Origin of the sequence: Halodesulfurarchaeum sp., from assembly GCF_036626455.1 — an archaeon.
Lineage (GTDB): Archaea > Halobacteriota > Halobacteria > Halobacteriales > Halobacteriaceae > Halodesulfurarchaeum.
This window is the reverse complement of sequence record NZ_JAZKRK010000015.1, coordinates 1-48,991: the sequence shown is the minus strand read 5'-3', so window position 1 is coordinate 48,991 and position 48,991 is coordinate 1. Positions and strand designations below refer to the sequence as shown.

General features: G+C 60.0%; 47 protein-coding genes and 3 tRNA genes. 27 read left to right on the top strand and 23 right to left on the bottom strand.

Translation table 11 applies throughout. The features are described 5' to 3' along the window. A partial coding sequence (locus V5A26_RS06405) for a KaiC domain-containing protein (protein WP_442908770.1) occupies window positions 1–994 on the top strand: 994 nt, incomplete at its 5' end. A 6-nt stretch (window positions 995–1,000) separates the two neighbouring features. Here V5A26_RS06405 and V5A26_RS06400 read toward each other — a convergent pair. Beyond that, window positions 1,001–1,993 (bottom strand): radical SAM protein, encoded by a 993-nt coding sequence (locus tag V5A26_RS06400; protein ID WP_332321101.1) that lies wholly within the window; start codon window positions 1,991–1,993, stop codon window positions 1,001–1,003. Between the two features lie 137 nt (window positions 1,994–2,130). On the opposite strand from V5A26_RS06400, the gene V5A26_RS06395 reads away from it, so the two are divergent. Continuing rightward, window positions 2,131–3,219 carry a DUF373 family protein gene (locus V5A26_RS06395; RefSeq protein ID WP_332322277.1) on the top strand — a complete coding sequence of 363 codons (1,089 nt, stop codon included), beginning with the start codon at window positions 2,131–2,133 and terminating at the stop codon, window positions 3,217–3,219. Here the strand turns inward: V5A26_RS06395 and V5A26_RS06390 are convergent, their stop codons facing one another. Genes V5A26_RS06390 through V5A26_RS06375 form a run of 4 tightly spaced genes read right to left on the bottom strand, consistent with a single transcriptional unit; the run spans window position 3,220 to window position 7,022 of the window. After that, the gene (locus V5A26_RS06390; RefSeq protein WP_332321099.1) at window positions 3,220–4,110 is read right to left on the bottom strand and encodes a polyprenyl synthetase family protein; all 891 of its coding nucleotides are present in this window, start codon (window positions 4,108–4,110) and stop codon (window positions 3,220–3,222) included. A 55-nt stretch (window positions 4,111–4,165) separates the two neighbouring features. Next, the gene (locus V5A26_RS06385; protein WP_332321098.1) at window positions 4,166–5,128 is read right to left on the bottom strand and encodes an electron transfer flavoprotein subunit alpha/FixB family protein; all 963 of its coding nucleotides are present in this window, start codon (window positions 5,126–5,128) and stop codon (window positions 4,166–4,168) included. Next, a complete protein-coding gene (locus tag V5A26_RS06380) occupies window positions 5,125–5,919 on the bottom strand; it encodes an electron transfer flavoprotein subunit beta/FixA family protein (RefSeq protein ID WP_332321097.1) in 795 nt (264 codons plus the stop codon). Before V5A26_RS06380 ends, V5A26_RS06385 begins: the two co-directional genes overlap by 4 nt. A 44-nt stretch (window positions 5,920–5,963) precedes the next feature. Next, window positions 5,964–7,022: a helix-turn-helix transcriptional regulator gene (locus tag V5A26_RS06375; protein WP_332321096.1), complete on the bottom strand. Its 1,059-nt coding sequence runs from the start codon at window positions 7,020–7,022 to the stop codon at window positions 5,964–5,966. Window positions 7,023–7,175: 153 nt separating this feature from the next. On the opposite strand from V5A26_RS06375, the gene V5A26_RS06370 reads away from it, so the two are divergent. Further along, window positions 7,176–8,375 (top strand): DUF7094 domain-containing protein, encoded by a 1,200-nt coding sequence (locus V5A26_RS06370; RefSeq protein WP_332322276.1) that lies wholly within the window; start codon window positions 7,176–7,178, stop codon window positions 8,373–8,375. 58 nt (window positions 8,376–8,433) lie between these two features. Next, window positions 8,434–8,952, top strand: a complete 519-nt coding sequence (locus V5A26_RS06365; RefSeq protein ID WP_332321094.1) for a type IV pilin N-terminal domain-containing protein — start codon at window positions 8,434–8,436, stop codon at window positions 8,950–8,952. Here V5A26_RS06365 and V5A26_RS06360 read toward each other — a convergent pair. Beyond that, a complete protein-coding gene (locus tag V5A26_RS06360; RefSeq protein ID WP_332321093.1) occupies window positions 8,908–9,531 on the bottom strand; it encodes a methyltransferase domain-containing protein in 624 nt (207 codons plus the stop codon). The two genes, V5A26_RS06365 and V5A26_RS06360, sit on opposite strands and share 45 nt — an antisense overlap. A gap of 138 nt (window positions 9,532–9,669) precedes the next feature. Here V5A26_RS06360 and ahaH point away from each other — a divergent pair, with 138 nt between their 5' ends. Genes ahaH through V5A26_RS06305 form a run of 11 tightly spaced genes read left to right on the top strand, consistent with a single transcriptional unit; the run spans window position 9,670 to window position 19,787 of the window. Next, window positions 9,670–10,002: an ATP synthase archaeal subunit H gene (ahaH, locus tag V5A26_RS06355; RefSeq protein WP_332321092.1), complete on the top strand. Its 333-nt coding sequence runs from the start codon at window positions 9,670–9,672 to the stop codon at window positions 10,000–10,002. Continuing rightward, window positions 9,989–12,178 carry a V-type ATP synthase subunit I gene (locus V5A26_RS06350; RefSeq protein WP_332321091.1) on the top strand — a complete coding sequence of 730 codons (2,190 nt, stop codon included), beginning with the start codon at window positions 9,989–9,991 and terminating at the stop codon, window positions 12,176–12,178. Before ahaH ends, V5A26_RS06350 begins: the two co-directional genes overlap by 14 nt. A gap of 7 nt (window positions 12,179–12,185) precedes the next feature. Next, window positions 12,186–12,431 carry a F0F1 ATP synthase subunit C gene (locus V5A26_RS06345; protein WP_332321090.1) on the top strand — a complete coding sequence of 82 codons (246 nt, stop codon included), beginning with the start codon at window positions 12,186–12,188 and terminating at the stop codon, window positions 12,429–12,431. 12 nt (window positions 12,432–12,443) lie between these two features. Continuing rightward, window positions 12,444–13,019, top strand: coding sequence for a V-type ATP synthase subunit E (locus V5A26_RS06340; protein WP_332321089.1), 576 nt, complete (start codon window positions 12,444–12,446; stop codon window positions 13,017–13,019). Further along, window positions 13,016–14,062, top strand: a complete 1,047-nt coding sequence (gene ahaC, locus V5A26_RS06335; RefSeq protein ID WP_332322275.1) for an ATP synthase A1 subunit C — start codon at window positions 13,016–13,018, stop codon at window positions 14,060–14,062. The genes V5A26_RS06340 and ahaC overlap by 4 nt, the downstream gene beginning before the upstream one ends. Beyond that, on the top strand, window positions 14,059–14,391 hold the full coding sequence (locus V5A26_RS06330) for a V-type ATP synthase subunit F (RefSeq protein WP_332321087.1): 333 nt from the start codon (window positions 14,059–14,061) through the stop codon (window positions 14,389–14,391). The genes ahaC and V5A26_RS06330 overlap by 4 nt, the downstream gene beginning before the upstream one ends. Next, window positions 14,391–16,136, top strand: coding sequence for an ATP synthase subunit A (locus V5A26_RS06325; protein WP_332321086.1), 1,746 nt, complete (start codon window positions 14,391–14,393; stop codon window positions 16,134–16,136). The genes V5A26_RS06330 and V5A26_RS06325 overlap by 1 nt, the downstream gene beginning before the upstream one ends. Next, window positions 16,136–17,536 (top strand): V-type ATP synthase subunit B, encoded by a 1,401-nt coding sequence (locus tag V5A26_RS06320; RefSeq protein WP_332321085.1) that lies wholly within the window; start codon window positions 16,136–16,138, stop codon window positions 17,534–17,536. Before V5A26_RS06325 ends, V5A26_RS06320 begins: the two co-directional genes overlap by 1 nt. Before the next feature lie 44 nt (window positions 17,537–17,580). Continuing rightward, window positions 17,581–18,636: a methionine synthase gene (locus tag V5A26_RS06315; protein ID WP_332321084.1), complete on the top strand. Its 1,056-nt coding sequence runs from the start codon at window positions 17,581–17,583 to the stop codon at window positions 18,634–18,636. A 23-nt stretch (window positions 18,637–18,659) separates the two neighbouring features. Then, on the top strand, window positions 18,660–19,343 hold the full coding sequence (locus tag V5A26_RS06310; protein WP_332321083.1) for a V-type ATP synthase subunit D: 684 nt from the start codon (window positions 18,660–18,662) through the stop codon (window positions 19,341–19,343). 51 nt (window positions 19,344–19,394) lie between these two features. Beyond that, window positions 19,395–19,787, top strand: a complete 393-nt coding sequence (locus V5A26_RS06305) for a DUF6276 family protein (RefSeq protein ID WP_332321082.1) — start codon at window positions 19,395–19,397, stop codon at window positions 19,785–19,787. A gap of 68 nt (window positions 19,788–19,855) precedes the next feature. Here V5A26_RS06305 and V5A26_RS06300 read toward each other — a convergent pair whose 3' ends face one another. Next, the gene (locus V5A26_RS06300) at window positions 19,856–20,236 is read right to left on the bottom strand and encodes a hypothetical protein (protein ID WP_332321081.1); all 381 of its coding nucleotides are present in this window, start codon (window positions 20,234–20,236) and stop codon (window positions 19,856–19,858) included. A gap of 152 nt (window positions 20,237–20,388) precedes the next feature. On the opposite strand from V5A26_RS06300, the gene V5A26_RS06295 reads away from it, so the two are divergent. After that, window positions 20,389–21,357, top strand: a complete 969-nt coding sequence (locus V5A26_RS06295; RefSeq protein ID WP_332322274.1) for a radical SAM protein — start codon at window positions 20,389–20,391, stop codon at window positions 21,355–21,357. A gap of 38 nt (window positions 21,358–21,395) precedes the next feature. On the opposite strand, the gene V5A26_RS06290 is transcribed toward V5A26_RS06295, so the two are convergent. The 4 genes from V5A26_RS06290 to prf1 all read right to left on the bottom strand — a co-directional run bounded on the left by V5A26_RS06290 (window position 21,396) and on the right by prf1 (window position 26,152). Beyond that, entirely contained in the window at window positions 21,396–22,646 is a 1,251-nt protein-coding gene (locus V5A26_RS06290; protein WP_332321079.1) for an ABC transporter permease, read from the bottom strand. Then, on the bottom strand, window positions 22,643–23,602 hold the full coding sequence (locus V5A26_RS06285) for an ABC transporter ATP-binding protein (RefSeq protein WP_332321078.1): 960 nt from the start codon (window positions 23,600–23,602) through the stop codon (window positions 22,643–22,645). Before V5A26_RS06285 ends, V5A26_RS06290 begins: the two co-directional genes overlap by 4 nt. Window positions 23,603–23,827: 225 nt before the next feature. After that, entirely contained in the window at window positions 23,828–24,673 is an 846-nt protein-coding gene (locus V5A26_RS06280; RefSeq protein ID WP_332321077.1) for a universal stress protein, read from the bottom strand. A 219-nt stretch (window positions 24,674–24,892) separates the two neighbouring features. Continuing rightward, window positions 24,893–26,152: a peptide chain release factor aRF-1 gene (gene prf1 / locus V5A26_RS06275; RefSeq protein ID WP_332322273.1), complete on the bottom strand. Its 1,260-nt coding sequence runs from the start codon at window positions 26,150–26,152 to the stop codon at window positions 24,893–24,895. Between the two features lie 124 nt (window positions 26,153–26,276). On the opposite strand from prf1, the gene V5A26_RS06270 reads away from it, so the two are divergent. Both V5A26_RS06270 and minD read left to right on the top strand, forming a co-directional pair. Continuing rightward, window positions 26,277–27,443 (top strand): DHH family phosphoesterase, encoded by a 1,167-nt coding sequence (locus V5A26_RS06270; RefSeq protein ID WP_442908769.1) that lies wholly within the window; start codon window positions 26,277–26,279, stop codon window positions 27,441–27,443. A 47-nt stretch (window positions 27,444–27,490) separates the two neighbouring features. Beyond that, window positions 27,491–28,522, top strand: coding sequence for a cell division ATPase MinD (gene minD / locus V5A26_RS06265; RefSeq protein ID WP_332321074.1), 1,032 nt, complete (start codon window positions 27,491–27,493; stop codon window positions 28,520–28,522). 7 nt (window positions 28,523–28,529) lie between these two features. Here minD and argS read toward each other — a convergent pair whose 3' ends face one another. Then, window positions 28,530–30,284, bottom strand: coding sequence for an arginine--tRNA ligase (argS, locus tag V5A26_RS06260; protein ID WP_332321073.1), 1,755 nt, complete (start codon window positions 30,282–30,284; stop codon window positions 28,530–28,532). A 99-nt stretch (window positions 30,285–30,383) separates the two neighbouring features. Here argS and twy1 point away from each other — a divergent pair, with 99 nt between their 5' ends. The 3 genes from twy1 (at window position 30,384) to ribB (ending at window position 32,772) form a co-directional block, all read left to right on the top strand. Next, a complete protein-coding gene (gene twy1, locus V5A26_RS06255; protein WP_332321072.1) occupies window positions 30,384–31,313 on the top strand; it encodes a 4-demethylwyosine synthase TYW1 in 930 nt (309 codons plus the stop codon). A gap of 87 nt (window positions 31,314–31,400) precedes the next feature. Then, window positions 31,401–32,108: a DUF120 domain-containing protein gene (locus tag V5A26_RS06250; protein ID WP_332321071.1), complete on the top strand. Its 708-nt coding sequence runs from the start codon at window positions 31,401–31,403 to the stop codon at window positions 32,106–32,108. Then, window positions 32,092–32,772 carry a 3,4-dihydroxy-2-butanone-4-phosphate synthase gene (gene ribB / locus V5A26_RS06245; protein WP_332321070.1) on the top strand — a complete coding sequence of 227 codons (681 nt, stop codon included), beginning with the start codon at window positions 32,092–32,094 and terminating at the stop codon, window positions 32,770–32,772. The genes V5A26_RS06250 and ribB overlap by 17 nt, the downstream gene beginning before the upstream one ends. Window positions 32,773–32,808: 36 nt before the next feature. Here the strand turns inward: ribB and V5A26_RS06240 are convergent, their stop codons facing one another. After that, the gene (locus tag V5A26_RS06240) at window positions 32,809–33,849 is read right to left on the bottom strand and encodes a zinc-dependent alcohol dehydrogenase family protein (protein WP_332321069.1); all 1,041 of its coding nucleotides are present in this window, start codon (window positions 33,847–33,849) and stop codon (window positions 32,809–32,811) included. 436 nt (window positions 33,850–34,285) lie between these two features. On the opposite strand from V5A26_RS06240, the gene V5A26_RS06235 reads away from it, so the two are divergent. The 3 genes from V5A26_RS06235 to V5A26_RS06225 all read left to right on the top strand — a co-directional run bounded on the left by V5A26_RS06235 (window position 34,286) and on the right by V5A26_RS06225 (window position 38,655). Continuing rightward, entirely contained in the window at window positions 34,286–36,892 is a 2,607-nt protein-coding gene (locus V5A26_RS06235; protein ID WP_332321068.1) for a methyl-accepting chemotaxis protein, read from the top strand. Window positions 36,893–36,896: 4 nt separating this feature from the next. Continuing rightward, the gene (locus V5A26_RS06230) at window positions 36,897–37,319 is read left to right on the top strand and encodes a chemotaxis protein CheW (RefSeq protein WP_332321067.1); all 423 of its coding nucleotides are present in this window, start codon (window positions 36,897–36,899) and stop codon (window positions 37,317–37,319) included. 1,063 nt (window positions 37,320–38,382) lie between these two features. Next, window positions 38,383–38,655, top strand: coding sequence for a hypothetical protein (locus V5A26_RS06225; protein ID WP_332321066.1), 273 nt, complete (start codon window positions 38,383–38,385; stop codon window positions 38,653–38,655). Window positions 38,656–39,659: 1,004 nt separating this feature from the next. Here the strand turns inward: V5A26_RS06225 and V5A26_RS06220 are convergent. The 4 genes from V5A26_RS06220 to V5A26_RS06210 form a co-directional block, all read right to left on the bottom strand. Next, a complete protein-coding gene (locus tag V5A26_RS06220; RefSeq protein WP_332321065.1) occupies window positions 39,660–40,121 on the bottom strand; it encodes an SRPBCC family protein in 462 nt (153 codons plus the stop codon). Window positions 40,122–40,243: 122 nt separating this feature from the next. Then, window positions 40,244–40,417: a DUF7563 family protein gene (locus V5A26_RS11415; RefSeq protein WP_442908768.1), complete on the bottom strand. Its 174-nt coding sequence runs from the start codon at window positions 40,415–40,417 to the stop codon at window positions 40,244–40,246. A 616-nt stretch (window positions 40,418–41,033) separates the two neighbouring features. Then, a tRNA-Ile gene (locus V5A26_RS06215) sits at window positions 41,034–41,108 on the bottom strand. 50 nt (window positions 41,109–41,158) lie between these two features. Next, window positions 41,159–41,231, bottom strand: a tRNA-Asn gene (locus V5A26_RS06210). A gap of 208 nt (window positions 41,232–41,439) precedes the next feature. Here V5A26_RS06210 and V5A26_RS06205 point away from each other — a divergent pair. Then, window positions 41,440–42,237, top strand: coding sequence for a ZIP family metal transporter (locus V5A26_RS06205; RefSeq protein ID WP_332321064.1), 798 nt, complete (start codon window positions 41,440–41,442; stop codon window positions 42,235–42,237). Window positions 42,238–42,282: 45 nt separating this feature from the next. Further along, window positions 42,283–43,638: a CCA tRNA nucleotidyltransferase gene (gene cca / locus V5A26_RS06200; protein ID WP_332321063.1), complete on the top strand. Its 1,356-nt coding sequence runs from the start codon at window positions 42,283–42,285 to the stop codon at window positions 43,636–43,638. Here the strand turns inward: cca and V5A26_RS06195 are convergent, their stop codons facing one another. From V5A26_RS06195 to V5A26_RS06170, 6 genes are all read right to left on the bottom strand, one after another. After that, on the bottom strand, window positions 43,639–44,070 hold the full coding sequence (locus V5A26_RS06195; protein ID WP_332321062.1) for a histone: 432 nt from the start codon (window positions 44,068–44,070) through the stop codon (window positions 43,639–43,641). It lies immediately after the preceding gene. A 26-nt stretch (window positions 44,071–44,096) separates the two neighbouring features. Continuing rightward, complete coding sequence (locus tag V5A26_RS06190) at window positions 44,097–45,557, bottom strand: single-stranded DNA binding protein (RefSeq protein ID WP_332321061.1); 1,461 nt, start codon at window positions 45,555–45,557, stop codon at window positions 44,097–44,099. Window positions 45,558–45,608: 51 nt separating this feature from the next. Continuing rightward, the gene (locus V5A26_RS06185; RefSeq protein WP_332321060.1) at window positions 45,609–46,010 is read right to left on the bottom strand and encodes a DUF2391 family protein; all 402 of its coding nucleotides are present in this window, start codon (window positions 46,008–46,010) and stop codon (window positions 45,609–45,611) included. A gap of 60 nt (window positions 46,011–46,070) precedes the next feature. Further along, entirely contained in the window at window positions 46,071–46,670 is a 600-nt protein-coding gene (locus V5A26_RS06180) for a DNA-3-methyladenine glycosylase family protein (RefSeq protein ID WP_332321059.1), read from the bottom strand. Window positions 46,671–46,842: 172 nt separating this feature from the next. Further along, window positions 46,843–47,484 carry a hypothetical protein gene (locus V5A26_RS06175; protein WP_332321058.1) on the bottom strand — a complete coding sequence of 214 codons (642 nt, stop codon included), beginning with the start codon at window positions 47,482–47,484 and terminating at the stop codon, window positions 46,843–46,845. Continuing rightward, a complete protein-coding gene (locus V5A26_RS06170; protein ID WP_332322272.1) occupies window positions 47,481–48,701 on the bottom strand; it encodes a DUF3179 domain-containing protein in 1,221 nt (406 codons plus the stop codon). The genes V5A26_RS06175 and V5A26_RS06170 overlap by 4 nt, the downstream gene beginning before the upstream one ends. A 217-nt stretch (window positions 48,702–48,918) precedes the next feature. On the opposite strand from V5A26_RS06170, the gene V5A26_RS06165 reads away from it, so the two are divergent. Then, window positions 48,919–48,991: transfer RNA gene (locus V5A26_RS06165), tRNA-Arg, on the top strand.

Here is a 48,991-nt window from a genome sequence, read left to right as displayed (position 1 = left end):
GGCCGAGACGCCCACAGAACAGGACGATTCAGTGGCCGAGACGCCCACAGAACAGGACGAAACAGCGCTCGATGAGCCCGCAGAACAGGACGACACAGCGGCCGAGCCGGAATCGGACTGGGCGGAGGCGATGGCTGATCTCGAATCCGAGGCTGGGACCCCTGAACCGGAATCGGAGTCGTTCGAAACGAGTGGTGAGGAGGCCCTCGACATCGACGTCGAGGGTGGGGAATCCTTCGGATTCGACGTTGGAGAGGAGGAGACCACGGAATTCGAGGAAGGGGACTACCAGACAGTGACCCCGCGTGTCACGGTTGGGATCGAAGGGTTGGATGAGATGATCCAAGAGGGGGTCCCGGAGCGGTCTTTACTCTCGGTGATCGGGGGTGCCGGGACCGGGAAAACGACCTTTGCGCTTCAGTTTCTGCAGGAGGCACTCGCGTCCGACGGTAAAGGGGTCTTCATTACGCTGGAGGAAAGTCGCGACCGGATTTACAAGAGCGCCCAACAGAAGGGCTGGGACTTCGAGGGTGCGGCAGCGGAGGGCTCACTCGCCGTCCTCGACCTCGATCCGGTTGATATGGCCAACAGTCTGACGAGCATTCGAAGCGAACTGCCCCGACTGGTCGAGAACTACGGGGCCGACCGCCTCGTTCTGGATTCGGTGTCGCTGTTGGAGATGATGTATGACGACCAGGCGACCCGGCGCACGGAGATTTACGATTTCGCAAGGGCGCTCAAAGCGGGCGGCGTGACGACACTTGTCACGAGCGAGGCCGCTGAAAACACGCCGTATGCCTCCCGGTTCGGCATTATCGAGTACCTCACGGATGCCGTGTTCGTTCTCCAATATGTGCGACCGGAAGATTTCCAGGAAACCCGGATGGCCGTCGAAATCCAAAAGATCCGGGACGCGAACCACTCTCGAGAGACCAAACCGTACGAGATTACGAACGAGGGGATCTCGGTCTACCGGGACGCCACGATCTTCTGAATTTGTTCACAGCGGCGTTCGTTCCACGACCTGCCCGTCGTAGGTCGGGTATTGTTCAACGATGGCGCCCTCTTCAAGATCCCCCTCCTCGACCATTTCTTCAAGCAACCACCAGGCGATTTCGACCCGCTCGTCGGTCACCTCGTAATATTCGTCGGGGACCCCAAGGTCCGTGAGACGGCTCGGTTCCACCTCGGTGACCCCATAGACTAGCGTCCCGTCATCAGTTTGCTCTTCGAAGGGCCGCTTGACGTTTGTCGCCGTTCGTTTGAGCCGGTTGCGGTGCTGGGCCGCGTCTTTGAACGTACTCGTACAGAAGTAGACGTTGGGGTGGGCGACCAGATCGGAGAGATCCGCTTCCTCTTTGCCATCGACGGCGCTCATGTGGTTCTCCCGTCTGTCGTAGCCGTGTTCGTCCATCCGCCGGTAGTTCCCCTGGCTCAATTCGAACTCGTTGACGTTGACGAAATCGGCGGCGCCCTCGTCGATGAATTCGAGGAATTCAGGTTCGGCCTCGATCCCCGGGATTTCGAAGGCCGGTGTCAGCCCTTCCTCGCGGGCTACAGACAAAATCTCCTCCCATTTGGTTCCATGAAGGTTGCCCCAGAGTCCGACTGGCGGGTGAAAGCGGATCTCGTCCAATCCGGCAGCCGCTAACTCCTGCATGGTGTCACGGTCGCCGGTGATCCCCGTGTAGAGGTGGATGTGGTGATCCGAGCCGAACTCCTCTTTGAGAAGTGAGATATAGTGGGTCGTCCGGTCCATCGATTCGAGGGGTTCACCCCCCGTAATCGAACTCCCCATTGCGTCCATTTTACGGGCCTCTTCGAGGACGTCCTCGTCAGTTTCGACCGGGCGTTCGTTCGCGAACACCTGATCGACGTTTTTCCGGTTTTTCCCGAGCGGGCAGTAAAAACAATCGCGCTGATCACAGTACCCGTGCACGAAGAGCACGAGTTTGCCGCCGATCGCACACTGTTCACAGCCCCGGGATAGCATGCGCCGTATTTCGGTACGATGCCCCAAAAGGGGCCCGGTAGCGTCTTCAGGCCGCCTGGAGGGGGTCAGCGGCCAGCTTCTGACTCCCGACCTACGGGCCGAAGATTCTTACCGGAACCCACCCGTATCTTCGCCCGATGTTGTTGGTCCTGTGTGTGGACCTCGATGACGACCTCGGTCGGAAGACCGGGATTCCGACACCGGTTGTCGGTCGCAACGAAATCGAGCACGCCGCCGTGTCACTGGCCGAAGCCGACCCCGAGGACAGTGACGTCAACGTGTTTTTCGAAGGTGTGCACCTCCACGACAGGTTCGCTGGGAAGGACGAGGCGGTCGAAGTCGCCGCCGTCACCGGCGAAGAGCGGGGTGACGTGGCCGCAAATCGTGCTGTCGGCCGGGAACTCGACCAGGTGTTGGCACAACTGCAGGCCGAGGAGGCGGTCCGTGTTATCGTGGTGACTGACGGAGCCCAGGATGAAAGCGTGATCCCGGTCATCCGGTCACGGGTGCAGATCGACTCCGTCCGCCGGGTCGTCGTCAGACAGGCACAGGACCTCGAATCGATGTACTACACGATCAAACAGGTGCTGGACGACCCGGAGACCCGGGGGACGATCCTCGTGCCATTGGGCGTTCTGCTGCTCATTTATCCACTCGCAATTCTGGCCGATATGGTGGGGCTGCCGGGGTCCGTCCTCGGGTTGGGGTCTGGTGCGCTGGGTCTGTATGCACTCGTCCGAGGGCTCGGATTGGAAAACGCGATCGACGACTGGGTGTCACGAGCCCGTCGGAGCCTCTACACAGGCCGCGTCACGCTCATCACGTATATCGTGGCCGCGGCGTTGCTCGTGGTGGGCGGGGTCGAAGGTGTGGAAACGCTGGATACCGTCCGCGTGGACGAAGCCATCGACGTCGGGACGATGCTGGCCGCCCTCTTTTATGGTGCGATCAGGTGGTTCGCCGCCGCCGCGTTCACCACCAGTTTGGGCCAGATCACCGACGAGTTCCTCGCTGGACGATTCCACTGGCGGTACCTCAATGCACCAGTCTACATTCTCGCGATCGGAGCCATTCTCCACACGATGAGCGCCTTCTTCCTCGGGACTGTGGATCTGGCCACGCTGGCGGCCGTGCTCACGGCGGGGACGCTCTTGAGTGTGTTGAGTACCCTTACAATTGCCGTCGTCGAGTCACACCGGACTCCGAAAACAGGTACCCAGGCCTGATTAGCGATCCCGATCGACCACGAACTCCGCTAGATCTTCGAGATACCCGATCGCCTCCTCGTCACCTGCGCTCACCCGATCAAGGGCCGCGAGGGCCGCATCTGCCTCCATGTGCGCTCGTTCTGTAAGGGTCTCTGGATCTTCGCCTGTCACGCGGACGATCGAAGGCCGGTCCATCGTATCGTCGTGTCCTGTCGGTTTCCCGAGGTCCGCGGAGTCAGCGACCGCATCGAGGACATCGTCTCGAATCTGAAACGCGATCCCGACACGCTCGGCGTATTCCCCGAACGCGTCGATTGTTGCCGCGTCGGTGTCGGCGGCGATAGCCCCGAGTTCGGCCGCGGTGCGGAACAGCGCCCCCGTTTTTCGACGTGCCAGGTCCATGTACTCGGCTTCGGAACTCGGTCGTTCGACCAGTTCGACGGCCTCACCCTCCCCGAGTTCGACCAGAGCCCGCGAGACCGATGCCAGGGCTCGTGCATCGGCGGAAAAAAGCTCAAACGCTTCGCCGAGGAGGCCGTCGCTCGTGATTAGGGCCGGGCCGTGACCGTACTCGGCCCAGGCGCTTTCGTTGCCGCGTCGGAGCTCTGACCGGTCGATGATATCATCGACCACCAGGGAGGCGTTGTGGACGAGTTCGACGCCGACGGCGAAGTCCAAGGCGGTTTCACCGTTTGCACCGAGTGAGGCCGATTCGCCCGAACCGTTCTTACACCACACGGTCCCACCCGCAGCTTCACAGGTCAAGAGGGTCAGTGTCGGCCGCACTCGTTTGCCGCCTGCGAGGACGACGTGTGCGAGCTCGTCCTCGAGTTCGTCCGGATCGACCGCCGAGACCACCTCCTCGAGCCGCGCTTCGATGACGTTCTGGCGTGCCTCGACGTACTCCATTGAAGCGTTCTTGGCACTGCCGCTTTAAACGAATTGCGAGGCCTCGGCACGTCGATTATTGGGTGTGCACCTGCTCGGTGAGTGCCGGGACAATCTCGAAAAGGTCCCCGACGATGGCTTGATCCGCGATGTCGAAAATGGGTGCATGGGGGTCAGTGTTGATTGCGACGATCGTGTCCGCGCCTTTAATCCCGGCTACGTGTTGGACGGCCCCTGAGATGCCGATCGCGAGGTAGACGTCCGGTGAGACTGTTTTCCCCGATTGGCCGACCTGTCGGCCAGTCTCAAACCAGCCCTTGTCGACCAGTGGGCGGGAGGCCGCGATCGTGGCGTCTCCGGCTTCGGCAAGGTCCTCGATGAGGGCGAGGTTCTCGACCTCGCCGATCCCCCGACCGACCCCGATCAGGAAGTCGGCGGCTGTAACATCCACTTCGGACGAACCGGCCTCTTCGTACCCTTCTACGTGCGATTTGATGCTTTCGTCGTCGGGCTCGAACTCGAAGAATCGGACCTCGGTTTCGGCGATGCCCTCGGCGGCCGGCCATTCACCCGGGCGGATTGTCACAGCCCGCGGGGTGTCCTCGACCGCCATCGAAGCGGTCACCTTTGACTCGTAGAACTCGCGGGTCGCGAGAAGCGTGTCGTCCTCGACTGAAAGTTCGAGTACGTCGGTTACCAGGGCCATCTCCCGGTCGATTGCAACTGCCGGGACGTAATCGAGTGCGTTGACCGTATGGGGCGTGAGCAACACTCCTGGTTCGAGGGTCTGACAGAGCGCATCGACTGTTTGGACGTACACGTCGTGGTTGAACTCCGCCCCGTTATCGACAGTATGGATCACGTCGACGCCCGCCCGATTGAGTCGGTCTACATAGCGGTCGACTGGGCCGCCGATGACGGCGACGTGCAACTCCTCGTCCATCGCGGCAGCGAGGTCTCGGCCGGCTGTGAGGAGTTCGAAACTCACGGGGCGGAGTTCGCCCCGACGATGTTCGACGACGGCGAGGACGTCGCTCATTCCTCGACCACCCCGTGCTCGACGAGCAAACCGGCGATCGCCTCGGCCTGATCGTCGGGTTCGCCCTCGACGTATTCAGTGTCACCTTTCGGTTCGGGTTCGGCCAGTTTGCCCCTGGTGAGCCCCGGTTTCAGGGACTCAGGTTCGATATCGAGATCGCCCGGGGTCCGAAGATCGATCTCCTGTGTTTGGGCCTGCTGCAGCCCCCGGAGGCTGGCGTATCGAGGATTGTTGATACCACTCTGAATCGTCAGCACGGCCGGGAGGTTGATTTGGGTCAGCTCCTCGATACCCCCTTCGAGTTCCCGGCGAACGCGGGCGGTGTTATTCGGCAGGTCCAACGTGAGGTCATTCACCACCGCGGCCCATTGGCTCTCGAGTACCCGGGCCAGAGCCACGCCTGTCGCGCCGTAACCATCGTCGGCTGCCTGGACACCCGAGAGCACGAGTGTGGGGTCTTCTTCCTCGACAACTGGGGCTATAAGCGCCGCCCTGGTCGTGACGTCTTCGAGTGGCCCGTCCGCAAGCGACTCGTCCCAGATTCTGACCGCCCGGTCGGCTCCTTTGGCGAGGGCCATGCGAATGGTGTCCTCTGACCGTTCCGGACCGATCGTGACGGTCACGACCTCGTCGGCGACTCCCTCCTCTCGTAGTGAGACGGCCTCTTCGAGGGCGTACTCGTCCCACTCGTTGAGATCGTACTCGAGGTATCGCTCGTCAACGGCCCCGTCTTCGATTTCGAAGTTGTCGGCGACGGCTGCCACCTCGGCAAAGGTGACCAGAATCTTCATTGGGGGCCAATTTGCCGTGCCGGCGCTTTACCCTTGTGATACGGTTACTCCTCGGTCTCGTCGGGCAACGAAATGAGGTTCTCGCGGCCGATACGGAGCTTTTCGATCCGCCCCTCCTCGGCCATGGCAGAGAGGAGTTGTGAGACCTTGGCATTGGACCAGCGGGTCTCCTCCACGATTTTGGCCTGCTTCATCCGACCGTCGTTCTGTTGCAGGAGGTCTTCCACTCGTTCCTCGTCGCTCAATAGTTCCGTGTCGACCGCCGGTGTCGGTTCGGCCGGTGGTTCTTCAGCCCCGGACTCGGGCGTGGCGGGTTCAGGCTCTGCCGCTCCCATTTCGGTCGTATCGTCCCCGGGTTCGGCCGCTTGTGCGGAAGCCTCGTCCCCAGACCGGCCGAAGAGGTCTCGGCGCCAGGCGAAGAGGAGTGCTGCACCGAGAATCGCGCCCCCAATGCCTGCGGCCATTGGTGACAGGAGCGCCTCGAGACCGGGGGGTGGTGGTTCAAAGGCCTCGAAAACGACAGTGGGTTCGTTCGCTTCGAACGTCTGGGGTCCCTCCCACTGCAAGCCACCGTTCACGATGTCTGTCGAAGGGTTGGCCCGCAAGTGGCGATACTCGGCCGGGGGTTCGAGTAGCAAGGTCTGGTTCGCTGCGAGGTCCCCGAACCAACCCCCGGCGAAGGCGGCGTCGACCGACACCTTGTCCTCGGTGACCACCGCAAAGTTCGTCCAGGTGAATGATAGTCTGAGTACCCCATAGCTCACGTTTTCACCGTCTCGAACTGTGCTGGAGCGGTTGATCCCGGTCAACTCCATATCCCGATTCGTTTCGGCCGCGACGGCATCGATTGCCGCTTCGAAGAGGGCGGGGTCGGGACTGGGATCGGCACCCGATTCATGATCGCTGCGAACCGTTTCGAAAGCCTGTTCGTCCGACTGGTTTTCGAGGACGTAGGTGGTGGAGACCGTCCAGACGGCGTCGCCGTTCTCCTGGATTTCCACCACAAATGTCGTCTCATCGTGTGTCGGGGTCGCAGCCGCCGGCGTGGCTGCAAGGGAGAGTACAAGGAGGGCTCCGACCAGCACAGGGACGGCCCATCGCATTGCCATAAGGTGGCCCGCCGACGGGCAAAGTCCTTTCTATTGGTACAAAAGCCGTTCCAGTCCCCAGGAGGGTTCGAAGCACCGTTGGTGATGGATCAAATCGCTGTGTGCTCCTCCGCATCGTTTTTGAGCAGGGGAATCGAATCATGGAACATGACCCGCCCGCTTCGGTCGGTCCTGCTTGCCCTCCTGGTCCTCGGGGTGGGGGCGAGCCTGGCCGTCGGAGCGGGTCCCGCTGGGGCCGCCACTTCGGGGCAGGTACACCCGTCGGTCGAAGACCCATCCGTGTTCCAGCCAGTCGAGGTCGGCCCAAACACCACGCGGAGCCTCACCCTCGACACCGTCGAGGAGAGCGCTATCACTGCTGGTTCGGTCTCAGTAACCGACGCAATGCAGGCCGAATCGGGTGCAGTCGAAGCGATACTCGATAGTCACGCGGTCCAGAATCGACTGGCGGCCAACGACCCTGATCGGGAGCGGGTGCTTCGGGAGGCACTCGACCGAAATGCGGACCGCGTCGAGGAACTCGCCCACCGGGAACAGGTCGCACGGGACCGGTACCGGACCAGCGAGATCGGACCTGAAACGTATCTCTCGACGGTCGGTCAAGTGAACCAGGAAGCCAACGCCCTCGAAAATACCCTGCGAACCTACGAGGCCCTCGCCGAGGACCACCCGGCCCTTCAGGATCGAGTGGCCGCCCAGCAGACTGACACCCTTCGATACACGGGGCCGGTGGCCGGCGAGATCGGGACTGCGGTAACCGGTGGGGACCCCACCGGCGATATCTTCGTCAGCGTCGGCGAAAACGGTGTGGCACTCTCGGCCATTCGGGACGGCACGTACAATCGAGAAGTCATGCGCACGGACGCCCGCGACGACGCAGTCGGTGGGGTTGATTTAGACGCAGCCCAGAGCCGCATCGCTGAGCTCTATCCGTGGGCGTGGGAAAATAAAGGCGACGTGAGCATCAATACTGTCGGGCAGGACGTCTTTCGTTTCCAACTTTCTCACGGACATGGCGTCCTGAACAGCCTGCTCGATACGTCCTCGGGGAACGTCTATCGCGAGGTGCAGGAAAAAAGCCTCTCCAGTTTGCCGGTTATGTCGGGCCCCTCGACGACGGTCAACAACTCGACGCTCCAGATGTCGGAGCCACGACCAGGTTCGCCGCTTCGAGTACAGGTCGTGAATCAGACTGGCGTCTCCGAACCGGCGACAATCCAGGTGGAGGGGTCCCCGATTGGGACCGCAGACGAGTCCCCAGTCTGGCTGCTCACTCCACCAACTTCGTTCAATGTGACTGCAGAAACGGGAACGGAAACCCTCGAACTGGGGGTCCAGCCTGAGTAGGCCCTGGGGTCCGCAGGGTGCCTGAGGTTTATCCCATAAGGACGGACCAAGCCACCCTGTGACCCGCGCCCTCTCACCCGTCTTTGGCACCTTGTTGCTCGCCTCGATAACCGTCGCGCTCGCCGCCATCCTCGTTACCACCGTCGGGACCGCCGCGCTGGGTGGTCCGGCGGGGGCGATGGCGGCGGACGATCCTGCGGCCTTCACTCGACTCTCGGCAGAGGCGACTGCCGATGGCGAAATCCGCATGACTCACGACGGTGGGGACGCGATCGACGTCCGGGATCTCAGCGTCACCATCTCGGTCGACGGGACGCCGCTTGCCGAACAGCCGCCGGTACCGTTTTTCTCCACAGTGGGGTTTGCGCCCGGGCCCACCGGACCGTTCAACTCGGCTGCGGACCCCGAATGGACCGTCGGCGAAACCGCGTCGGTCACGATTAGCGATTCGAACGTTCCGGTTCCGACGGCAGGGGACGAACTTACCGTCGAACTGTCCCAAAACGGACGGACGATCGGCCGAGTCGAGACGTCAGTCCTGGGGGACGACGCCGATGGAGACGATAGCGAGGTTTGACTTGTACTTCGAGCCGATGACCTCGTGTTGGGTCTCCTCGAACCCGGCGGCCTGGAACATCTCCTCGGCCTCAGCCTCATCGTAGAAGAGCATGATGGCATCGACGATCCGGCGACCGATCCAGGAGTCCGGGTAGTAGGGGCCGACAACGACTACGGGACCGCCCGGTTTGACCACGCGGCGCATTTCCGCGAGTCCCTGCTCTGGATTGGGCCAGTACTCGATCGACCCGGAGGACCAGGCGGCGTCGAAGGCGTCGGTCTTGATGGGAAGGTTTTCGGCGTCGCCCATCGAGAATCCGAGGAGTTCGCGCTCGTTCAACCGGTCGCGAGCCTTGGCCATCTGGTGGGGGCTCTGGTCGAGTCCGAGGATGTCCGACGTCCGGGTTTGAAGACCTTCGGTGCCGAATCCGGTCCCACACCCCACGTCAATCACGCTGTCGGACTCGTCGATACCGAGGAGTTCGAGGGCTTCTTCCCGCATCGGCTCAGTGAAGACGAAGGCGTTGACCTGGTCGTACACCTTCGAGAGGTATTTATAGAATACCCGTGCTCGTGATTTGTCCTCCAGGACGCCCATTACTCGCTTTTGGGAACTGTCTCCCTTTAGCGCTTGCTTTCCCGGCTATCGGGACAATTCGGGTCCATGGAGCGGGCAGTCGCACTATTTTCGCAAACCCCAAATATGGGGTCTTGGTATCACCAATTAGAAATTAGAATGCCGAGACCAGAGGTTCTCGAAGCCATCAAAGAGGCCGAAAGCGAGGCTGATTCCAGGGTCGAGGCGGCTCAAAACGAGGCCGAGGAGATCATCTCCGAGGCTGAATCCGAGGCCGAAGAGCTCGTTTCGACGGCCGAATCCGAGGCCCGGGCACACCGGGAGGAACGACTCGAATCGGCCCGCGAAGAAATCGAAGCCGAGCGCGAATCGATCATCGAGACGGGGCGCGAGGAACGCGATGAACTCGTCGAACGGGCGGAATCCCGCATTGACGAGGCAGTCGAACTCGCCCTCGAACGGTTCACGGAGGCGGTACATGCTCAGACCTGAGCGTATGAGCAAAGTCTCGGTGACGGGCTCGAACCGGGTCATCGAGCCCGTCATCGAAGCCATCCACGACCTCGAAGTCGTCCACCTCTCAGAATACGAGGGCCAGATCGAGGGGTTTGAAACGGGAACCCCCCTCACTGGGGCCGATGACGCGGCGGACAATCTCGTGACAGTTCGTTCACTGCAGTCGATGTTGGACGTGACAGAGCGGGACATCGAGGACCGCCGAATCCTCGACTGGGAGACGGTTCCGGAACGACTCGAAACGATCCGGGAGTCAGTGACCGAACTGGACGACGAGCGGGCCACGGTTCGAACGGACCTCTCGAATGTTGAGGACGATCTCGGCTCGCTGCAGCCGTTCATCGACCTGGGGATCGACCTTGATCTGCTCCGGGGATACGAAACTCTCTCGGTCATGGCCGGAACTGGTGACCAGGACGCGGTCGAAACCGCACTGGAGGAGGCCGACACCATCGAGGCCTTTGAGGTGTTTACCGGTGACGACGTGCTCGCGGTCTTTGCGCATCCGGATGACGTCTCACTCGAGGACGTCCTCGTGGGCGTAGATTTCACGCAATACGAAGTGCCGGATGGCGAGGGTGATCCTCTGGACGCTGCTGAAACTCTGCGGGAGAACCGAACGGAGTTGGAGGCGGAACTCGAGCGGATCGAGGAGGAACTGGCGGCGGCCCGCGAGGAACACGCCGAATTTCTGCTGGCGGTCGAGGAAGCGCTCTTCATCGACGTGCAAAAACGCGAAGCACCCCTTCGGTTTGCGACCTCGGACCACGCCTTTGTTGCCGAAGGTTGGATTCCCGAGCGGGAATATGACACGTTCGAACAGACGGTTACCGAGGCCGCTGACGGCCACGTCGCCGTCGATGAAATCGAAGTAGCCGCCCATCAGGACTATGCCCCCTCACACGAGGCTCATGAGCCAGACGAACCGGGACCGGAATCGACCGAAACCGAGGACGTGGCCGCAGATGGGGGGTCCGCTGAACTCGAATCGGGCGACTCGCCCCCGGTCCTGCTGGACAATCACCGCCTGGCCAAACCCTTCGAGGTACTCGTCAAAGCGATCAACCAGCCGACCTACTGGGAACTCGATCCAACCATCGCCATCCTGCTGACCTTCCCGCTCATGTTCGGATTCATGATCGGGGACGTGGGATACGGGATTTTGTACGCAACGATCGGCTATCTCATCGTCACCCGGGTCGAGAGTGACGGACTCAAGAGTCTGGGTGGGGTCGCGGTCTGGGCTGGGGCCTTTACGATTCTCTTTGGCATCCTCTATGGTGAAATATTCGGCCTGCACGGACTCGGTGACGTTCTCTGGGCTGGCCACCCGCCGCTCCACAAGGGACTCCAGCCGAACTTCCTCGCCTATGCCCAGGCGTGGCTGTTTCTGACGCTGTTCGTGGGACTTTTGCACCTGACAGCCGGCTACGTTTTCGGCTTCGTCAACTTGCTCTCCCACGGGATCAAAGACGCCTTCTTCGAGAAGGGGTCCTGGATCGTGCTGATGGGCGGGATCTGGCTGTGGATTTTCAGCACCCATGCGGCGGGTGCGAAACCCGATCTACTGTTCACGGTGTTCAACAGTGCTGAGGCCACGCTTCCGTCGGGAGCAGCCATCGCGAGCGACCAGGTGGCCTTTGCATTAGGATTCGGCGGCTTCCCTGCCACCGCTGGTCTGGTGGGCCTCGTGCTCGCTGCGACCGGACTTGGGCTATTGGTCCTCGGCGAAGGTGCCCTGGGCCTCCTCGAGAGTCTCAACGTCCTGGTGAACGTCCTCTCGTACACCCGGATTGCTGCGGTCCTGCTCGCCAAAGCGGGGATGGCTTTCGTCGTGAATCTGCTCTTCTTCGGCGCATATCAAGATCCCGAGGGATTGTTCCACTTTCTCGTGATCGGGGGCCACGCCCACGCACCGGAAGGGGCAACTGTCCTGTTCCAGGGGCTCATTAATATGGGCCCGATAGGCTGGCTCGGCGGAATTTTGGTCCTGGTCGTGGGCCATCTCCTTGTGCTCGCGCTTGGCATCACAAGTGCCGGACTGCAGGCCGTCCGTCTCGAGTATGTTGAATTCTTTGGGAAGTTTTATGAGGGCGGTGGAGCGAACTATCATCCGTTCGGATACACTCGTCATTACACCACCACGGACTGAGTAACCAATGCTAGACACACTTGCAAACGCCGTCGGATTGGTCGCACAGGAAGCAGCTATCCCCCCAACAGCCGGGGCCGCATTGGCTGTTGGACTCGCCGCGCTCGGCGCGGGGATTGCAGAGCGAAGTATCGGTGCAGCGGCAATGGGCGCGATCGCCGAGGACCAGGATCTGTTCGGGATCGGGTTGATTCTGACAGTGATTCCCGAAACGCTCGTGATCCTCGCGCTCGTAACGATCTTCGTCGTTTAAGGTCGCCAACCAATGAGTCTTGATACGGTCGTCGCGGACATTCAGGCGGAAGCAGAAGCCCAGGCCGAGGAGATCCTGGTCGAGGCCGACGAAACGGCCCAGGAGATCCTGGCTGACGCCGAAGCTGAGGCCGAGGAGATCCGCGAGACGGCCGAACGAGAAGTCGAGGCCGAAATCGGGCAAGAGCGCGAACGGCGACTCTCCAGTGGCGCCCTCGAGGCCAAACAGGAGCGCCTGGAGGCCCGGCGAGACGTGTTGGCCACCGTCCGTGAGCGAGTCGAAGAAGCCATCGCGGACCTTCCCACGGCGGAACGGGAGTCGCTGGTCCGGGACCTCCTCGAGGACGCTGCGTCGGAGTTCGAGGAGGCAGAGGTCTACACCCGCTCTGCGGACACGGAGTTGGTAACGGAGATCCTTGCGGAGTACGATGGCTTTGAACTCGCCGGGGAAACGGACTGTCTCGGTGGGGTCGTGCTCGAAGGCCGCGACGGACGCCTTCGGGTCGACAACACATTCGATTCGGTGCTCGAAACCGTCTGGAACGAGAACCTGAAAGCGCTCAGTGACGTGCTCTTCGAGGAGCAATGAGTAGTCGCTCGGCCAATTACGAGTACGTCGTCTCCCGTGTTCGACACCGGCGGGCATCGCTGTTCGACGAGGACGATTATCGGAAGTTGCTCGGAATGGGGCTGGGGGGTATCGCTCGGTACATGGAGGAATCGCCCTACCAGGCGGAGATCAACGACCTTGGGGCCCGATACAGTGGCGTGCAACTCATCGAGTACGCCCTGAACCAGAACCTGGCCCGGGAGTTCGACGACCTGCTCCGCTTTTCGGAGGGACGGTTGTACGAATTTGTCGCCCGCTACTTGCGGAAGTTCGACGCCTGGAACCTCAAAACGGTTCTTCGGGGCCACTATTCGGGCGCCACCGACGAGGAGATCCGGGAAAACCTCATCGACGCGGGTGAACTGGACCCCGAGTTTTTGGACGAACTGATCGCAGCCGCAGATATCGAGGCGGCCGTTGAACGGATCGAAGACACGATGTTCGGTGACAACATCGAGGCAGCGTTCGAGGAGTACGAGGACTCGGGCCTCCTCATGCCGCTTGAAAACGCGATCGATCGGGCCTACTACGAGGGCCTCTTTTACGAAGCCAAAAAGGAAACCGGCCCGATGGAACTGTACCAGGAGTTCCTGCAGGCCGAGATCGACTTCCGGAACGTGTTGAACGATCTCCGGATCGCCCGGTCGGGGGCTGATATTGACCCAGCCGATTATTTCATCGAAGGGGGACGGCTGTTCTCCCGGTCGGAGATCGGCACCCTCGTCTCCGATCCCGACCAGCTAATCGACCACATTCGAGACAGTCGGTACGAGGATGATCTGGAATCGGCCATCGACGCGTTGCAGGCCGACTCGGATATTAGCGTGTTTGAGCGAGCCATCGACGAGGCGTTGCTCTCCTACTCGGATCGACTTTCACACGTCTATCCACTCTCGGTCTGTCCGGTATTGGCCTACATCCTGGCGAAAGAACGGGAGGTCGACAACATCCGGGCAATCGCCCACGGGAAGGAAACGGGGCTGAGCAGGGCAACTATCGAATCCGAACTGGTGATGCTATGAGCCAGGAAATCGCCGTCATCGGTGCCCCCGATTTCACGACTGGGTTCAGACTCGCCGGGGTCCACGAGTTCGAAAACGTGAGAGACGATCAAAAAGCCGACCGCCTCGACGAGGCTGTCACGAACGTGATGGGCCGGGAGGACATCGGCATCATCATCATGCACGCCGAAGACCTGGACTATCTCTCCGCTGGAACCCGACGAACAGTGTCCGAGAGTATCGAGCCGACGGTCGTGACTCTTGGCGCTGGCACGGCCGGAGCCTCCGGACTTCGCGATCAGATCAAACGGGCGATCGGAATCGACCTGATGGACGAGGAGGAATCCTAATGAGTACGCAGACTACAGCACACGGTCAAATCGAAAGCGTGAGCGGTCCAGTCGTGACCGCCACGGACCTCGACGCCCAGATGAACGACGTCGTGTACGTCGGCGAGGAAGGGCTCATGGGCGAGGTCATCGAGATCGAAGGCGACGTGACGACGCTCCAGGTTTACGAGGAGACCTCGGGTATCAGGCCGGGGGAACCCGTCGAGTCGACGGGCGAACCGCTCACGGTCGACCTCGGACCAGGACTGTTGGACTCGATTTACGATGGGGTCCAGCGCCCACTCGAAATCCTCGAGGAGGAGATGGGTGCGTTCCTCGACCGCGGAGTCGACGCCCCGGGGATCGACCTCGACACGGAGTGGGAGTTCGAACCCACTGTCGAAGAAGGCGAAAAAGTGGGTCCGGGCGACGTGGTCGGCATCGTCGAGGAGACGGTCTCCATCGACCACAAGATCATGGTGCCGCCCGATTCGGAGGGTGGTGAAGTCACCGAGATCGAGGCCGAGTCCTACACCGTCAAAGAACCCGTCGCCAAGCTCTCCTCCGGCGAAGAAATCCAGATGCATCAAGAGTGGCCGGTTCGGACGGCCCGGCCGGCAGCGGAAAAGCAGACTCCAACCACTCCATTGATCTCCCGTCAACGGATTCTGGACGGGCTGTTCCCGCTTGCCAAAGGTGGCACGGCTGCGATTCCGGGCCCATTCGGCTCCGGAAAGACGGTCACCCAGCACCAACTTGCGAAGTGGGCTGACGCCGACATCGTCGTGTACGTCGGCTGTGGGGAGCGGGGCAACGAGATGACTGAGGTCATCGAGGACTTCCCAGAGCTGGAGGACCCGATTTCGGGGAACCCCCTGATGGCTCGCACGACGCTCATCGCGAATACCTCGAATATGCCGGTCGCGGCTCGGGAATCTTCGGTCTACACGGGGATCACGATGGCCGAGTACTTCCGGGACATGGGGTATAACGTCGCGCTGATGGCCGACTCGACCTCGCGCTGGGCCGAGGCGATGCGGGAGATTTCCTCCCGGCTCGAAGAGATGCCCGGCGAGGAAGGGTATCCCGCGTACCTCGGCTCCCGGCTGGCCCAGTTCTACGAGCGAGCCGGCTACTTCGAGAACGTCAACGGCACCGAAGGATCGGTGTCGGTTATCGGGGCGGTCTCCCCGCCAGGTGGCGACTTCTCCGAGCCGGTCACGCAGAACACGCTGCGCATCGTTAATGTCTTCTGGGCGCTCGATGCCGATCTGTCCGAGCGCCGACACTTCCCGGCGATCAACTGGAACGAGTCCTACTCGCTGTACCGCGACCAACTCGACCCGTGGTACGAGGAGAATGTGGCCAGGGACTTCCCGGAACTCCGCCAGTGGGCGATCGACATCCTCGACGAGGAGACCGAACTCCTGGAGATCGTCCAATTGGTCGGCAAGGACGCGCTGCCCGACGATCAGCAACTCACGCTAGAGATCGCTCGATACATCCGGGAGGCCTGGCTGCAGCAAAACGCCTTCCACGAGGTCGACACCTCCTGTACGCCGGAGAAAACCTACCGAATGTTGCAGGCAATCAAGACCTTTGACGAGGCGGCCTTCGAAGCGCTCGACGCTGGGGTTCCGGTCGACGAGATCAGTTCGGTCGATGCGCTGCCACGCCTCAATCGCATGAACACGACCGAGGACTGGGACCCGTTCATCGAGGAGCTCGAAGACGAAATCACCGCCCAACTGGAGGCGCGTTACTGATGAAGGAATATCGAACTATCACCGACGTGAGCGGTCCGCTGGTGTTCGTCGAGACCGACGAACCGATCGGCTACGACGAGATCGTCGAGATCGAAACGCCGGATGGAGATGTCAAGCGGGGCCAGGTACTGGAGACATCGGGCGACATCGTCGCCATCCAGGTCTTCGAGGGAACCGAAGGGATCGGCCGGGACGCTTCTGTCCGGTTCCTCGGGGAGACCCTCAAAATGCCCGTTACCGAAGGGCTCCTCGGGCGGGTCCTCGACGGGTCCGGTCAGCCGATCGACGGCGGCCCGGAGATCGTGCCGGACGAACGACGTGATATCGTCGGCGCGGCGATGAATCCGTTCGCACGGGAGTATCCCCGCGAGTTCATTCAAACCGGTATCTCGGCCCTGGACGGCATGAACACGCTTGTCCGCGGCCAGAAGCTCCCGCTGTTCTCGGGATCGGGCCTGCCACACAACGATCTGGCACTCCAGATCGCCCGGCAGGCAACCGTGCCCGAGGAAGAGGAAAGTGGAGAGGAAAGCGAGTTCGCTGTCGTTTTCGGGGCGATGGGGATCACCCGGGAAGAGGCAAACGAGTTCATCGAGGACTTCGAGCGCACCGGCGCGCTCGAACGCTCCACCCTCTTCTTGAATCTCGCGGACGACCCGGCCGTCGAACGGACGATCACGCCGCGACTCGCCCTCACCACGGCCGAGTATCTGGCCTTCGAGAAGGGGTATCACATTTTGGTTATCCTTACGGACATGACCAACTACTGTGAGGCCCTTCGGGAAATTGGCGCGGCCCGCGAGGAGGTTCCGGGCCGACGTGGGTACCCGGGATACATGTATACCGACCTGGCCCAACTCTACGAGCGGGCCGGCCGCATCGAGGGCCAGGAGGGATCGATTACCCAGATCCCGATCCTCACGATGCCAGGTGACGACGATACACATCCGATTCCGGACCTCACCGGCTACATCACCGAAGGACAGATCTACGTCGACCGGGGTCTCAACTCCCAGGGTGTTGCGCCGCCAGTGGACGTGTTGCCAAGTCTCTCCCGACTGATGGACGAAGGGATTGGCGAGGGCCTCACCCGCGAGGACCACGGCGACCTCTCGGATCAGCTCTATGCAGCCTACGCCGAGGGTGAGGACCTCCGGGACCTGGTGAACATTGTGGGACGGGAAGCCCTCTCGGAACGTGATAACACGTATCTTGACTTTGCAGATCGCTTCGAGGCCGAGTTCGTCGACCAGGGATTCTCCAATAACCGAGACATCGAAGAAACCCTCTCGATCGGCTGGGAACTCGTTTCGATGTTCCCGAAAGCCGAACTTAACCGGATCGACGAGGACCTCATCGAGGAGTACTACCTCGAAGACGAGGCTGAAGTCGAGGCCTAAGCCGGGAAGGGTTTTTGTGCCGACGCTCGCGTACCCATCATCAGATGACCCGCGAGCAGTTCCGGCCCCCACACCACGACCACGAGCAGTTCCTCTTGACGACCGTCGTCGGGAGCTATCCACAGCCAGACTGGCTCGATTACGTCCGCGAGGGTGTTGCGGCAGGCGACCTCGAGCAGGCCGACAGGACCGAAGCCGAGAACGATGCGACCCGCGCTGCTGTTCTCGACCAGCAGCGGGCGGGTCTTGATGTCGTCACCGACGGCGAGATGCGGCGGGAAGGGATGGTCGATTACTTCACGAACGTCGTCACTGGATACGACGCGCCTGGCGGGGATGACGATGGAAGTAATTGGAACGCGAGCATGCCACGCGTCACTGAGGAAGTGTCCACTGCCGAGCCGTGGCTCGTCTCGGACTTCGAGTTCGTGGACACGGTCGCCACGCGACCGGTAAAGGTGACGATCACTGGCCCGTTCACGCTGGCCACCTTCGCCAGCACGGAGGCGTATGACTCCATCGAGAAGTTGGCCCTCGACTTTGCCGACCTCATCGCTGAAGAAGTCCCAAAACTGGTCGAGGCTGGCGCGGAATGGATCCAACTCGACGAACCGGGGTTGGGCATGTCACCACACGGCGAGTTGGCCCACGAGTGTCTCTCGCGAGTGGCCGAAGCAGTCCCCGAGGACGTCAGATTTGGCACCCACGTCTGTTCGGGCAATTACGCGGACCTGGCCGACGACATGGTGGAGTTCCCGGTCGACGAACTTGATCTCGAATTCGCGAGCCCCGACGCAGACGACCCGGCTGCGGTCTTTGCGGGCCGGGAGTTCGAGATGGACATTGGTTTCGGCGTCGTCGACACGCAGTCGCGGGACGCCGAATCCGTTGAGACGATCGAATCCCGCATTCGCGAGGGGCTGAAACACATTCCGCCAGAACAGCTGACCATCTCACCTGACTGCGGTCTCAAACCCCTGGAACGGGAACCGGCGATCGAAAAGCTCACCAACATGGTCGACGCTGCGGGCAACGTCGAATCCGCACTTGATTCGGGCTCGATTGGGGACGTCGCCAAGGACGGGTCCGAAAACGGTTAACCCCTTGCGCAAGGAGAGTCTGTATGGCTACTGACGTTACGCCCACCCGGAAGAACTTGATGCAGATCGAGGATCGCATCGAGCTCTCCGAGCGGGGCCACGACACGCTCGAACAGAAGCGTGATGGCCTCATTATGGAGTTCATGGATATCCTCGATCAGGCCCAGGATGTCCGCTCGGACATGGAGTCCCAGTACACGGACGCCCAGCAGAAGATCAATATGACCCGCGCCATGGAAGGGGACGTCGCGGTGCGGGGGGCAGCCGCTGCGATCAAGGAGAACCCGGAAATCACAATGGAGTCAAAAAACATCATGGGCGTCGTGGTGCCACAGATCGAATCCACGAAGGTCCGCAAAGATCTGGACGAGCGGGGGTATGGGCTGCTTGGGACGGGGGCCCGCATCGACGAGACGGCGGAAGCGTTCGAAGAACTGCTGGAGACACTGGTTCTCGCCGCGGAAGTCGAAACGGCGATGAAGAAGATGCTCACCGAGATCGAAACGACAAAGCGCCGGGTGAACGCCCTGGAGTTCACGCTGTTGCCCGACCTCTACGAGTCCCAGGACTACATCGAGTCGAAACTCGAGGAGCAAGAGCGAGAAGAGATATTCCGGATGAAGAAGATCAAAGCGAACAAGGAAGCCGCTGAGAAGGAGGCCGCCGAACGGGAGGCAGCCGCGGCCGAAGCCGCACAGGAGTCCTAAGTCGAGTTTCGAACCCGACGCTGTTTTCCCCAGGCCAGTCGTCTTTCAGATATGTCCTGTCCGAACTGTGATGGACTTATGCTCGCGTTTACCGTCCCGGAAGCGGTCCGCCCCCACCTGCCTGAAGAGCCGGCGGCCGCCGAGATCTGTCGAGACTGTCTCACACTCACGCCAGGTGCCGAATCGCCTGCAACTGACCCCGACTTCTCGAAGATTCTCGGCGAGTTCCCGACCGGCGAGGCCGGAGCGATCGCGGCCGCTTTTCTTTCGCGGCTGGGCTCACTGGCCCTGAATCGATCGGAGATCGAGGCACTGGCTGGTCTTGCTGAGGAGCATGGTGTCGACGTGCTCCTCCTCGTGGATCGAGCCGCGGCGAGCGGTCGCATTCAGCCTCACTTCGATATCGAACGGCGACGGCCCCAACTCGAACAAATACTGGACTAACGGTCTGTCGACTTACCGAGGCGTGGTATCTGGCTTTTTCCGCAGACGCCTCCGCCTTGTCAATCGACTCAGAGCAAGGACCGACCATGGAAGATGAGAAAGAGATTGTTGGCGAAGATGAACAAGCCGCTGGCGATAAGCAACCCGAGCCAGGTTTCGACGCCGAAAGCTATGTAGCGGTCCCAGGGCGGGTTGGTGCCCTTGACCAACTGTATGAGGAGGGCGAATCCGCCGACTGCGATGACTGCCGCCCCGAGGTTCACTACTGTGACGGTCAAAAGGCCCTGCTGGAGCGCCCAGCGCATTAACGGGTTCGCCTCCGCCGCGGGACCAACATACCAGGAGGCAAACACAGTGGTAATCATGTCCACCGTGATCAGGACGAACAGGGCTACGGCGAACCACTCCCAATATTCATTGAGCGGCGCGGTCCCGGGCGATTCACTCACGATCGCATATACTGGCCTAAGGGTGATAAACAGCCATGTGAGCTTAGCCCCGGTTCGCAGGCGCTTATCCGGCAAAATCTTTTCCGGGGCCGCCTGGCAGTCCAGCTTCCAGCGGCGATATGCTATTTGATGCTCAGGCCCTATCCTGATACATGCCCCCAGCCCCGGAAACGACCCCTGCATATCAGGACGTGTCCGAGGAGGCCTTCACCGCTCGCATCGAGGATTTGCGGGACCGGTACGGGTCCTGTGATCTCTGTGCCCACGAATGCGGCGTCGACCGGACGGCGGGCGAGACGGGTGTCTGCGGGATCGATACGACACCCAGAATTTCCTCGCATTTCGCCCATCGAGGAGAGGAAGACGTTTTGCGGGGGCACAACGGGAGTGGAACGATCTTTCTCGCCAACTGCAACATGCAGTGTGTCTTCTGCCAGAATTTCGAGATCAGTCAGCAGGGCCGGGGCGAACCTGTGACGGCCACCGAGATCGCGGAGATGGCCCTTGAACTCCAGGCCCAGGGGTGTCACAACGTGAATTTTGTCTCGCCGACCCACCATTCGCCCCATTTAGTCGAGGCGATTTCACGGGCCCGGGATCGGGGGCTGGAGATCCCGATTGTCTGGAACTGTGGGGGCTACGAGCGGGCGGAAATCATCAAACGCCTTGATGGAATCGTCGATATCTACATGCCAGATGTGAAATGGAGCGAGGAGGCGGCGGCTCGGCGCTATTCGAAGGCCCCGAACTACTGGTCGAATGTGAGGGAGTCACTTCGGGAGATGCACCGCCAGGTCGGGGACCTCGAGGTTGATGACAACGGACTCGCCACGAGTGGCCTTCTGGTCCGGCACCTCCTGCTGCCCAAACACGTCGAGAACGCGAAGCAGGTGCTTTCTTTTCTCGCGAACGAGATCAGCGAGCAGACATACCTCAACCTGTTGTCCCAGTATCGTCCGCACTACAAGGTCCCAACTGACGAGCGCTATTCGGACATCGATCAACGAGTCACCCCCGCGGAGTATCAAGCGGTCCTCTCTCACGCCCGGTCGGTGGGGCTGGAGCGGGTCGAGTACGATGCGGCCATGGCGGGGGAATCTGTCTCCACGTTTCTGGGGTGATCCAATCTGCTGGACAGCAACTGCGCTGGGGACCGCTCTCAGTCGAACTCCTGCCAGTTCGTTACCATCGTGGCGCCAGCGAGGAACACGATTGCCAGGACTGTGAGCATCCCTGCGGTCACCCAGACACCCTCGGACGAGTCGAGGATCATCAACTCCCGGAGACTCCGGTGGAAGTGAGTGACGGGGCTGAATTCGGCGACGGTCTGGAGGGTCCGGGGCATGAGGTCCAGTTCCCAGAAGATTCCCGAGATGAACATCAACGGCAACGCGATGGCCCCGCCCAAACTGATCGCCGAGCCAGGGTCATCGATAAAGCCGCCAACGATCATGCCCAGGGCGGTAAACGCGATGGCCCCGAGCAGAATGAGCCCGATCGCGAGCGGGCCCGGAACCGCCGTCACCCCGAAACCGACCCAGGCCACCCCGATCAAGACGAGTGCGATCCCGACAGCCAGAATCGACTGTTGGATCACGTTCGCCAGGATCCATTCGTGTTTTCGCAGGGGCGTGGCGGCCAGGCGCTTGAGCGTTCCATCGCGCTTGTGATTAGCGACCGCAGACGGAACGGTCATGACGCCGTTGATAAGGATCATCGCCACGATGAACGCCGGCAGGAAGTAATCGGCTGCACCCAGATCTGCCTGGCCCCGTTCCTCCGCACCCAGGGCCACGGTCGGCTCTTCGATACCGATCGCCCGATTGTTGAACGTCGCGATGACACTGTCGATGATACTTCCGACCGCCCCGCTGGCCTCGTCGTCAGGGACCGTCAAAAGGGTTACGTGGACTGCTCCCGGTGATGTTTTGCCGGATCCAGCACTCGACAGTTCATCAAGTCCCTCCTGAATCGAGTCCTGCTGTGCAGTGGACAGGTCCGCCTCGGCGCGCGATATCGTATCCTGGATCACGACTTTCCGCACCCGGGCGCTTTCCTCTCTAACCCGTTCGTCGAATCCCTCTGGAATGACGAGGACACGGGTCTGCCCTGTTCGTTCTTCGATGTTCTGTGCCGTCGATAGGTCCTCAGTTCTCTCGATTCGGTCGACGGTCAGTGGATCGACGGTCTGGAGTGCCTCGATCAGTTCGACCGACAGTTCCGTCGGTGTCCCGTCGGCTTCGAGGTCGTTGTTCTGGACGCCGATTTCGAAGTCTGTGGGGCCCCCGGCGAAGACGGTGCTGAAAATCAGCAGCAAAATCAGGGGGAAGAGGAGCGCAAAAAACACGGCTTCGCGGTTTCGGAACCAGTCCGTGAGCAAGGTGCGGGTCAATTGCACGAGGCGTTTCATGTCCGCTCACCGCCCGGCGTTAGCGATTTTCCTGCGAGTTCCAGAAACACGTCTTCCATGTCCGCGCTCACCAGGTCGATGGCATGACCCATGCCCAGGTCGTGGAGCGAACTGTAGGTGTCCTGGGCCGCTTGGCGGTCCTCGAAAACACCCACCAATTCACCGTGTTCCCGTTCGTGGACGGTTCGTGCGGTCGATTCCAGTGTCGATTCGACGGATTCGTGGTCGGACTGGGCGGTATCCGCTGGGAGGTGGACGACGATTTTCACCGTCCCTGCGTAGCGGTCGATGAGTGCCGGGACGGTATCGACAGCCTCGATGTGGCCGTCCACGAGCAGCCCGACCCGATCGGCGAGATATTCCACTTCGTCCATGTAATGGGTGGTCAATACGACAGTCGTCCCCTGAGCCGGAAGTCCCTCGATTTGCTCCCACGTCGTTCGTCGCGCCGAGGGATCGAGGCCAGTCGTCGGCTCATCGAGAAAGAGGACCTCGGGGTCGCTTACGAGGGCCATCGCGATTCCGGTGCGCCGTTGATAGCCACCTGAAAGGGAGTGGAACCGTTCATCAGCGTACTCATCGAGCGCCAACTCGGCGAGAACGTCCTCGACTGCAAGGGGGTCTGAGTGGAGGTCTCGGACGAGAGCGACGTTTTCTCTGACAGTCAGCCGCTCGAAGGTATGAAACGACTGGGGAACAACCCCGATCCGATCTTTGATCGTTTCGAGCCCGTCCTGGATCGGGATATCGAGGACGGTCGCCGAACCAGCCGTCGGGCGTCTGAGTCCCTGGAGGATCTCGACGAAGGTCGTTTTTCCGGCCCCATTGGGCCCGAGCAGCCCGAAAATCTCCCCATCGTGGATCTCGAGGGAGACGTCGTCCACGGCGACGGTCGATCCGTACTCCTTGCGGAGCGCATCGGTTCGAATGACCGCCGCGACACCGGATCCGGCCATGTAATATTCATAATTATTGACACACGGGTAAATAAGTTGGCTCGAATTGGTGCACGTGAAGCGGTTGGGGACGGATCTGACCATCTATTTTCTCAAGACGGATTTTCTCGCTCCGACTGCGAGGGGTGGTGGCGCTGTGGATCCGGGTTCCCCCGTTCGGACACCAGGGGCCGTGAACCACCAGAAATGCAGCCAAAGTCGGCCTCGCTCGCCCTTGTGGCCGAGTTAGACCACAAGTACCGCTCGGTCCGCGGTCCGCACGGTCCGCTCTGTGACACTGCCCAGGACCGTTCGTTCGAGCGTCCCACGACCGCGAGCGCCAAGCACGATCAGGTCAGCGTCCCGCTCGTTCGCGTGCTCGTTGATTACCGTGTGTGGGACGCCGGTTTCCACGGCTGTGGCGGTAGCAAGGCCAGCTTCCTGGGCCCGCGCTTGTAAATCTTCGACTGCCCGTTCGCCATCGGCTTCGAGGGCCTCTTCGATCGCCGCCGTGTCGGACAAGCCCGATTCGACCACGTAGAGTCCCTCTATCGAGGCATCGAAGGTCTCGGCCCATTCGAATGCCGTATTTTCTGCTTCTCTTGAGCCTTGACTGCCATCCGTTGCCACTAGCAACGTCTCGTACCCGCCGGTCGGGACCGTCGACTCGTCAGGAACTGCCAGAACTGGATGGGCCCCCTGCCGGAGCACCTCGACGGTCGTGCTTCCGAGAAGGGGTCGGGTGAGTTTACTCCCACCGTGTGTTCCGATCGCGATCACATCGGGATCGATTTCCCCCGCCACCGTCGTGATCATCTCGGCCGGAGCGCCGTCCCGGAGGTGCCCTTCGAAATCGACTCCTGCCGCCTCACAGTGCCGTTCAATTGTGTCTATCGCTGCTTTCCCCCGTTGTTCTTCTGCCTCCTGCACTGTCGGGGATTCGATGCCAAGGTCATAGTCAGCGTTGGGCGTCAGATGGACCGCGTAGAGCCCGTGGACTGTGCCATCCATCTGGCCAGCGATGGTTACGGCGTGCCCGATTGCCTGTTCCGCTGCGGGACTGCCATCCGTCGGAACGAGTACTGTGCTCATACCTCAATGTATGTGCTCCTGACATTTTTGTATTATGTAAACATACCTATATGGGATTTCCCCGAACCCAGTCCCAAGCGAACCGGGCAGCCCGGTTCCGGATACATCAACGAAATTATCCGAGACCCCACTAGTGGATCCTGACAGTGGTTCTTCGCGGCCGAAACAAGGCCGCGGCTTCCAGCCATTTCTCCATCAAAACCACTCGCATCGACCGGCTCAAACGCCGGTTTGATAGCGCAGAATGCCGGCGATCCCGCCGAATGCGGTAAGCAACTGGTCCCCCTTTTCGAAGTCGGTCGAAATAAAGTGGGTCTCCGTTCCCCGCTGTTCAGCGATGGACATCAGGTGTTCGATGGCGTCATCCCGTTCCACGGTTTCGGGGGGTTCGCCGCACTCTTCACAGGTGTGTTCAGGCGTCTCGTGTCGGGGGTCGATCAGTTCGCGATCGGTGTGCTCCTCCGGGCACTCGTAGGTAACGACGTCTCGTCGGAGGTCTTCGGACAAGAGGAGCGTTTCCACGGATCCCATAATGAGGTTCTCACGGGTCGGGCCGAAGCCATAGGTCGCCCGCTCGCCGCCGTGGAGTTCCTTGAAGAACTCCTCCATGTCCTGTTTGTCCGCGGTGAGTTCGGCATCAGCCAGGGCCTGCTGACCCTTATCAACCAGGTCATACAGGCCGGATTCGTCGGTGTAGGCCACGTCGAATTTCCCCAGGACTTTGTCTTGGAGTTCGTGATGGAGGTAATCACCGTCGAGGAACTCGTCTTTGGTCGGCGATGGCCCGCCGACGAGGATGCCGTCGATTTCGTGGCGTTTCGGAACGAAGAGGTCGTCGGCCATTTCAGCGATCTCCTGGTAGAAGTTGTCGATCGCTTCCAGGCGCAGGCGGGCGAACCGTTGGGCGGACTGACCCCCTTTGCGCTGTTTGCCCGGTACCAACGAGGAGGCTGACTTGACTGGTTCGACCCGTTTGCCCTTGAGCCAGCCGACGTTTGCCTCCCGGCGGTCGAGGACGATGAGGCCGTACAGGCCCTTGTCCGCGAGCATCATCTCCAGCGGTTCGGTGAGAAACGCCGAGTCACAGTGATAGCGAAAGGACTCGATCGGATCCGGCGGGTTTTCGAGGACCTCCGTGATCATGTCCGTCTGGCCGCCGCCTTTGTCGATAGCCCCGGAGAAAAGCACCATCCCGCGTTCCGGTGGGTTCGTATCGTAATACTTCAGGCGGGCCTTGATCGAAGAAAGAGCGTCCTGGACGTTCGTTCGGGTCTGCTTGGACTTGATGTTCGAGGCTTCGCTGTACTCCTGGGTGACGTGTGCGACCACGTCCGAGATCATCTGGTCCGGGGGCACATAGATGCTGACGAGCTGAGTGCCGCTGCCGGTATGTTCCTTGAGATCCTCGATGACCTTTCGGAACTCGTATTTCCGGCGATCAGAGTGCTCTGAGGACCCCTTCTGGGAGTTAGAGCTCATATGGTTAGTTATGGGTAATTCGACGACGAAGACAGTTAAACTGCCGGAATCCCTGACTGTCGGGGGCCGATTGATGACGGTCAGTGTGAACCTTCTTTAGGCCGGGCAACTCACCGCTAGTGGAATGAGTTGGCTGGCCGTCCCTTTGGAGATGGGTCGTGATCTCGCTGCTGTCATCGAGGTGCAGGACTGGGACCCTGTTACCCTGGGACTCATCGTGCTCGCGGGCCTCATACTGCTCGTCGTGGCGTGGCTCGCAGTGCGACGGTATCGCCGCACGACCGGTGACCGGTTCCGGCGTGTCCTCGCTTCCCGTGATGAACTCGCAGTACTGCTCCATCCGAACCCGGATCCGGACGCCATGGCGACCGCGATGGGCGTCGCGCTTCTCGCAGAGGATGTTGAGACTGAGGCTTCGATCCACTTCCCGGGAGAAATCCGTCACCAGGAGAATCGGGCGTTTCGAACTGTCCTCGAACTGGACCTCACATCGATCGGGAGGGCGGCGGACCTCTCTGGAGATGTCGTGCTCGTTGATCACAACGAAGCCAGAGGCTTTGATGGTGCCAGCGATCTGGACCCGGTCGCCGTCGTCGATCACCACCCCGCATCAGGACACGGGAGCTCCTTCACTGACACCCGTCCGGAGTATGGTGCCTGCGCGACAATCATAACTGAGTACCTCAGGTCGGTCGGTTTCACCGTGGAGACAGGGGAGTCCACATCCGAGAAACAGCTTCCCGAAGCCGTGGCGACGGGATTGCTCTACGGGATTCTCTCGGATACGAACCACCTCTCGCGGGGGTGTACTGGGGCCGAGTTCGAGGCGAGTTCGTTCCTGTACCCCGGCATCGACGAGGACCTGCTGGACCGGATCGCCCATCCCGAAATCGACGCCGAGGTGCTTGACGTGAAAGCCCGGGCGATCGAAAACCGACAATCGCAGGGCCCCTTCGTCGTGAGTCATGTCGGCGAACTCTCGAACGTGGACGCCATTCCGCAGGCCGCCGACGAACTGCTCCACCTGGAGGGTATTACGGCGGTCGTAGTTCTCGGCAAGAAAGAGGGCACGTTGCACGTCTCGGGTCGGTCCCGCGACGATCGGGTTCATATGGGAACCGTGCTGAAACAGGTCGTTGAGGACATCCCAATGTCGGGTGCCGGGGGGCACGCACGCATGGGCGGGGGGCAACTTTCGCTCGACCACATGGCAGGACTCGGCCCTTCTGATGGGGTTTCCATCGAGGCGTTCACCGAGCGACTTTTTGCGGCGATGGCTGGTGAATCCTGAGCTGCGAGGCCCACCTTTTATGCGTTGAACGCGCGGATAGTATGATAATGACGGAAGGGCACGTATATGGCGTTGCGAGTGGCAAGGGCGGCGTCGGGAAAACGACCACCGCAGTCAACCTCGGAGCGGCCTTCGCTGAGGCGGGCCGGGACGTCATCGTGGTCGACGTCGATCTCGGGATGGCTAACCTCGCCGATTTCCTCGATCTCGACTCCGTCGAGGTGTCGCTTCACGACGTGCTCGCGGGCGAGCGGGAGATCGAGGCGGCAATTACTGAGGCCCCGGGCGGCTTCGATGCCGTCGTCGGCAGCCAGGATATCGAGGCCTTTGGTCGGGCCGATCCGGCAGAATTAGGGTCAGTTCTACCCAGCCTCCGGGACCGCTACGACGTCGTCCTTCTGGATGGGGGAGGCGGGTTGAGCCACGACATGACCGTCCCCCTGGGCCTGGCCGACGATGTCATCGTCGTGACTACACCCTCGGAGGCGTCGATAACCAATGCGATCAAAACTACGGATCTTGTCGAGCGTCTGGATACGACCCTGGAAGGGTTAATTGTGACCCGAATCGGTGGTGCCGGTCGGGCAACCCCAGAGGCAGTCGCCGACCGGATCGAGCTTCCAGTTCTCGGATCGGTTCCCGAGGATGGTGCCGTCCAGATGAGTGCGGACCAGGGAACACCGCTCGTCGCCATTGATAGGGAAAGTCCAGCGGCTCAGTCCTACCGGGAAATCGCGTACAGCCTCATCGACGAACCGCTGCCACGGGACTGGGCAGCGGACGACGAGTCAGGAGCGTCGGACGAATCCGCCACTTCGGGATCGGCGACAGCGGAGCAGCCTGAGCCAGCTGGTGGGAAGAAGGGAGACACGGCCGGCGAACCGGCGGTCGAATCGGACGCTGACCGGCCCCAGGAAGGGATCGCAGAACGACTCGAAACCATGGAAGAAGGACGGGATGCAGCTGGTGAACAAGACACCGGGATGGAAGTCAGTCCCGGGCCAGATAAGTCTACAGAGGATGAATCGGAGTCTGACGGGTCCTTTTTGTCCCGCCTCCTCGGCGGGTTGTTCGGCTGAGCCGCGGTCACATCGACTCGGGGGCGGCGATTCCGAGCACTGACAGGGCGTTGGCCAGGGTGTTCCGCGCTGCCACGACCAGAGCCAGCCGCGCCGCGGACCGGTTCGGATCGACGTCCGAGCCCAAGACCGGGCATTCCCGGTAGAAGACGTTGACGGCGTCGGCCAGGTCCCTGGCGTAGGTCGCGATCCCATGGGGTTCGAGGTCAGCCGCGCTGTCCTCGATGCGGGCCGGATACGCCGCGATCGCCTCGAGCAGATCCCGCTCGGCGTCGGTGTCGAGCAGCCCCTGATCGAGCGATGGGGTAACCTCGTCTTGTGCTTCGTCGATGATCCCACAGGTACGGGCGTGAGCGTACTGCACGTAGGGAGCACTTTGCCCCTCGAAGTCGAGCGCGTCGTCCCACTTGAACGTGATCGGCTTGCTAGGCTGTTTCGAGACGATGTCGTAACGCACCGCCCCGATGCCGACCTGTTCGGCGATCCGCTCGACGTCACTCTCGGTCAGGTCATCGTCTCTGATCCGATCGCCCATCCGTGACTCCACGGCCTCTCGGGCCCGGTTCACGGCCTCGTCGAGCAGGTCATCGAGGTCGATGCCGGTCCCGGCCCTGGTGCTCATCTTCCCGGTCGGGAGGTTTACATACGAATAAATCACGTCGGTGAGTCGCTCCGGATCGTTCCCCAAAATGTCGAGTGCGGCCTGTAGTTGTCTCGCCTGGAGTTTGTGGTCCTCGCCGAGGACGGTCACGGCCCGGTCGTAGTGGACGAACTTCCATTCGTGGTGGGCCAGATCGCGGGTCGTGTAGAGGCTGGTACCATCAGACCGCATGAAGACCAGGTCCTTCTCGAAACCCCGATCGGAGAGGTCGAGATGCCAGGCTCCTTCGTCCTCGTAGGCCAGACCGCTTTCTTCCAACCGGTGGGCGACGGCTTCGGTGTTGCCGTCCCGCATGAAGCGGGTCTCCTTGACGAACTCGTCGAATGTCGCCGGGAGCCGCTGGAGACACCGCTGCATGCCGGCGAGGACGGTGTCAACGACGTCGCCCACCCGTTCGTAGGTGTCCTCATCGCCGGATTCGAGGCCCTGCATGATGGCCTGAATCTCGGATTCGGCATCCTCGACCGCGTCTTCGGGTCCGTCTTCCAGGAAGGACGTTCCCTTGCGGTAGTATCGGACCATCTCGTACTCGGGGCTGGAACGCTCCGGTTCAGGCAGTTCGTCTTCCTCGAAAGTCTCGTAGGCCCACGTGAAGACGGCGATCTGGCGCCCGGCGTCGTTCACGTAGTAATGCGTGTCGACGTCGTAGCCAGCGGCCGCCATGATTCGGGAAATGGCGTCCCCGAGCACCGGGTTTCGGGCTCGTCCGACGTGGACCGGTCCGGTAGGGTTCGCACTCGTATGCTCCACGACGACTGATTCGTTTTTCTCGGGCAATTGGCCGTAGTCATCCGACTGTGCCGCATCGAGCGTCTCAGCGTAGTACGTCGCCGACGGGTGGAAATTCACGTAGGGCCCTTTTGTTTTGACGGCACCGACGGAGGTGAGCGATTCCGTCTCGATTTCGGCGGCGATGTTCGCAGCGACTTCTGGGGGTGGCGCTTCTGCGGGGCCGGCCAACCGAAACGCCACGCTCGAAGCGAGGACTGCGGGCATTTCTTCGGGCGGGGTCTCGACCCCGAGATCCTCGCCGGGGAAATCGAGGCTGTCAAGCGCCGTGGCGAGGGCGGACTCGACCTCCTCGCGAAAGTCCAACAACATACGCGATGGGTATCGGGCACCGCCTATAGGGGTTCTGCATGCGCCCTCCTAGTCGCCGGGAGCACCATTCTTTTGCCTGTTCACTGCCAAACCACGCCGATGACCCAGCAGGTCTCGGGGCCGAACTATCACACCATCGGAAACACGGCCGTCCAGACCTGCGGGTGGACGAAAAACGCACTTCGGGGCGAGGGGACCTGTTACAAACACAAATTTTACGGTATCCAGTCCCACCGCTGCCTCCAGATGACACCGGTCGTTCGTTGCAACGAGCGGTGTGTGTTTTGCTGGCGGGATCATGCGGGTCATACCTACGAACTCGGTGACGCCGACTGGCAGGACCCTGAGTCGGTTGTGACGGCCTCGATCGAACTTCAGCGGGAACTGTTGGCCGGGTTTGGCGGGAACGACGATGTTCCCACGGACCGATTCGACGAGGCAAATGAGCCCAAACACGTCGCCATCAGCCTGGACGGCGAACCGACGCTGTATCCCCACCTCCCCGAACTGATCGAGGCCTATCACGACCAGGAGTTCACCACATTTCTGGTGAGCAACGGGACGCGCCCGGACGTGCTCCAGGCGGCCGCACCCACACAGCTGTACGTGAGTCTGGACGCTCCCGACCGCGAGACCTACGAATCGGTGGTTCGGCCCCGCGAAGCGACCGCCTGGGAGGACCTCATGGAGTCACTGGCTGTACTACAGGACCATGAGAGTCGAACCACGATTCGGACCACACTCGTCGCGGGCGAAAACATGGCAGACCCGACGGGCTACGCGAACCTGTACAGGGAGGCCGACCCGGATTTCATTGAGATCAAGGGCTACATGCACGTGGGGTCCTCCCGCGACCGCCTCGACCGTGATGCCATGCCGGACCACGAAGAAGTCGTTGAGTTTGCCCGTTCGGTCCAGGAGCACCTCCCCGATTTCAACGTGCTCCGGGAGGCCAACCCCTCCAACGTCGCCATGCTGGCCAGAGATTCGGACACCATGGTCCCCGAACTAGCTGGCGGAGACCAGTAAGACCGCCTGCAGTCGGCAGGCTATAACATATTTGGAACCCGTCTCAAATTCGGTAACCTTATCCCGTGAAACGACCAAGTCCGATGCATGGTAGTCGATGCCGGCAGTCTCGCCGTCGGCTTTGACGAGTTGGCCGTCCTCAAACTCCTGGCACTGGAAGGGGGCCATCGCGGGGAGATCAAAGTCTCGGGAAGTGACCTCGCGGCGGACCTGGAGGTCTCGACCCAGACTGCCTCCCGTCGGCTGCAGGCTCTGGAGGATGCGGACTGTATCAACCGGGAGCAAGCCGGAGACGGCCAGTTCATCGAGGTCACCGAGACGGGAATCGGGCTTTTGAAAGCCGAATACGAGGATTATCGGGCGATTTTCGAGGCGAAAGGCACGCTCGAACTCCACGGCGAAATCACGACAGGGATGGGTGAGGGTCGTCACTATGTCACACTTCCGGGGTACAAAATCCAGTTCGAAGAACGACTGGGCTACGATCCGTATCCGGGGACGCTCAACGTGTCGCTGACGGCCAAGAGCAAACGCGAACGCTCGATTTTGGCCTCCTTAGAAGGAATTGACATCACGAAATGGGAAGACGAGGAGCGGACCTACGGGGCTGCGACCTGCTATCCAGCTACTGTCGAGGCCGTCGAGGGCCCCATCTTTGACGGGGCCCATGTGATTGTGCCCGACCGAACCCACCACGAAACGGACGAACTCGAGATCATCGGCCCGGAGCGCATCCGCGACGAACTGGGCCTGCTTGACGGTGACGAGGTGAGTGTCCATGTCGAATCAGCGTGAGGTACCCGCTCAGCAAACGTCAGTCCAACGGGCTGTCGAAGCCTTCGCGGCCGGGAAGCCGGTGCTGATCCACGACTTCGATGACCGCGAGGGCGAAGTCGATATGGTGTATCCAGCAGCAGACGTCGATGCACCAGCCCTCTCACGGTTGCGCAACGATGCTGGCGGACTGGTGTGTGTCGCACTGGGCCCGGAGGTCGCAGATGTCTTCGATTTGCCGTTCCTGGCCGACGAAATCGACCACCCCGTCGCGGAAAGTGATCACCTGGGTTACGACGAGCGCTCCTCGTTTTCCATTACGGTCAACCACCGGGATACCTACACGGGCATCACGGATCAGGACCGGGCGATGACGATCAGCCGGCTTGGCGAAGCCGCGGCCGATCCCGAATCGGTCGATTTCCCCCGGGAGTTCCGTGCCCCGGGACACGTCCACCTCTTGCGAGCCTCGCGATACGGGCTTTCGGATCGGCGGGGCCACACCGAGATGGGAGTCGCGCTGGCCCACGAAGCCCAACGCCCCCCGGCTGCGGTCGTCTGTGAGATGCTCGACGATTCGACCGGCGAGGCCCTCACGATTGACAAGGCCAGAACCTACGCCGATACCAATGAGATTCCATACGTGGACGGCGAGGATTTGATCGAGGCGTTTACCGACGGATAGCGGGACGGTCTGTCAATAGCGGGTCATCTGTGGGCCTCACATTTTGACGAGCACTTTGATCGCGTCCCGTTGATCCATGGCCTCGTATCCCTCGGGGACGCCGTCCAAATCGACCGTTTTCGTGAAGATCGGTGACGGGTCCAGTGTTCCGCCCAGAATGTCGGCCATGAGTTCCTCGGCATAGTCTCGAACCGGTGCGACTCCGCCTTGCAGTGTAAGGTTATTACGAAACATCGAGAGCAGGTCGAGTCCATCGGTTTCGACACCGTATGGGACGCCGACGTAGCCGATCGTGCCGTCTGGTCTGGCGACCTCGATAGCGGTGTTCATCGAGGCGGAGGCACCGACACACTCCATCACGTGATTCGAGCCGCCGTTGGTGAGTTCCTGCACGCGCTCGATGGCGGCGTCGCCCCGTTCCGCGACCGTTTCGGTCGCCCCGAATTCCTCGGCAATTTCGAGCCGGTCCTCGTGATGGCCCATCGCGATGATTCGCTCGGCTCCGAGCCGCTGGGCAGCGAGCACGCCACTGAGCCCGACCGCCCCGTCACCAATGACGACGACAGTGTCACCCGGGCCGACCTCCGCACTTACGGCGGCATGGTGCCCGGTCCCGAGTACGTCTGTCAAGGGTAGGAGTTTCTCGAGGGTCCCCTCGTCGTCCGCGTGTTCATCCGGCACCTTGACTAGCGATCCGTCGGCGTAGGGCGTTTTGACGTACTCACCCTGCCCGCCGCCATTCTCGCCGCCCCAGGACTCCTCTTCGACACAGGAGGTATACAGCCCCTTTCGGCAGAACTCACACTCACCACAGCTGATGGCAAAGGGAGCGATGACCGTGTCGCCCGGTTTGACCGAGGTGACTTCCTCGCCGACTTCCTCAACGATTCCCATTGGCTCGTGGCCGACCCGTTCGCCTTCCGTCATGTCGGTCTGGCCCCGGTAGAACCAGAGGTCAGATCCACAGATCGCAGTGTGCGTGACTCGAATGACGGCGTCGGTCGGTGAGTCTATCTCGGGCATGGGGACCTCTTCGATGGCGATCTCGCCAGGGCCACGAAAGACGGCTGCGCGCATGGGCTATGCTCCGGGTTGCGTGGTGAAAAAGGAACAGGCAGTGGAGTTTCACGAATCCGTTGGTGAGAATCTCTTCGACTTGGCCAACCTCGTCTACTCAGTATGGTGGGGTTAGTACTTTCAACGACTCAAACATCATAATTTTGAGGATTAAAAAATTTGCCGGACCCACTGCTACATACAAGGGATAAATTTTGCAACATTCTTTCTTGATGGCTATTTTTCCATGACTTAACGGTACCAATTGGTGTGGCAGCGGTTGCCTTTTAGGACCGAAATCCACAATATTGACTGTTTTTGGAGATTAATTATCACTGCCGATATTCGGGGGACAAATATAATAAACACCATCGCCAAGCACGCTTGATCCGAAGTATGCATGACCTACGCAGTCGGCATAATATCGCCCCTCCTACACTTTCGGGGGAGATGAATAATGAACACTGATCTCAAGACGATTTTAACAGGATCAGTACAGCGAAAATTGATCCTCGCGATTGGTGTGACCACTATCGTGGTCATTGGAGCACTTCTCTTCGTCTCTACCAGCGTGGCGACGGAGCAAGTAACAACGGCCTCGAACGATCGGATGGATGCACAATCCGTGGCGTTGTCCAACGATATCAACACGGAACTCAAAAAGCATCAAAAACTCTCCGAATCTCTCGCCTCAACGATGGGGACTTACGAAAAGGACGGTAGAAGCCGGGAAAACGCCAGTAAAGTCGTTCGGCGTATGGCGGAAGACAACCCAGCGGTTCTGGGAACGTACGTCTCCTACCAGGAGGGCGATTTCGATTCAAACCAGACGGAATTCGCCCCCTATTGGAACCGGTACGGTGACGGCAACCAGGTGAGTTTGATCAGATTAAATCTTACACCTGATGACAAATGGTATCATGTTCCGATGGAGTCCGGAGACCGGTGGGTGAAAGGTCCCTACTCGTACCAAGACAAACTCCTGGTTAGCTTTTTGACTCCCATCGAGCGTAATGGAGAGGTCGTTGGGGTTGCGGGCGTGGACGTTTCTATTGGCTACATGAACGAACTGGCGAGTGACGTCCAACTTTACGATTCGGGATACGCCTTCGTGGTCAGCAACGAGGGGCAGTTCGTCGCCCATCCGAACGAGAGCTGGGTCGGAGCGAAAACACTTGGAAACGTGTCGCGTTCGGCTTCAGTTCCCGGCTTCCAAACGATGGAAGAAGACGTGAAGGCCAGTGAATCGGGTAATTTCACGATGCAGGACCCGGTCACCGGGAGTAAGGCACTCGTGAAGTACCACCCGATCGAAACAGGCGGATTCGCCGTTGCTACGGTGGCACCCACGGATGAAGTGTTGGGAGGCGTTAATCAAATGGAGCAGATGCTATTACTCCTCGGCGGAGTCGCGCTGCTCGCGCTTTTGGGTGTGACATTTTACATTACAAGACGAGTCACTGGACCGATCGCCGACGTTCGCGATCAGGCTGTAGCGTTGGCTCAGGGAGATCTCGATGCCGAGCTCCAAACCACGGATCGAGTGGACGAAATCGGAGACCTCAACGAATCGTTCACCACGATGCAGTCGAATTTGGAAGAGGCATTTACCGAAATCAATACCGTCAGCCAGAATCTTGCGGCGGGTGACGAGAAACTCGCTGCGCGAGAGGTCAAAACTGGCTTCCCAGGGGTCTACGGTGACGTAATGGAGAATCTGGATCATGGGGCGACCGAAGTGACAGGCTCATTGGAAGAGATTCAGACCGCAGGCGAACGACTGCAGTCGGGCGAACTCGATTACGAGGTGACTGCCGACCGCCCGGGTATCTACGGCGATATCCTTGGGGTTTTCGACAACGGGATGGAGACCCTTTCGGCGAGCTTTGATGAGATTTCTGTGACTGCCACGGCCCTCAAAAACGGGAAATTAAGTCGGGAATTCCAAACCGATCACCCTGGGACATACGGGACGGCACTCACCGACCTCGAAGCTGGATTTGATGAGGTCAATTCGAGTATCGCGAACGTACAGGCCATTGCGGATCGGGTCTCCACTACGAGCGAGCAAGTGACTGTCAGTACCGAAGAAATCGAAACGGCGAGTGAGGAAGTGGCCCAGTCCGTCCAGGAGATCTCTCAGGGATCCGACGAGCAGAGTGGGAACATGCAGGAAGCGGCCAACGAATTGAACGACCTCTCGGCGACAGTCGAAGAGATTGCCGCATCAGCCACGCAAGTCGAAGTGAATGCAAGTGAAGCAGTAGACCAGGGCCAGACCGGTCGAGAGAGTGCCTCCGAGGCGACTGCAGAAATCTCACAGATCGAAACTGAGGCTGAGGAAGCGGTAAAGCAGGTGTCCGGCCTCGATGAAGAAATGGAGCAAATCGGCGAGATCGTCCAAATGATTAACGATATTGCGGAGCAGACGAATCTCCTCGCGCTGAACGCCTCGATCGAGGCCGCCCGAGCGGGCGAAGCGGGCGAGGGCTTTGCAGTTGTGGCGGACGAAATCAAGGCGTTGGCTGGCGAAGCCGCTGACGCAACCACGCAGATCGAGGAGCGGATCAACAAGGTACAGACCACCACCAACGAGACCGTATCAGGCATCGAAGAAATGAAAACGAGCGTGGAGAGCGGAGCTGAAACCATTGAAGAGACGATTCAGCAGTTCGACGATATCGCCGAGTCGATCGAAGAAGTCGAGGCTGGTGTTGCGGAGATCAGCGACGCCACTGACGATCAGGCCGCCTCGACAGAAGAGGTCGTCGCGATGGTCGATGAAGTGTCGAGTGTCGCGGAGGAGACTGCTGCTGAAGCAAGTAACGTCTCCGCAGCATCCGAAGAGCAGACGGCATCGCTTTCCGACGTTGGCGAGAATGTGGAAGGTCTCTCCAAGATGGCTGGTGAGCTACACGACCTCGTTGAGCAGTTCAAAGTTGAACAGAACGATGGTAGTTCCGCGATGTCGGATGTGGGACAGTCGCAGAGTTCAGTCGCAACTGACGGAGGGTCTGAAGCTGGAAACTCCCGGAGTGAAATGGAATGGCAGGGATCGGAGTAAATACATGACGGACCAAGTCCTCGTCTTCACGCTTGGTGACACCCAATACTGTGTCGGCATCGATAGGATCAACGAGATCGTGGAAAAAGGCGACCTGACCGCACTCCCGAACACAGCCGACCATGTGCTGGGTGTTATGGACCTCCGCGGTGAGACGACGACAATAATCGATCCCAAACTGGTGCTGGATACGGGTGCGGAAACGGATGCAGAAAGGGTGATCATCTTCGGAACTGACGGAGAGCGACCTGTAGGCTGGCTGGTCGATCAGGTACATGAGGTGGCGGATGTCTCCGATGATGAAACCGAATCGGTGGCTGAGGACGAAACGGTCCGTGGTGTAATCAGGTCCGAAGACCGATTTATCATCTGGATTGACCCCTCGGCCGTAAATTCTGTGACACAAACACTGGGAGCAGCCACATAACCGGAGCCGATTTGTCAATAGATTGGAGAAAAAAAGATCGTTTTCGTTTCGTCTGCCCACCAAACCATTGCCCCCATATTCGAAGAAGGTGAAGTGACACAATTCGTGGCCATCCAGCAGGACATAACGGACCGTAAAATGCGCGAAGGGCATTTTCAAGTGTTTAACTAATCTCCGAGGCGGAGTCCCCGGACAAGCCCCACCCGCCACGAGCGAACCCGTCAGGGTAAAATTTTGAGACCGTATGAGCCTCACAGTAGTTCCGCCCGAGCCCACGTGATTCTCACATGGTTGGCAAGAAGGCAAAATAAGGCAATTCAACCCCTCTAAATGGAGATTCATCGTTTTTGGGCTGATTTCGGCACCCCGATTTTTGCTGTAATCGAACTAAATTCCGCATGCGGTCGGTACCGTTTGGGCCACCACGGTAGGGGTACCTGGCAACCGAATTAAAGCAGCATCAATGAAGGCGAATAACCAAACCTTTGCGAGCCTTAATACGTTGGCGAATGCTATGTGATATGTGAACGAGCCAGCCCTCGGAGCGTCGGATGGATTTGACCAAGAAATCGGGGAAAGTGGACTCGTTTCTCCTGCTTTAGTGACTCATGTATCTGTAGATTTGCCGATCAACTATTTTGTACGGAGTGAGAATCAGTGTACAGAGTTTGTCGAGCCCCGGCCGGCATCAATTCTCAGCCACCCTATTTATCTCAAACTGGATGGAAAAAACCGTCTGCTCCAGCAAAGGGGGACCTACCGGGTGGGGTTCCACCAACCGTATCGAAACCCGAAACCAGGATTTCAACGAAAGGCAAGAAGGAAAAATGAGCACGAGCTTACGTAAAAACCTCCGACGAATCGACCTCGAGACCAGAATTCAGTACGGTTTGATGTTTCTGTTTGGGACACTAAGTTTGATCGCGGCGATAGCGCCCCTTGAGTTAGTTTTCAAGGCCGTAATTGTCTCAACACTGTTCGGATTCACCGCCGGCATCTGGATCTCCCATCTCGTACAAATAATCCAAAACGCTGCCGGAAAAAGGGCTACGGAGACGGCTTAATGAGCGCAGACTCAGCTGAGGACGACCCGGAAGCCGCGAACTTCCTTACCAGCATTGGGTTTCTCATTGGAGAGGACCCCAGTGGAGGCTCGTTCCTGCTCGTTGTTGGGATGGTTACCATAGTGTTCCTCGCAGTCTTCCAATTCACTCTTCCGGAACCAATCTCGCTTCTCCTCAGCGGTATCGTTCTAACCGTCGCCGCAATCAGCTTCATTATGGGGGCTATCCTTGACACTCTCGGCTATTTCGACACCAGCCCGGAAGCCGCCTGACTGGCCAGCCGAAGCACAATTCGAGGTGAGGTGTGTTTGTCGGGCATAGGCCGAAGGTCCAACTCCTCTTACATAGAAGCCCCATTGACATCCTCCTCCGCGTAGCCGCGGAGGAATCCCGAGTCAAGCAAATCGAAGATTTGCGTCCGTCGCAAACCTCCGGTTTGCTCAGCGGTGGGAGTTTCAGGTTTGTAGTCCAGTCACCGGACTACCACACCTTTCGGGCGCGGGTAGTCCCACAGCATCGGAGTGGGGGAGTTGGCGTTCACGAGAGCAAAGCTCTCGTTCGCACATCAGAAATCAAAGATTTCTGAGGACGGTGCCAAACCGCCGGTACCCCTATCCTCACTCATATTTAGCGTCCCGGTGTTGTTTTTGCCACGGGGACGCCAGCAGGCGTCAGCGGACTCGGAGGTATCGTCTGGCTCGTTTTCAGCAGTCAGCACGCGCCCACACTCTTCGAGAATGCGGCGTTTCCCGACTGATCTTTCGGATACTGTCGTCCGAGAGACTCCGTCTCTCGTGATCACGAAAATCTTTGATTTTCGAACGACCTCGTTGCGTGGGCGGACAGGCCGCTCCGGAGGACGGTTCGGAATCCACTGCGTTCCAACCGACTCCTACTCTCTGGTAAGGCCGCCTGTCACCGAACTCTCACCGTGGGAAACTCGGCGCAGGTGTTTGAACGGTGGTCTGTTCCACAGAGTGACGGCGCGTATCCACGGCGTGAACGTCGTGGTATTGCGCCTGTTCTGCCTATCTGACTGTCATCCGTTTCCGGCGGTAAAAGATGATATTCGACGCCGTGTTCCTCACAAAATCGGCCACGCTACCGATCCACTGCTGGCACTCTTGTTCCTAAAATGTGTTCGGAAGGGTATGCACGACGAGCAGAACAGTTGGGTTTAGATCCCACTCATCGCAAATTAGTCAGGCGTCGTATGCGACAAAGGCTGGTCTCGATACGGGTCGTCGACCGATTCGTTATGGATAGCGGTCCGAACTTATCCCTCGATTTCGGTCGGGGAAGTTGTCGCGACCGTCTCGATCCGCCGGAGCGCCCACCAGCAGACGAGAACGTACGGAAACGCGTAGAGTGGGACCTCGAATCCCACCCGACACGCCTCGCCCTCCGGAATCACTCGATGGCCGGTCGCCTGGACAGGTCCGATACGCCAGGCCCAGGACCACTCTGACGCTCTCGTGACAGTAAAATGAAGCCAGGTATCGAAGTACGTTTGAACTTGACCGGAGGACCCCTCCTTGATTCGGTGCGGTTGGGTTTCAACATCAAGCACACTTGGCCCCCACTCGGGCCACCGACGTGTGTCGATTAGTAGATCCCAAACCCGTTTGGGCGGCGCTTCGATCCGACGTGAGATGACGACGCGGATCCCCTCTGGCGTTTCCGCCACTGTGAGTGGGGTTCGGAGTCGGCCCAACCGGCTGGTCGATTCCCCGGTCACGAGTCCATATTGGCCTCCTCGTATATAGGGTCCTCTCTTATTTCATTCGGCATTTCACTTGCCCAAAGACGTTTTTTTTTTAATTCCTTCATTCCAAGCCTCGAATGATTTTCCTGTCACCGCTACGAAATCGCCTCCAGGTAGGTCAGAGGCTGATCGGCGCGTTCTTTGGTAATTTGTGCAACAGTAGCGTGGGACGTGCACTGTGGGCAAGCACGTACCTCAGCGGTCTCGTCCGCGAACACCCGGGCAAATATTGCGGTGACAATCCGTTCACAATGGTTACACCGTGGCATCTTTCAGCCACCTCGAATCGATTGTCGAACTTCGAATGCAGTTGCGCTGTCAATTCCGCCTGAGACCAAGATTACTGCTTCGTTCATCGGTATTGGGTTTGAGGTATAATTATTTCGTCAACCAATTTTCCAACGCGCGAGGTTTGTCCCTCAATCTCCGATTAATTTCCGTGTCTGCGCGATTCGGATATCGGCGAAGGCATGATTGCGGCGACCCCCGTTTATTGGATGGTTGAACTCCAGTCCCCGAGCGCGCGTCAATCTGTTGCAGAAATTAAGGAATCATGGATAGAGAGGCTTTATGGCGAGAATCCGTCGGCTCACAATCTTGCATTTTGTGGATGGGCCATAGCGGATTTGAACCAGCGGAAACCTCACGGTGTTCGGTTTCCTGGGCTGCAAATCCGCTGCCCATTTCCGCACGGTCACGTCTCGGGACACCTTTGGGTCCCTCGACGGTGACGCTTCCGAGAAATGGGCCCTAGCGGATTTGAACCTCGGTCACTTCGCTCGCTGTGCTCGCTTCGTTCCCTGCTTCAAATCCGCGGCCCAATCACTTCGACTCACGCCTCGCGACACAGCAAGCTGGTCGCTCGACGGTGAGGTTACTTAGATATGGGCCCTAGCGGATTTGAACCACTGACGACGCGGTTATGAGCCGCGCGCTCTAACCTGACTGAGCTAAGGGCCCTACAAAACGGTACTGGCGGCGCTGCCTTGAGGGTTACCTTCCGAAAGAAGCGCCGCCGCCAGGGCTCGAACCTGGGACCACCTCGTTAACAGCGAGGTGCTCTACCATCTGAGCTACGGCGGCCCGAATAATCGTACTTGTGTACTTTTGATAGGGCTTTCGTTTCGCCTGGCCTCGACTTGCCTGTGTTCGGCCGTCACAGCGATACTCGTGCTGGGAAGATAACGACTCCCCAGCGAGGCAATCTTTCTCTTAGGAAAGACTAATTTAGGGATCACAAAATATTCTTCCGAAATTTTAATTGTATTGAGCGATTCCGACCAGATACCGAATGAGTCTGCTCGCGAACCTGACGTTGGTCTTCGTCGCTGGGTTAATTACGGCTCTCGCTACGGGTGTCGGGGCCCTTCCCTTTTTCCTCGTCGACGATATTCCGGACCGCTGGAACGTCGGCCTCTGGGGGCTTGCGTCCGGGATCATGATCGCGGCTTCGGTGTTTGGTCTGCTCAAAGAGGGACTTGCCGCCGGGACGATTCAGGAAATCATCCCGGGTGTCATCGTGGGGGTCCTCCTCGTCGTGGTGAGCCATCGGGTCATCACGCACGCCAATGTCGACCCTCGGGACTACGCCGAGGCGGACTTCAAGAAACTCGTGTTGATTCTCGGCATCCTCACCGTCCACAGTTTCCCGGAAGGGGTCGCAGTGGGGGTTTCCTTCGCCGATCTCAATCTCACGGAAGGCCCGATGCTGCTGGGCTTTTCTATCCCAATTCTCGCGATTTTCATGACGATCGCCATCTCGATTCACAACGTTCCCGAAGGAACGGCGATATCCATCCCGCTCCGGGCGATGGGCGTCTCGAAGTGGAAGATGGTCTGGTGGTCGATTTTTTCGAGCCTGCCACAGCCGGTGGGAGCGGTGTTGGCTTTTGCCTTTGTTCGCTTTGCGCGGGACTTCCTCCCCTTCGGCTTCGGCTTTGCGGCTGGGGCGATGGTCTATCTTGTCCTCACAGAGTTCATTCCCGAGGCCCTGGAACTCGGTGAGGGACTTCCGAACGGGGCGCGGCCGGAGCTAGTGGCCGGAATTCTACTTGGGGTCGCCGTGATGGTTCCCCTCGCGATTATCTAAGAACCCATCGACATGCTTTCGGGGTGTGGCCCGGAAGACGTGGATATGACGGTCGGTCGTGACCTCGAGTCGGTAATCGAGCAAGTCGGAGAGCGAGTCGATCCGGACCCAGCTGAGCGAGCGGCGCTGCAGGATGCCGTCGAGGCACTCATTGAACGGACCGAGTCGGTCATCGGGGCCCTTGATCTTGATGCCACGGTCCTGCACGTCGGCTCGACGGCTAGAGGCACCTGGGTGAGCGGCGACCGGGACATCGACGTTTTCGTCAAGTTCGACCCAGAAATGGAGCGGGAGGAACTTGAGCGATACGGCCTGCGAATCGGCCGGGCGGTCCTCCCGGATGGCCACACCGAATACGCCGAACACCCCTATGTAAAGGGGGAATACGAGGGCTTTGCGGTGGATCTCGTCCCCTGCTACGACGTCGATACCGCACCTGAGATCCAGTCCGCGGTCGACCGAACGCCGTTTCACAACGCCTACCTGGAAGCCAGACTGGACGAGTCAGCCGCCCCAGCAGTCCGACGGTTCAAACAGTTCCTCAAAGGCATCGGCGCCTATGGTAGCGACCTTCGAACCCGGGGGTATTCGGGCTACGTGGTCGAACTTCTCGTTTTGGAATATGGCGGTTTCGAATCGACCCTTCGGGCGGTCAGCAAATGGCACCCCCCTGTCCTTTTGGACCCGGCGGATCACGCGGCGACGTCCTTCGAGGACCCATTGGTCGTCGTCGATCCCACGGATCCCGAACGAAACGTCGCCGCCGTCGTCGCAGAACAGAACGTGTCCCGACTCATCCATTATGCACGGCAGTTCCTCGCGGACCCAACTGTGGAGTTCTTCTTTCCTCCTGAGCCAGAGGTCATGACTGCCGAAGCCGTCCGACAGGCGGTTCAGGGACGGGAGACTGCCCCAATTGCGGTCGTGTTCGACCCACCAGCGGTAGTCGACGACCAACTCTATCCCCAGCTTCGACGGTCTCTTTCTGGCTTAGTCCGCGGGCTTACCGAGGCGGACTTCGAGGTCCTTCGAAGCGAGGCCTGGGCCAGGGAGCGAGGGGTGCTGTTCGTTGAACTGAGTGTCGCGGAGCGGCCGGCGGTCGAACGACACGAAGGGCCACCTGTGTACGCGGCGGACCATGCCCAGCGGTTCTTCGAAACATATGCTGATACCCCGGCTACTGGTCCGTACATCGAGGCGGACCGATACGTCGTCGAGCGGCACCGGGAGACCACGACGGCCCGTGAGTTCGTCGAAACGCGACTCCTCGACGTTGCACTGGGGGCCCGGATCGAACCGGCATTAGAGGAAGGGTATACGGTTCTCACCGGGACCGACATCGCAACATTGGCTCCTGAATTCGGACTCAAACTGGGGGAGTACTTCCGGCCGAGTCCGTAATCACTCACAGAGTTCGACGTAGAGGTCGATGTCCTCGGCCTGAATCGTCCGACGCCCGGCGTGTTCGGCGAGTTTGCGGGCACCCGCTGCGATATTTGTTGTGCGATCCTCGAGGGTCTTGGCGAGTGCCAGCCGTGCGTCCTTGGCCACGCGGTACCGATGGGCAACGTCGAGTCGCGCGATCCGATCGACGGGCGCTATCGGGAGTGTGAGCGAGTCTCGCGCTGGCACCTCGTCCGATCCGAAGTCCTCGACCATGATGGTCTTGCGACCGTCGGCTTCTGTCTGCTGGGCTGCCCTCGCCGCGATTTTGGCCCCTTCGTTCTGGATCTGGCGGGCGAGGGCCTCGGCGGCGTCGGCACTAACTCGGAGATCTCCCGCCTGTGTTCGGATGAGCGAATCGACGGGAGAAAACGGAAGCTCAACTCGCATATCCGGACACGCCGGCGGTGATCGGCTTAACTGTTTCCGTGCCCCGACTCGATTCGGTCGGGATCGAGGAGGCCGTCGGCCAACTCGCCGGCAACTGTGACTTCCTCGCCAAGCTCGACGTCAGCGTCGGACTGGACCGTTACCGTCTGTTCACCGTCGTCGAGAATGACCGGGTTTCCGGCCTGTACGACGACTCCGGTGAACTCGACGGCTTTTGCGGTGTCGGGACTTGAACCGGTGGCTGATTCCTGCTCTGTCTCGGATTCGCCTGTGCTCGCGCCGGAACTGTTCGAACTGGTCGTATCCGATCCGTCGTCACCAAACGCCGATAACCCTGTATCGGCCCCTGACTCCGTCGCCTCGACGTCACTATCGAGTCCGTCCTCGAGTGGTACGACTGTCGACTGCCAATTGGCTGAGGCTTCGAGATCGTCCTGCCAGCCGTCCTGAATCCCCACATCCACGAAGAGCACTTCGTCGCCTGGTCCGAGTTCGATGTCCGCCTTCTCACCCCAGAGGGCAACCCGAATGTCCCCTGTGTCGTCCTGGACGCGGACGTTTCGGACCTGTCCTTCAGTGCCGTCGTCCCGATCGAACGTTCGCTTCGGGTCTGCAGAGCGAACGACTCCAGCGATGTCGACGGTATCATCGAGTTCCACGTTGTCGATAGCCGTCGCGTCCGGGACATAGGACACGTCGGCTTCGTGCTGCTCAATCGCCCCTCGGTCTCCGACGTGTAATTCGAGTGAGCCATCGCGCTCGCGCACGTAGCCGTCGTTAATTTCGATGGTCTCGTGTGGTGTGAGGTCCTCGACGCTTTCGGCTTGCTCGTCCCAGAGCGTAACCCGGACGCGCCCGGTTTCGTCACCAACGAGGACGTTTGATACCTGTCCTTCCGTCCCGTCGTCCCGGTCGAAGGTACGCACTGGATCGGTGGCCAGCACTTCCCCGACGAGCGTAACGTCCGACGCCCCGAGCGCGAGATCCGAGACCCGGTATTCGTCGGTCAGTTCGACGTCGATCTCCGTCTCGTGGTCGATTTCGACCTGATCGACAGTCACTTCGATGCCATCGTACCCCTCCTTCGGGCGGCCATGGATGTTCAGCACCTGTCCCGTGTCCAGGTCCTCATCGGCCGCGCTGGCCATCTCGTCCCAGAAGGACACTCGCAATCGGCCGGTTTCGTCGGCCACGTCGGCGTTGATCACCTGGCCTTCGGGCTGATCGGGATCGTCCCGTTCGAACGTGCGCAACTCGCCGACGCTGATGACTTTTGCCGTGATTGTCACGTCCTCCATCCCCGGTTCGATGTCCGCGACGCCTTCGACTTGCCCGTCGTCGAGTTCGTGGGCAACCAGCATCGCTGCGGTCTCCTCGTCCGCGAGGCCGCCCATTTGCTCGACTTTGGACTCGACGGCTTCGCGGAATTCCTCGAAGGAGACCTCCTCCGTATCAATATCGTCGTAGATGGTCTCGATATCGCCCATTGGATAGAACTAGGCTAGGTGTTCGCTCTTGAACCTTGTCACTGACCCGCCCTAGAAGATGGAGTCGGCTGCGGCCGCCCCTACAACTGAGAAGATGGAGCCGATACTAACCGTGGTGACCGTCGTCAGGGGAGTCGCTCCGAAGGTCTTGGGAGCGGCAAGCAGGAAGGTTAGCAACGACACGGAACCGATTGCCACGAGGAGCACGGAGAGAAATCGGAGCGGGATGCCCAGGAACTTTGCCTCGACGTCCACATCCCGGTCCTTGTCAGCTTTATAGAGCGCACTGTAGCCGACGACGATGACTGCAAGAATTGTGATTGCTGTGTGAAAGATCGTCATCTGCTCTGCGAGAACCCAGACCTCTTCGGTAACGACGAACGGCCCGGCAAGGAGCAGGCCCCCGACCATTTGTTGGGCCACGTCTGCTGGGCGGAATCGAGGCCGTCTCATGGTTGGGTTCAGGCAGGTTGCCGGCCTAAACCTTCCCCCGGTGGCCCCCCACTGCTGTTCTCACTTCTCGTCGCCGGCTCGCCAGAGATATAGCGACCCGATCGATCGGTACGGGGCCCAAACTTCGGCCTGCTCACGCATTGCAGCCCGGCTTTCGACTCCATACAGCTCCGTCACCGCCTGGCGGATCCCCAAATCCTCGACCGGGAAGACGTCACTTCGTCCCAACCCGAATTGCAGGAACATTTTCGCGGTCCACGGCCCGATTCCCCTGATTTCGGTCAACTCCTCGATGACGGCCTCGTCGGACAGGTCCGCGAACGAATCCCGGCTCCAGTTTCGCTCGTCGAACGCTTCGGCGGCAGTTTTCGTGTACTCAGCTTTGGCCGCCGACAGCCCGACGCCCTGGAGTTCGGTGGGCTCTGCGTCACGGATTTTGTTGGGCGTGACCGCGAACGCGTCGGTCAGGCGCTCCCACGTGGCTGCGGCCGAGGCCATCGAGACCTGCTGGCGGGCGATGGCTTTCACGAGTCGACGGAACGGATCCTCGGCGGGCTGGAGGACGAGATAGCCGTGTTGATTGATGAGGCCTGCCAGCTGGTTGTCGGTTCGGAGGTGGCGGTGAGCGTCGGTGGGGTTCTCGCGGGTCTCGACTGGCATTTACTGGATCCAGGTTGGATCTGCATGTATTCCAGCGTTTGGGTTGATCCTGACCCGGTTCTTCGACGGGTCAAGCGAGCTGAACAGGTCAGGTACCCCTCTCTGCGGTGTCGCCCTCCGAAACATGTTTTCCTGAGTTGGAGACTTTGAAATCGGGTGCGCGTGGCGAAAATCACATCGGCTGAGGATCGACCCGACTCCCGACCCAGAAAAGCGTTCCCAGGAGTAACACCACGGCCAGGGGGACCATCCATTGCATCGCTGCAATAAGACCCGCCGATGCCTGCAAACCGATAACGACGATCAGTTGCGGGCCACAACAGGCAAACCCGGAGATCAACCCTGGGATACTGGCGCTCGCACCAGCACCCGCTCCTATCCGACAGGCTGCGGGAGCGCGCCAGGACACGATGGAAACGGCGAGGGTTACGCCGACCAATGCAGCAAGGCACAGCCCGATGAGGATATTGACGGGCCCTAGCAGGTATACCACGGACCCGACTTCGATCCTGGCCACCGTCTCGAACAGGAACGCGGATCGCTGTCGGAGCGCCAACGCCGCCGGGTTCTCGACTACGAACACGTCGAACCCGCCGGTTCCCGAAAAAGTCAGATGACGGATCGCCCAAAGATACGTGACCAGATACCCGACCGTGACCGCGAGAAACGTAAACTGGCCATCCCGGCGTCCAAGCGCTCTCTGAATCGCTACCCGTGTCCGCCTCACGATATCGTGGAGCCATCGGATGGGGCTTTCTGATGGGTTTGGCGTGTCAGATCGGTTCTCTTTCCTCCGCTCTGTGGGCTTGCTCATAGCCCGACTCGATTCGTGTCCGGATAATAGCCGTGCCAGGCAAACCACATCGCTTCGAACCCCAGTATCTCATCGAGCGGCAACTTTTCCGGTGGGCCTGACACTCCGTCGACGGCGTAGCCCTCGTCAGTTCCCCGTACCTCCGCGTCAGTCGGATTCGAGTATACGTACCCGGTCGCAAGCTCTTTGTCTGCTACCGCTACGATCGGAGTGCTCCCTATAGAGCCGTTTAGTACGCTTTCTTTCAACAACGACCATTTGTCGAAGGCGATCGCACCCTCGCTCGTTCGGGCCCCAATGACGACCCGTTTTTCCTGTCCCTCGGGGGCCGTGACGAGCGGAAGTTTCGGGCGCCGATCCGTTTCCAGGGCGTAATGTCCGGAGACTGGGGTATACGAGCCGTACGGATCTCGATTGTAATTTCGGGCGAAGCCGGTATCCTCCGATAGGACCAGCGTGTCCGGGTGCTTCCGGCTCCATCGGTCCCATGTCGTCCAGATAACTCGAAATTCTGCCAGTGACCGGCCGACGAATCGCTCTCCGCGGCTGGTGGGACGTTCACCACCGACTTCGATCGCCGTCGCCGCCAGTTGGGGCCACCGAACGTCGAACTCTCGGTCCCACATAATCAAATTCGAGTTGACGAGTTGGCCAGAGACACCGAACGTCACGCCTCCGCGGTAAAAGCCCTGGGCTGTTCCGGTCAGTGGGCAGTACGTTATAGCGACGGGTTCACCCCCCACGACGTCGTTGACGACCTCGTGGCCGACGAGGATCCGCTGGGGGTAGGCCCGGACGTCACCGTCGATCGCCACACCGAATACCCGCTCACAGGGTGGCATGGTAACGTCTCCTCCGGCGACGAATTTTGGCTGATCGATCGAGGGGATACCGTCGTGAGCGACCCCGCCGCTTAGGTGGTTCTCGACAAGCGTTTTCAGATCATGCCCGAGATATAATTGCGTTTCCCGGAGTGGAATCTCCCCCGCTTCGTAGGTCGTTTCGGGGCTCCCCCGAGCGCCCTCGATCTCTTTGGGCCGGGTCCCACCGGAGAGGTCGATCGAACCTCCGGTTTCCGTGCAGGGGACACCGAGATCGATCTGAAAGTCCTCAGGTAACGTTTCAGATACGTTCGACGGATTCTCGGTCCCATTGTCGCTACTCCCACCAAGACACCCGGCAAGACCTCCGAGACCGGTTGTTGCGAGAGCGCTCAAAAACCGACGTCGCGAGTGTATCATCAGTACTTATCAGTCCTAGATGACCGCGGGGCATAAACGCAGAGTGGGTGTGTAACGCGGTTACACACCGGATATCTGATTGATTGGGGGGAACGAGCGGGGAACGGTTGGGGGATTTTGTTTAGTCTACGGGTCGGATCGGGCCCACTCGACTCCGTAACGGATATACCCACGAGGGGCCAAGCGGAGATGAGTCCTGGTAGGGTAGTGGACCATCCTCCTGGCTTGCGGAGCCAGGGACCGGAGTTCAAATCTCCGTCAGGACG

Bases quoted from the DNA above. Each gene is read 5' to 3' on its own strand.
- V5A26_RS11415 (WP_442908768.1), bottom strand. From the start codon at position 40,417: ATGCCACGGTGTAACCATTGTGAACGGATTGTCACCGCAATATTTGCC.
- minD (WP_332321074.1), top strand. From the start codon at position 27,491: ATGACGGAAGGGCACGTATATGGCGTTGCGAGTGGCAAGGGCGGCGTC.
- V5A26_RS06235 (WP_332321068.1), top strand. From the start codon at position 34,286: ATGAACACTGATCTCAAGACGATTTTAACAGGATCAGTACAGCGAAAA.
- V5A26_RS06240 (WP_332321069.1), bottom strand. From the start codon at position 33,849: ATGCGCGCAGCCGTCTTTCGTGGCCCTGGCGAGATCGCCATCGAAGAG.
- V5A26_RS06290 (WP_332321079.1), bottom strand. From the start codon at position 22,646: ATGAAACGCCTCGTGCAATTGACCCGCACCTTGCTCACGGACTGGTTC.
- prf1 (WP_332322273.1), bottom strand. From the start codon at position 26,152: ATGAGCTCTAACTCCCAGAAGGGGTCCTCAGAGCACTCTGATCGCCGG.
- V5A26_RS06280 (WP_332321077.1), bottom strand. From the start codon at position 24,673: ATGAGCACAGTACTCGTTCCGACGGATGGCAGTCCCGCAGCGGAACAG.
- V5A26_RS06380 (WP_332321097.1), bottom strand. From the start codon at position 5,919: ATGAAGATTCTGGTCACCTTTGCCGAGGTGGCAGCCGTCGCCGACAAC.
- V5A26_RS06305 (WP_332321082.1), top strand. From the start codon at position 19,395: ATGTCCTGTCCGAACTGTGATGGACTTATGCTCGCGTTTACCGTCCCG.
- cca (WP_332321063.1), top strand. From the start codon at position 42,283: ATGACGGTCGGTCGTGACCTCGAGTCGGTAATCGAGCAAGTCGGAGAG.
- V5A26_RS06270 (WP_442908769.1), top strand. From the start codon at position 26,277: ATGAGTTGGCTGGCCGTCCCTTTGGAGATGGGTCGTGATCTCGCTGCT.
- argS (WP_332321073.1), bottom strand. From the start codon at position 30,284: ATGTTGTTGGACTTTCGCGAGGAGGTCGAGTCCGCCCTCGCCACGGCG.
- V5A26_RS06375 (WP_332321096.1), bottom strand. From the start codon at position 7,022: ATGCGATGGGCCGTCCCTGTGCTGGTCGGAGCCCTCCTTGTACTCTCC.
- V5A26_RS06225 (WP_332321066.1), top strand. From the start codon at position 38,383: ATGAGCGCAGACTCAGCTGAGGACGACCCGGAAGCCGCGAACTTCCTT.
- V5A26_RS06285 (WP_332321078.1), bottom strand. From the start codon at position 23,602: ATGGCCGGATCCGGTGTCGCGGCGGTCATTCGAACCGATGCGCTCCGC.
- V5A26_RS06400 (WP_332321101.1), bottom strand. From the start codon at position 1,993: ATGCTATCCCGGGGCTGTGAACAGTGTGCGATCGGCGGCAAACTCGTG.
- V5A26_RS06175 (WP_332321058.1), bottom strand. From the start codon at position 47,484: ATGAGCAAGCCCACAGAGCGGAGGAAAGAGAACCGATCTGACACGCCA.
- V5A26_RS06345 (WP_332321090.1), top strand. From the start codon at position 12,186: ATGCTAGACACACTTGCAAACGCCGTCGGATTGGTCGCACAGGAAGCA.
- V5A26_RS06315 (WP_332321084.1), top strand. From the start codon at position 17,581: ATGACCCGCGAGCAGTTCCGGCCCCCACACCACGACCACGAGCAGTTC.
- V5A26_RS06310 (WP_332321083.1), top strand. From the start codon at position 18,660: ATGGCTACTGACGTTACGCCCACCCGGAAGAACTTGATGCAGATCGAG.
- V5A26_RS06230 (WP_332321067.1), top strand. From the start codon at position 36,897: ATGACGGACCAAGTCCTCGTCTTCACGCTTGGTGACACCCAATACTGT.
- V5A26_RS06390 (WP_332321099.1), bottom strand. From the start codon at position 4,110: ATGGAGTACGTCGAGGCACGCCAGAACGTCATCGAAGCGCGGCTCGAG.
- twy1 (WP_332321072.1), top strand. From the start codon at position 30,384: ATGACCCAGCAGGTCTCGGGGCCGAACTATCACACCATCGGAAACACG.
- V5A26_RS06180 (WP_332321059.1), bottom strand. From the start codon at position 46,670: ATGCCAGTCGAGACCCGCGAGAACCCCACCGACGCTCACCGCCACCTC.
- V5A26_RS06370 (WP_332322276.1), top strand. From the start codon at position 7,176: ATGACCCGCCCGCTTCGGTCGGTCCTGCTTGCCCTCCTGGTCCTCGGG.
- V5A26_RS06320 (WP_332321085.1), top strand. From the start codon at position 16,136: ATGAAGGAATATCGAACTATCACCGACGTGAGCGGTCCGCTGGTGTTC.
- ribB (WP_332321070.1), top strand. From the start codon at position 32,092: ATGTCGAATCAGCGTGAGGTACCCGCTCAGCAAACGTCAGTCCAACGG.
- V5A26_RS06295 (WP_332322274.1), top strand. From the start codon at position 20,389: ATGCCCCCAGCCCCGGAAACGACCCCTGCATATCAGGACGTGTCCGAG.
- V5A26_RS06395 (WP_332322277.1), top strand. From the start codon at position 2,131: ATGTTGTTGGTCCTGTGTGTGGACCTCGATGACGACCTCGGTCGGAAG.
- ahaC (WP_332322275.1), top strand. From the start codon at position 13,016: ATGAGTAGTCGCTCGGCCAATTACGAGTACGTCGTCTCCCGTGTTCGA.
- ahaH (WP_332321092.1), top strand. From the start codon at position 9,670: ATGCCGAGACCAGAGGTTCTCGAAGCCATCAAAGAGGCCGAAAGCGAG.
- V5A26_RS06340 (WP_332321089.1), top strand. From the start codon at position 12,444: ATGAGTCTTGATACGGTCGTCGCGGACATTCAGGCGGAAGCAGAAGCC.
- V5A26_RS06190 (WP_332321061.1), bottom strand. From the start codon at position 45,557: ATGGGCGATATCGAGACCATCTACGACGATATTGATACGGAGGAGGTC.
- V5A26_RS06250 (WP_332321071.1), top strand. From the start codon at position 31,401: ATGGTAGTCGATGCCGGCAGTCTCGCCGTCGGCTTTGACGAGTTGGCC.
- V5A26_RS06205 (WP_332321064.1), top strand. From the start codon at position 41,440: ATGAGTCTGCTCGCGAACCTGACGTTGGTCTTCGTCGCTGGGTTAATT.
- V5A26_RS06195 (WP_332321062.1), bottom strand. From the start codon at position 44,070: ATGCGAGTTGAGCTTCCGTTTTCTCCCGTCGATTCGCTCATCCGAACA.
- V5A26_RS06330 (WP_332321087.1), top strand. From the start codon at position 14,059: ATGAGCCAGGAAATCGCCGTCATCGGTGCCCCCGATTTCACGACTGGG.
- V5A26_RS06185 (WP_332321060.1), bottom strand. From the start codon at position 46,010: ATGAGACGGCCTCGATTCCGCCCAGCAGACGTGGCCCAACAAATGGTC.
- V5A26_RS06325 (WP_332321086.1), top strand. From the start codon at position 14,391: ATGAGTACGCAGACTACAGCACACGGTCAAATCGAAAGCGTGAGCGGT.
- V5A26_RS06385 (WP_332321098.1), bottom strand. From the start codon at position 5,128: ATGAGCGACGTCCTCGCCGTCGTCGAACATCGTCGGGGCGAACTCCGC.
- V5A26_RS06350 (WP_332321091.1), top strand. From the start codon at position 9,989: ATGCTCAGACCTGAGCGTATGAGCAAAGTCTCGGTGACGGGCTCGAAC.
- V5A26_RS06360 (WP_332321093.1), bottom strand. From the start codon at position 9,531: ATGGGCGTCCTGGAGGACAAATCACGAGCACGGGTATTCTATAAATAC.